This window comes from Arthrobacter glacialis (genome assembly GCF_002909415.1).
Taxonomy (GTDB): Bacteria; Actinomycetota; Actinomycetes; order Actinomycetales; family Micrococcaceae; genus Specibacter; species Specibacter glacialis.
Map to the genome: position 1 here is coordinate 1 of NZ_PPXB01000006.1, position 56,900 is coordinate 56,900.

Consider the following 56,900-nt stretch of genomic DNA (forward strand, 5'->3'; position numbering starts at 1 on the left):
CTGGTCCAGATAATCCCGTTCAGGACTGTCTGGGATGCCATCGACCACACCGTCAACATAACCCGAACCATCCCCCAGCAGCTCCCCGAAAAGCACTTCATCCGCACCAGTTTCACCCGCACTAGGGTCATCCACTCCAGGGCCACCATTCACCCCACCACCGGTTGCCGCGTTCCCACCCGTGAAGGGCAGAATCCCACCCCCGCACACCACCCCGAACAACAGCTGCGCCCCGCCGGCGCCTTCGGGAACAAAACCCTCTGCCAGCCCCAGACCGGTGCTAGGACCGGGACTGGTGCTGGGCCCAGAGTCGGGACTGGGACTGGTGCTGGGGTGTGGTTCGGGAGCGGCGGTGGTCTTCGGGGTGGGGTCCGGGTTCAAGTAGCGGCCCGCCGGCTCATGAGGGTCCCGGTGGGTCCAGACGGGATCCTGATCAAACAAGGTGACCCCGAAAGCTGACTTGCTGCCAAAAGGGACCTCACCGACAGCCCCAGCATCACCATCAGTGCCGCCGGCTTGAGTGCCGCCCATGGTGGTGTTGAAGTTACTACCGCTGGCGGTAGGGCCGTTGGGGGTGTCACCACTGCTGCCGGTGCTGGTGCTGTCACCGGCGTCAGTGCCAGTACCAGTGTCAGTGCCGGATCTGGTGGGGTTCTCACCTAGGGGGTGTTGGTTCAGCAGCAGGGCGGCGGCCACGTCAATGCGTAGCTGGGTCAGCGTCCGGTACTCCCCGGAGCCGACCCCAGCGCCCTGTCCTGTGAGAGCTGCTGCGCGGCGTGCTTGGTGTTTGATGGCACGGGCTGTGCGGGTGCAGTTTACCCATACCCCCTCCGCTGCCACAGCGGGCAGGTGCAGGGTCAGCCATGACATGCCGTCCTTGCCCGGTTCCAAGGTCATGGCCCGCTTCTCGTAGGCCTGCTTGGTGCGGGTCGTCAGAGTCGAGGGGTGGGTGGATTCCCGGGCGCGCCTGGCTTTCGCAGCGAATCCCGACGCCGTGGTCCCCGGCGCGAGAACCAACAACCGTGCCTCGAAGGCTGCCATGTCCCTTGCGGTGATACCCGGGGTTTCCGCCAAGGTCTGCCCCTCATCGATGATGATGCCCGCATGGCGGAAGGAAAGCTCTCCCGCCTCCAACGCCGCCATCGTCCCCGGATGGGCCAGCAGCTCCACGGCCTGGTGAGCCAGCACCGCGGCGGAACGTTCGGGAATACACAGGGTCAAAGCGATGTCCGCGCACGCACTAGAGGCAGCGACCCCGGACTGCCACCGATCCAACGCCACAGCCGTAGCCTCCACCTGCGCTGCCCCCAACACCTTCGCCACCAAGGCCGCCTTGCAAGCAGCCGTGGCATCCTCCAAACGCTTCACAACAGCCAACGCCGCCATCGCGGCATCGTACACACCCCGGGCAACACCCACTCTTGACAGTGGCTCCGGCCCCGACACCACCGAGGGAACAAACGCCGGCAACCCCACCAACACAGCATTGTCAGGGCCAAAGGATTCAATGGAAGGAAGAACAATCCCAGCCAGCAACCGGGCCACATCCTGCGTGGCCTNACCACATCCTGCGTGGCCTCACCGCCCCGATCTCCGGGGACAATCACCGGAATACTCATACCCTCAGAATACGCCCACCGTTACCACAATGCAATAGCCTCACGAACAAATATTCTACTGCATGCCCTCGATGCACAGGCCGTCACATGTTCAGGCGAAGCGCAGCAGCGTTAGAGCACGTCAACGCCGTCGCAACGAACCTGGACGGGCGAACCAACCCGCCGGGCGGCGTTGGCTGCCTTCAGCGCACGCATGGAACCGGTGATCTGATTGGCCATGGAGTAGGGAAACAGCAAGATTGTCCGGTAGTCGGGTGCTTCATCCCCGGGGACGGCACTACGGCCCGTTGCCACGGGCGCCGGGCCAATAGTGCGCACCGCCTCCGGAAGTTTCAAGGCTGCCTGGAACGCCTCAACATCCTTTTCGCTGCCCGTCAGCGAGGCAAGGCGCATGGCAGGCGGTAGCCCCAGTTCGTGCCGCAGGGCAAACTCCCGTTCGGCATGTCCGGCCGGATCCCAACGAACCAGAGCCGCCACTTCGACCGATTCCTCCGCTGTCACCACAACAATCCCGCCGTCCTTCGCTGAACGGACCAGGGCTGCCGCGTTCATCCAGCGTCGCAAGGTCTCCTCTCCCGCCCGGAGGGATTCACGGCGCAGCATGGAGTCGCCGTCGAGCAGCAAGGCGGCCGAGTAGCCATGGGGTGCAATGGGTTCGGCCCCAATGGTCGCCACCACAATGGCGGACTTGTCGGGGACTGTCCCCTTGATATTTTCCCCCGAAGAAGAGATGACTGGCACCGAGGGGAATGCCCGGCCCAGCTCCTCGGCAGTGCGCAGGGCCCCCACGGAGATCGCGCGCAGTTCATGGTTTCCGCACGTGCTGCAGCTAAACGCGGTCTCGGCCTGGCCGCACCACTTGCACGTGACCATGACGGAGGCGGAACCTGGGGACCGCGACTGCATCAACGGGCCCGTGCAGTGTTTGCAGCGGGCAACCTCGCGGCAGCGCTGGCACGCCAGAGCCGGGGCGTAGCCCGTCCGGGCAACCTGCACCAGCACGGGACCAAATTTCAGGGCAGCTTTGGCCGTTTCCCAGGCCCTGTGCGGCAGTCGGGCCAACGCGGCGGCGGGGTCGCGCTCCTGCTCGTAGGAATCAGAGGTGCTGATGACTCGCGCCACAGCCTTGCGCACGGTGGCGCGCCCTGCCACCAGCTCCTGGGCCCACCCGGTGGCCACCAGGCGCTGGGACTCGCTGCTGCGGCTGTGCCCGGCCATCAGCACTGCCGTGCCTTCCACTTCCGAGCGCAACAGCAGCACGTCACGGCTGTGCTGGTACGGGGCCCGGCGCTCAACGTGCAGTTCATCGCCGTCGTCCCAGCAGCACACCAGGCCCAGGTCAGCGACGGGAGCGTAGGCGGCCGAGCGGGTGCCAATGACAATCTTCACATCCCCGGACAGGACGCGCAGGTAGTTGGCGTAGCGCAGGCTGGGGCCGTCGTCGGCAGTCAGTTTTACAAAACTGTCGGGCGGCAAAACGGAGGCGAAGGCGCGCTCCAACAAATCCAGGTCTCGCAGGTCTGGGACCACCACAATGGCCCCGCGGCCCGAGAGCTGGCAGTATGCCACGGCCTGGGCCAATTGATGCTGCCACGAGTGGCTGCCAAAACCGCTCAGTGCCCCTAATACCGCTTTGGGTGACGCTCCCATGGCCAGCTGGGTCAGGAAGTCATCGGCATGGGAATAGTCCCCGAACAGGGAGGCGCCGGGGTGGGCTGCGGGGGCTGGCTCCAGTTCATCTTTGGCGGGACCGGTGTCCCTGGCCAGGTAGATCTTCTCCAGGCTGGCTACACGCGGCGGGATGGCAACCCGCAGCACGTCGGCCACGGTGCCTGCATAGCGAGCGGCGACCTTGTGGGCCAACTCCAGCACGGCCGGTGTCAGCACCGGAACGGCGGAATAGACCCTGTTCAGCGGCACCAGCCGGTCACTCTGCGACTCGGCGACCCTGGCCACGAGAAATCCGTTGAGGTCCTGGCCGGAGAACTTGACCCGAACCCGCACCCCGGGCTGGGCGCTGGCGTCCAGTTCCAGGGGCACCGAGTAGTCGAAGATCCTGTCCAAGTGCGGCAAGGGGGAATCAATGACCACGTGGGCCACGGGCAGCTGCGGTGCCAGGACAACGCCGCTGTGCGGATCCGGCACGCGTTCCTTGGCCACAAAACCGCTGAGCAGGCTCAGTTGCACGCCATGGCTTTGGTCTTCTTCCATGGCGTCCTCCTTCAGTGGCGTGGGGCAGTGGCCCGGGGCATCAGCGTGGGCAACGGCCCGGTTGAACGGCCACACAATAAAGCAGCCTAAAACAAGCTAAGCACAGCCCACTGACAAAGAAGTCAGCGGGCCGTGCTTAGCTGTGGATAACTCTAGGTTTAGGCGTTGAAGAATGCCTTCAGTGCATCAACGCGGTCAAGATTTTCCCAGGTGAAGTCAGGCTCGTCGCGGCCGAAGTGGCCGTGGGCTGCGGTCTTGGCGTAGATGGGTCGCTTGAGGTCGAGGCTGTCGATGATGGCCATGGGGCGCAGGTCAAAGATTGCCGCGATGGCGTCCTCGATGCGGCGCGGGTCAACGGTCTCGGTGCCGAACGTCTCAACGTAGACACCCACCGGCTTGGCCACACCAATGGCGTAACCAACCTGAATTTCCGCCCGCGAGGCCAGGCCCGCAGCAACCACATTTTTGGCAACCCAGCGCATGGCGTAGGCGGCCGAACGGTCAACCTTTGACGGATCCTTGCCGGAGAACGCGCCGCCACCGTGGCGGGCCATGCCTCCGTAGGTGTCAACGATGATCTTGCGACCGGTCAGGCCGGCATCGCCCACGGGGCCGCCAACCACAAATGGGCCGGCGGGGTTCAGGTACGTCTTGATGGCTGAGACATCCAGGCCGGAGGCGTCCATGACAGGTGCAATCACAAATTCCTGCAGGTCCGCACGCAGCTGCGCCAACGCGGCACCCTCGGCATGCTGGCTGGAGATGACTACGGTGTCCACTGAGACGGGGGTTTCGCCGTCGTACCCGATGGTCACCTGGGTCTTGCCGTCGGGGCGCAGGTAGGAAAGAAGTCCTGACTTGCGCACGTCGGTCAAGCGCTCCGAGAGCCTGTGGGCCAGGAAGATGGGCGTGGGCATGTAGGAGGCGGTCTCGTTGCTGGCGTAGCCAAACATCAAGCCCTGGTCTCCGGCACCCTGGGTGTCGTACTTGTCCACGGCGGTGCCTTCACGGACCTCCAAAGCGTTGAAAACGCCGTCGGAAATATCCTGGGACTGCTGGCCGATCGAGACGGAAACACCGCAGCGGGCGCCGTCAAAGCCGTTGGCTGAGGAATCGTAGCCAATGTCCAAAATGGTGTTGCGCACAATGGCCGGGATTTCCACATAGGCGTTGGTTGTCACCTCACCGGCAACGTGGACCAGACCGGTGGTGGCCATGGTTTCCACGGCCACCCGGGAATCGGGGTCTTCGGCCAGCAGCGCATCCAAAATGGCGTCGCTGATCTGGTCGCAGATCTTGTCGGGGTGGCCTGCCGTCACGGATTCGGAGGTAAATAGGCGCAGGGGGTTTGCTGAAGTCACTGTTCTACTTTACTGGGGAAAGTGCCGCGCTCCATTGGCGGCAGACATGGATTGTCACACACATTGCGTTGACGCACGGATTAGCGGCCGCCCAGCCGCTGCGCAATAAGATGTACGACGGCGTTGGCAACCTCACGCTTGCTCCCACCGGTTTGCACGGGCTCGGCACCGTCCAAGGCCAAAATTTCAACCTGGTTGGTGTCCTGCCCAAATACCCGCTCGGAGCCGGAGTCCCCGGGGCCAACTTCGTTGACCACCAGGAGATCACAGCCCTTGCGCTGCAATTTTGCCTGTGCATACGTTCTGGCATCGGCTTGCTCGTCACCAGTTTCGGCGGCGAAGCCAACAATGAACTGCTGCTGGTTCTGTGCCGCCCTGTGAGCCACCAGTTCCAGCAGAATGTCAGGGTTGCGAACCAAGGTGATGACGGGGTCGTCTGTGTTGTCACGCTTTTTGATCTTGCCCGTGGAGATGTTGGCCGGACGGAAATCGGCAACGGCAGCGGCCATGATGACAACATCCGCTGTTGCCGCGGCAGCCAAGGTGGCGGCCCGCAATTCCAGTGCTGTTTCAATGGGCTGCAGTTTGGCCCCGGCTGGAGCCGGCACATCCATGGGCGCGTGGATCAAGGTCACGTCTGCTCCCGCAGCCAGGGCGGCCTCAACGAGTGCAACACCCTGCTTGCCCGAGGACTTATTGCCCAAAAAGCGCACCGGATCCAGGGGTTCCCGGGTGCCACCGGCAGTGATGAGGACACGTTTGCCGGCCAGGATCCCGCTGGTTTCTCCGGCAGGCTGCACAGCAGGCTCCGCGGTCGCAGGCTCTGAACCCAAAGTTTCTGAGCCCCAACTTTCTGAGGCCAAGGCCGGTTCCGGCTGCTTGAACAGGGCCGTGGCTGCCGCAAAAATGTCTGCCGGTTCCGGCAGGCGTCCGGGACCCGAATCGGGGCCGGTCAACCGGCCCACGGCAGGATCCATGACATGGACGCCCCGGGCACGCAAGGTGGCCACATTGGCCACCGTGGCGCCATGCTGCCACATTTCTGTGTGCATTGCCGGGGCAAAAAGAACCGGTCCCCGGGCCATCAACAAGGTGGTGGTCAGGAGATCGTTGGCGTGGCCTCCGGCTGCTTTGGCCAGAAGGTCTGCCGTGGCCGGTGCCACCACAATGAGATCGGCCTCGTGGCCAAGCCGAACGTGGTTGACAGTATCAACGGCGTCAAAAACACTGTTAGTGGCGGGGTGGCCGCTTAGGGCCTCCCACGTGGCCACGCCCACAAACTTCGTGGACGCGTCGGTGGGGATGACAGTGACGTCATGTCCGGCCTCGGTAAAAAGGCGCAGCAACAAAGCCGACTTGTAGGCGGCGATGCCGCCGCCTACCCCCAAAACAATGTTTAGTCGTGACACCGTTAGTGTTCTTTACGCGTTAATTAAACGGTCTCTACGGGAGTGGAAACCAGCAGACCCTCGTCGATTTCGCGGAAAGCGATGGAGAGGGACTTCTCGTTGAGCTTGGTGTCTACCAAGGGGCCAACGTACTCGAACAGGCCCTCGTGGAGCTGTGCGTAGTAAGCGTTGATCTGGCGTGCGCGCTTGGCACCAAAGATGACCAGTCCGTACTTCGAGTCAGCGGCTTCAAGCAGCGAATCGATCGAGGGATTGATGATGCCTTCGGGTTGTGTAGTCAATTACTTCTCCAAAAAGTTTGTAAAGGGGTCTTGCAGATCAATCAAAGACGGATCAAATAATGTGGTGGGGTGTGAGCCCCATCAGGTCAACAAGCGCGGCTGCAGCACGGCTGACATCGTCATTGACGATGATGTAGTCAAACTCCGGCGCGGCAGCAAGTTCCAGTTTAGCTGTTTCTAGGCGGCGCTGCTGTTCCTGGGCCGTTTCTGTGCCGCGTCCCACCAAACGGCGGACCAATTCGTCCCAGCTGGGTGGTGCCAGGAACACAAAATCGGCTTCCGGCATGGCCTCTTTAACCTGTCGCGCCCCTTGCAGGTCAATCTCCAGCAGCACTGCCTTTCCTGCCGCCACGGCGGCCTCAACGGTGCTGCGCAAGGTGCCGTAGCGGTTGACGCCGTGCACCACAGCCCATTCAAGCAAATCGCCGTCGGCAACCAAGCCATCAAATTCTTCGGCAGTCTTGAAAAAGTAGTGGATTCCTTCTTCCTCGCCCGGACGGGCCGGGCGCGTGGTGGCCGAAACTGACAGCCACACCACAGGGTAGTTGTCCCTGATGAAGGTGGAAACAGTTCCCTTGCCAACGGCCGTGGGGCCTGCCAGGACTGTTACACCGCTGCGCGACTTGGTGCGGGTGACGTTCTCGCTGGGTACCTGGACCTCGTTCATGATCCCTGCCCCAGATAGTCCACCAAGGCCCGGCGCTGATGCACGCCCAGGCCACGCACCCTGCGGGTTGGGGCAATCCCCAGCTCGCTCATGATCACAGTTGCACGTACCTTTCCAATGCCCGGAAGGGCTTCCAATAATTCACAAACTTTGAGCCTGTCCACGGCTGGTTCCTGTGCCGCCGCAGCGAGAACAGCACCAACTGTGATTTGGCCATTTTTTAGATCAGCCTTGATCCGCGATCTGATGCCCCGTGCCGCTATTGCCTTCAGCCGTGCATCGGCGCGATCTTGGAGTGAAAGTGCCGGCAAATTCACGTAAAAGACTCCCCTAGCGATGACAAACAATGGTGCGGACAGGAACAAAGTAATTCTTTGAACCTATCCGCACCAGGGGATCAAATCAATCCGTCAAAAAACTACAATCCCTTCAGGGTCTCCGTCGTGGCCTGGCGCAAGGCGGAGATATCCGGACCGGCGGCCAGGATGCCGCGGCTGGAAGTGCCCAGCACGGCCGGATAGGCGGCACCAAACGTGGCCCGCATATCCGCCCCGGTGGCACCCTGGGCACCAAGCCCGGGCGCCAAGATGGGGCCGTTGACGGAAGCCAAGTCTATGCCCAGCTCGGTCAATGCGGCGCCAACTGTGGCACCCACCACCAAACCAACTGAGCCCAACGTCTCATTGGCATACCGCTGGTTTTCCAGGGCTGCCGCCTGCACAATGCGCTTGGCCACCGACTCGTTGCCGCCCACATGCTGCACGGAGGCGCCCTCGGGGTTGGACGTCAGAGCCAGAACAAAAACTCCCCGCCCGTTGCTTGCCGCCAAGTCCAGCGCCGGACGCAGCGACTCGAACCCCAGGTACGGGCTCAGTGTTACAGAATCCGCCGCCAGTGCCGAACCATCCCGCAACCAGGCATCGGCGTAGCCGGCCATGGTGGAACCAATGTCGCCGCGTTTGGCGTCGGCAATGGTCAGCACCCCGGCCTGCACGGAGGACTCAAGGAGCTCCTCCAGCGCAGCCAGACCGGCCGAGCCGTGGCGCTCATAGAGCGCCACCTGCGGCTTGATGGCCGCTGCCAAGGGGGCCACAGCCTCCAGGACGGTCTGGGAGAACGTCCGCAGGCCCTGGGCCGAATCGGGTAGCCCCCAGGCCGCCAGGAGCCCCGGGTGCGGGTCTATGCCCACACACAGCGGACCCTTGGCGACCATGGCTTCTGCCAGGCGTGTTCCGAAGCCGTTGGCTTCGTTGCTACTTGGCATGCTGCTCGGCCTGACCTGCTGCCAGCACCTTGGCGTGCTCCTGCAGGCTAGTCACATCCCACTCGTAGGTGCGCAGAGCCTCCATGGCCTGGACGGCAACGTTGAACTCGGCAACCGTGGTGATGCAGGGCTTGCCGTTGGAGACTGCTGCGGCACGGATCTCGTAGCCGTCACCGCGGGCCTGACCGCCTGTAGGGGTGTTGAAGATCATGTCGATATCGCCGTTGTTGATCAGATCGACAATGGTTCCCTCACCGTCCACTGACGTGCCTTCACCGATCTTGCGCACAATGGTGGAGGCGATGCCGTTGCGGCGCAGCACATCGGCCGTGCCGCCGGTGGAGACAATTTCATAGCCCAGGTCGGAAAGGCGCTTGACGGCCATGATGATGGAACGCTTGTCGCGGTTGGCTACCGAAACAAAGACCTTGCCGGAGACGGGAAGGGCGTTGTTGGCGCCGGCCTGGCTCTTGGCAAACGCCGTGTCAAAGTGCTTGTCAATGCCCATGACCTCGCCGGTGGAGCGCATTTCCGGGCCCAGCAGGGAGTCAACAACGTGACCCTCGGGGGTGCGGAATCGGTTGAACGGCATGACAGCTTCCTTGACGGACACTGGCGCACTGTCCGGCAGGGTTCCGCCGTCGCCGATTTCCGGCAGGATGTGGTGGACGCTGCGCAGGTGGGCGATGGACACACCTACACCGATCAGGGCTGCGGCCTTGGCCATCTGAACACCTGTTGCCTTGGAAACAAACGGCACGGTGCGCGAGGCACGCGGGTTGGCTTCCAGGACGTACAGGATGTCAGCGGCCAGGGCGAACTGGATGTTGATCAGGCCACGCACGCCCACGCCTTCGGCGATGGCGCGGGTTGCTGCCCTCACGCGGTCCTGAACGTCCTTGCCCAAGGTGATGGGAGGCAGCACACAGGCGGAGTCACCGGAGTGAATACCGGCCTCTTCAATGTGCTCCATGATGCCGCCGAGGTACATGTCCTTGCCGTCGAACAACGCATCCACGTCAATTTCGATGGCGTCTTCCAGGAACCGGTCGATCAGGACCGGGTGCGCCTCGGTGATTTCCGTGGCGTTCTTGATGTAGCGGGAAAGGTTGGCCTCGTCGTAGACGATCTCCATGCCGCGGCCGCCCAAAACGTACGACGGGCGGACCAGGACGGGGTAGCCAATCTCATCGGCGATCTTCTTGGCGTCGTTGAAGGACACTGCGGTGCCGTTCTTGGGCGCAATCAGGCCGGCCTCATCAAGCACGCGGGAGAACATGCCGCGGTGCTCGGCCAGGTCAATGGCTTCGGGGGACGTGCCAAGGATGGGGACACCGGCGTCGGCCAGTTCCTGGGCCAGCTTCAACGGGGTCTGGCCGCCCAACTGGACGAACACACCCATGACGCCGCCGGTGCGCTCTTCAGCGGCGATGACTTCCAGCACGTCTTCAAGCGTCAGCGGCTCAAAGTACAGGCGCGTGGAGACGTCGTAGTCGGTGGAGACGGTTTCGGGGTTGCAGTTGACCATGACGGTCTCGTAACCGGCCTTGCGCAGTGCCATGGAGGCGTGCACGCAGGAGTAGTCAAACTCGATGCCCTGGCCAATGCGGTTGGGTCCGGAACCCAGGATGATGATGGACGGCTTCTCGTGCAGCGCAATCTCATCTTCCTCATCGTAGGAGGAGTAGTGGTACGGGGTGTAGGCGTTGAACTCGGCCGCGCAGGTGTCCACCGTCTTGTACACGGGGCGGATACCCAGGGCTTGGCGCACACCGCGCACCACTGCCTCGGAGTTGTTGGTCAGGGCACCGATCTGGGCATCGGAGAAGCCGTGGCGCTTGGCCAGCTTGAGCATCTCCGGTGTCAGTGCGGTGGACTGGCGGATGGTGGCCGAAACTTCGTTCAACAGCACCAGCTGGTCAAGGTACCAGGGATCGATGCCGGTGGCCGCGTACAGCTCCTCGATGGTGCCGCCGCCCAACAGGGCGCGCTGGACCTGGGAGAGGCGCTCAGTGGTGGGGCGCTTGGCGGCCTCGATCAGATCGGGGACATCCAGGGCGTTGACGGAGGAGAAGTCAAGGCTGGCGCCCTTCTGCTCCAGGGAACGCAGGGCCTTCTGCAGGGCTTCGGTGAAGTTGCGGCCCATGGCCATTGCTTCGCCAACGCTCTTCATGGTGGTGGTCAGCGTGGGGTCAGCCGCCGGGAACTTCTCGAACGCGAAGCGGGGCACCTTCACAACCACGTAGTCAAGGCTGGGCTCGAAGGAGGCAGGTGTTTTCTGGGTGATGTCGTTGGGGATTTCATCCAACGTGTAGCCCAGGGAGAGCTTCGTGGCGATCTTGGCGATGGCGAAGCCTGTTGCCTTGGAGGCCAGTGCCGAGGAGCGTGACACTCGCGGGTTCATCTCAATCACGACGACGCGGCCGGTGTCCGGCTCGATGGCGAACTGGATGTTGCAACCACCGGTATCAACGCCAACCTCGCGGATGACGGCGATGGAGATGTCGCGCAGGTTCTGGTATTCGCGGTCCGTCAGCGTCATGGCCGGGGCCACGGTGATGGAGTCGCCCGTGTGGACGCCCACCGGGTCAAAGTTTTCGATGGAGCAGACCACAACGACGTTGTCGTTCTTGTCGCGCATCATCTCGAGCTCGTATTCCTTCCAGCCCAGGATGCTCTCTTCCAGCAAAACCTCGGTGGTGGGGCTGTACTGCAGGCCCTGGCCCACAATGCGCGTCAAGTCCTCTGGGCTGTAGGCCAGTCCGGAGCCGAGCCCGCCCATCGTGAAGGAGGGGCGAACGACCATGGGGTAGCCCAAGTCTTCGGCCGCGACGAATGCCTCATCCATGGTGTGGATGATGTGGCTGCGGGCCGATTCGGCACCGCAACGCTCAACGACGCCCTTGAACTTTTCGCGGTCCTCACCGAGCTCGATGGCGGCAATGTTGGCACCGATCAGCTCAACGTTGTACTTGGCCAGGACGCCGTTCTTGTCCAGGGCGATGGCCGTGTTCAGGGCCGTCTGCCCGCCCAGTGTGGGCAAGATGGCGTCGGGGCGTTCCTTGGCGATGATCTTCTCAACGACCTCGGGGGTGATGGGCTCCACGTAGGTTGCATCCGCAAACTCGGGGTCGGTCATGATGGTGGCCGGGTTGGAGTTGACCAGGATAACTCGCAGGCCCTCCTCCTTCAACACGCGCAGCGCCTGGGTGCCGGAGTAGTCAAACTCTGCGGCCTGGCCGATCACAATGGGACCGGATCCAATGACCAGTACGGACTTAAGATCTTCTCTCTTCGGCATTACTTGGATTCCTCAGTCTGTGCGTTCTTGGTGGCGCTCATCAAGGCGATGAACCGGTCAAAGAGGTAGGCGGCGTCGTGCGGGCCGGCTGCTGCCTCGGGGTGGTACTGGACGGAGAAGGCCGGAATGTCCAGGCAGGAGAGCCCTTCCACGACCTGGTCGTTGAGGCTGATGTGGCTTACTTCAACCCGGCCAAAGCGCTCCTCAGGAGCCTGAGTGGGGCCATCCAGCGGCGCGTCCACGGCGAAGCCGTGGTTCTGGCTGGTGATCTCCACCTTGCCCGTGCTGCGGTCCATGACGGGCTGGTTGATGCCGCGGTGGCCGTAACGCAGCTTGTAGGTGCCGTAGCCCAGGGCGCGGCCCAGGATCTGGTTGCCGAAGCAGATGCCAAAGTACGGTACGCCGGCATCCAGGAAGCTGCGCACAAAGCCCACCTGGCGGTTGGCTGTGGCGGGATCGCCGGGGCCATTGGAGAGGAACACGCCGTCGGGGTTCAACGCCGCAGCTTCCTCGAAGGTGGTGGTTGCAGGCAGCACGTGGACGCGCACGCCGCGCTCGGCGAAGCGCTGGGGCGTCATGGCCTTGATGCCCAGGTCAAGGGCCGCGATGGAGAACAGCGGCTCGCCTTCCCAGCCGTGTGCTGAGGGCTCGACGACGTAGGCTTCCTTCACGCTGACTTCTTCAGCGAGCTGCAGGCCCTCCATGGAGGGCTGGGCCAGAACCTCGGCCAGGAGCTCGGCGGGCGTGCGGTCTGCGTCGGCACCGGAGAAGATGCCTGCCTTCATGGCGCCGCGTTCACGCAGGTGGCGGGTGATGGCGCGGGTGTCAACACCGGAGATGCCAACAACGCCCTGGGAGGAGAGCTCGTCGTCGAGCGATCCCTCCGAGCGCCAGTTGGAGGGGCGGCGGGCGGCGTCGCGCACAACATAGCCGGCAGCCCAGATCCTGCTGGACTCGTTGTCTGCCGCATTCACACCGGTGTTGCCGATGTGCGGGGCCGTCTGGACAATCAGCTGGCGGGCGTAGGAGGGATCCGTGAGGGTCTCCTGGTAGCCGGTCATGCCGGTGGTGAAGACAGCCTCGCCCAGGGCGGTGCCCTGCGCTCCGTAGCTGGCGCCACGGAAAGTGCGGCCGTCTTCCAAGACCAAAAGTGCCTGTGCAGGCATAATTGCATCACTCATTCTCAATTGTTCTTTCCGTTGCTATCTGCGGCTGGTGTTTCTTCGCCATCTAGAGGCGCCTTAGTCAAAGGCGTTCCTTGTACTTCTTCTACATCATTCTCAGCCATGTCGCCATGGTTCCGGGGCAACAACGCCGTCAAGGCGTCCAGCAGTGGACGCTTCGCTCCGGCTTCTGCTGTTCGGAATCCTGTGTCCACTTCGGTGCCGGCCAGCAGCCAGCTCATGACCACCAGCCCGTCCCGCTCCACGAACTTGCCGGCCATGCCGGCCTTGGTTCCCACCTCGGTGAGCTCCCCGGCTGCAATGAACAAGTCCTGGGCACCCTTGCGCTCCACCACAACGGCTGTGCTGTAGACGTGCACCACAGCGGGTGTCCTGATGCCCAGGCCGTGCACGGCCAGGCGGTCAAGCCAGTCCCCCGCTGTGGTGGTGACAACATATTGCCCGGGAACACTGATCAGCGCGGCGCCCAGATCCGCCGGAACAGCAGGCAGTTCGCCAACACTGCCCTGGCGCTTGAGCTTGTTGCGCCAGCCCCACCACATCAGGGCAAAGGCCACGGCAACAATCAGCAGGGTCAGGACGCCCGGCAGGATGCGCTCATCCACTAGTTGACTCCGTGGTTGTACGGGGTGTTCAGCTTGCCGTCGAGCACTGTGGGGTGGCCGTTGAAGAACGTGGCCATAACCTTGCCCGGCAGCACCAGCCCGGCGAACGGCGAGTTGCGTCCCTTGGTGGCCATGGCGTGCGGGTCAACGTTCCAGCGTGCTGCGGGGTCAACCAGCACAATGTTGGCGGGCTCGCCCACTTCCAGGGGCCGGCCCTGATCGGCGAGCTGGCCAATCTGTGCCGGGGTGGTGGAGGTGACGCGGGCAAAATCGGCCCAGGTCATCAAGCCAGTTTCAATCATGGTTTCCGCCACCACTGACAGGGCTGTTTCCAAACCCGTCATGCCCATGGCCGCTGAGGCCCATTCGCATTCCTTGGCTTCGCTGGGGTGCGGTGCGTGGTCGGTGCCAACAATGTCGATGGTGCCGTCGGCCAGGGCCGCACGCAGGGCCAGCACATCGGCGTCGGCGCGCAGCGGCGGGTTGACCTTGTACACCGGGTTGTAGCTGCGCACGAGTTCCTCGGTGAGGAGCAGGTGGTGCGGGGTGACCTCGGCCGTGACGGAGATGCCGCGTTCCTTGGCCCAGCGGATGATCTCCACCGAACCTGCTGTGGAGACGTGGCAAACATGCAGGCGTGAACCCACGTGCTGTGCCAGCAAGACATCACGGGCAATGATGGATTCTTCAGCCACTGCGGGCCAGCCGGCCAAGCCCAGATCGGCGGAGACAACGCCCTCGTTCATCTGCGCGCCCTCCGTCAGGCGGGGTTCTTGCGCATGCTGGGCGATCACGCCGTCGAACGCCTTCACGTACTCCAGCGCCCGGCGCATCATGACGGGGTCGCTGACACAGATGCCGTCGTCGGAGAACACGCGAACACGGGCCTTGGAATCGGCCATGGCACCCAGCTCGGCGAGTTGCTTGCCGGCAAGGCCCACCGTTACGGCACCCACGGGGCGAACATCGACCCAGCCGGATTCGCGGCCCAGTGAATAAACCTGCTCAACAACGCCAGCCGTGTCGGCAACGGGTGAGCTGTTGGCCATGGCGTGGACGGCCGTGAACCCGCCCAGGGCGGCCGCACGGGTGCCGGTCTCCACCGTTTCAGCATCTTCGCGGCCGGGTTCGCGCAGGTGGGTGTGCAGGTCAACCATGCCCGGCAGCGCCACCAGGCCCGCGGCGTCGATGACGGTTGCCTCGCCAACAACCTCTGAGCTCAGGTTCACACCAACGGCTGTGATGATGCCGTCGGCAACCAGAATGTCAGCCGTGGTAGTGCCCAGCAGGGAGGCTGAGCGAATCAGGTAACTGGAGGAAGTCATGAAGGGTCCTTAGCGTTCGGCACTGTGTTATTCACTGCAGCAGGTGTGGACGTGGTGGTGTTCTCGCGCAGATCCCCGGCGAGCAGCAGGTACAGGGTGGCCATGCGCACGGAGACGCCGTTGCGAACCTGGGCCAGCACTGTTGAGCGGGGCGAATCTGCTGCCGCGGAGGAAATCTCCAGGCCGCGGTTCATGGGGCCGGGGTGCATGATGATGGTGTCTTTGAGGTTGAGCGCATCCAGCTTGGCCAGCCGCGCGTCGTCAAAGCCCCAGCGGCGGGCGTACTCGCGGGTGGAGGGGAAGAAGGAGGCGTTCATGCGTTCGGCCTGCACGCGCAGCATCATGACCGCGTCCACACCGGCCTCCAACGTGGCGTCCAAGTCGTAGCTGACCTCGCAGGGCCAATGTTCGACGCCGATGGGCAGCAAGGTGGGCGGCGCAACGAGGGTCACGTGGGCGCCAAGTGTGCGCAGCAGCCACACATTGGAGCGGGCCACGCGGGAATGCAGCACGTCCCCGGCAATCACAACGCGCATCCCGGTCAGGTCTGCGCCCACCGACGAAGTGCCGCTGAGCTTGGCCCAGTGGGCGCGCATGGTGAACGCGTCCAGCAGGGCCTGGGTGGGGTGGGCGTGGGTGCCGTCCCCGGCGTTGATGACGGCAGCGTCGATCCAGCCCGAGTTGGCCAGGCGGGCCGGGGCACCGGACGCCCAGTGGCGGATGACCACGGCGTCGGCCCCCATGGCCTGCAGGGTTTGAGCCGTGTCCTTGAGCGATTCGCCCTTGGACACGGAGGAGCCTTTGGCGCTGAAGTTGATGACATCGGCCGAGAGGCGCTTGGCCGCGGCTTCAAAGGAGATACGGGTGCGGGTGGAGTCTTCAAAAAAGAGGTTGACAACTGTGCGTCCGCGCAGGGCCGGAAGCTTTTTGACTTCCCGCTCCCCCACAGCAGCCATTTCCTGGGCTGTGTCCAAAATTTGGATGGCGTTTTCACGGCTGAGCGCCTCGGTTCCCAACAAATGCCTCATGCGCCGCCCTCAATAACAACTGGTCCTGACTCAATAACAACTTCATCCGGGACATCCACGCCGTCGATCTCGGCCAGGTGCACCCGCACTTTTTCGCTCGAGGAGGTGGGCAGGTTCTTGCCTACGTGATCAGCCCGGATGGGCAATTCCCTGTGACCCCGATCCACCAGGACGGCCAGGCGCACGGCCCGGGGCCGGCCAAGGTCCACTAGGGCGTCAAGGGCTGCACGGATGGTGCGTCCTGAGTACAGCACGTCATCAACCAGAACAATGGTTTTACCGTCAATGCCGGAGACAGGCAGTTCGGTCCGTTGCGGGGCCCGGGTGGGCTGGTGGGCAAGATCGTCACGGAACATGGTGACATCGAGTTGGCCCACAATGGCGGCCGGATCGATCGCGGGATCGCTGGCGGCCAGTTTGGCGGCCAGTCGCTGGGCCAAGGGATACCCGCGTCGCGGGATACCGAGCAACAGCAAATTTGCTGAGCCCTTGTTGGCTTCCAGAATTTCGTAGGCGATACGAGTCAACGCCCGTTCAATATCTGCTGCGGTGAGAACCACGCGGGACACATTGAGCGGCGCTGAGCTGTTGTGAACGTCCTCAAAAGCTGAAGAGGAATTATTCATTTTCTCGCGTCCCCTTTCCCCGCCTCACAGGACGGAATTAAAAGGTTGATTGCTTAGAAGCAAAACTACCACAACAGGTGCCGGCCGCCCGCGCCGGAGGGCCCGCTGCAGGGTCTTTGCGCGCGCCATCTTTCACAGCACAGCGGCTGGCTCTAGTCTGAGAACTATGAGTGAACCTGGCCACTGGCAAAACACCGTCGACGGCGCCCCGAATCAGCAGCCACAGTACGCCCAGCCACCCCTGCCCCAGGCCCAGGGGCCGGGCACGGCACTGAACTATAGGCCTGATTATTGGGCCCATCCCGCCCCCGCCCCGGTCCCCAAGCGGGCCGCCGGGACCGGCACCAAGGTGATGAATATCATCCTGCTGTGCGTGTTTGGGCTGGTTGCCATGGGCACCTTGGTGTTCTTTGCTTTCTCCCTGGGCGTGAGCGTGTTCTTGATCTGCGGCCTGCTGGCCCTGATCCCGCTGACTATTTGTGTGCTCACCCTGCTCTGGATAGACAGGTGGGAGCCGGAACCCATTCCGGCCCTGGTCCTGGGTTTTTGCTGGGGCGCCGGCATGGCAGTCATCACCACCTTGGTGCTGGGCAGCTGGGTGCAGCCCTTGCTCATGTCGGGAGGCAGCGAAGCGGACGCCGACATGGTGGGCGCCGTGATCCAGGCCCCGCTGGTGGAAGAATTCTGCAAGGGTGTTGGCCTGCTCCTGCTGTTCTTCCTGCGCCGGCGCACCTTTGACGGCCCGGTTGACGGCGTTGTCTATGCCGGCATCATCGCGGCAGGCTTCGCCTTCACCGAGAACATTCTCTATTTCGGCAACGAACTCCAGGAATCCCAGGGCGCCGCTGGCGGACTCGTGGCCATCTTTGTCATGCGTGGCCTGATGTCGCCGTTTGCCCACGTCATGTTCACGGCCGCCCTGGGGCTTTGTGTGGGGTACGCCGCCCGCAACGGCGGGACGTTGATGGTACTGGGCGCCTGGGTGGTGGGGCTGATCCCGGCCATGCTCCTGCACGGGCTGTGGAACGGCACATCGTTCCTGGGCGCCAACTTCTTCCTTGTCTACGGCGTGCTCCAGGTGCCGCTGTTCATCGTGTTTATTCTGGGCATCATCTGGCTGCGTCGCTCCGAGGCGAAACTGACGCGCAAACGCCTTGCCGACTACGTTCCGTCCGGCTGGTTCACCGAGCCGGAGGTGCCGATGCTCGCAACAGGCGCCGGCCGGCGTCGTGCCATGGCGTGGTCCAAGACGTTCGCGGCCGGCCCCGTCATGAAGGAGTTCATCCGGCTGGCCACGCGGCTGGCCTTCACCCGGCAACGGCTCCTGGTGGATGCCAAGGGCGCCCCAGGCAGCGGCGCGGCACGACGCTTCGCCACCGGCCAGGTGTTGGAGCTGAGGCTGCTGGAGAAGATCACGGCGGTGCGCAATGAGCTGCTGGGCCGGCACGCCCACACAGTGTGGGCGGCCCAGCAAATTCAACAGGCCCAGCTGGCCCAGCACATCCAACATCAGAACCAGTACCTCCAGGGGCAGAACATACAGGGGCAGAACGCCCAACCCCCGCACTACTAGCCCGCTTAAACAACTGACCCGCAGAAAACGGCGAAAATACACGTTTTTGACGTGTTTTTCGGCGTTTTCTGCGGGTCAGTTGGAAAAACCTTAGGCCAGGAGGGTTGGCTTGATCTGTTGCAAACGGCCCAGCAGGCCGTTGACGAACTGCGGGGACTCATCCGTGGAGAGAATCTTGGCCAGTTCAACAGCTTCGCTGACAGCAACGGCGTCGGGGACGTCGTCGTTGTACAGCAGCTCCCAGCTGCCAATGCGCAAGATGATGCGGTCAACGGCAGGCATGCGCTCAAGCGTCCAGCCCTGCGAATACGTCTGCAGGAACTCGTCGATGCTCTCAGCCATGGCCGTGACACCCTCAACCAAATCCACCGTGTACGGGTTGATGATTTGATCAATCTTCTCGCGGCGGGCGGTCAGCGCGGACATGGCGCTCACATCCCGCTGTTCTGCCTCGAACAAAATCTCCAAGGCACGGCGGCGGGCCTTGCTGCGCGCCGAATTCGGTTTGCCCGTGGGGCTAGTCTGGGGGCTTGCCACTACTCGCTTACACGTCCCTGGTAGCTTCCGTCACGAGTGTCAACCTTGACAAGCGTGTTGTTCTCAACGAACAAGGGAACCTGGATCTCGTAGCCGGTTTCCACCGTGGCGGGCTTGGTGCCGGCGGAGGAACGGTCGCCCTGCAGGCCAGGCTCGGTGTACGTGATGCGCAGCTGAACCGACGGGGGCAGTTCAATGTACAGCGGGGTGCCTTCGTGCAGGGCGATGGTGACGTTGATGTTTTCGAGCATGAAGTTGGTGGCGTCACCAACAGTCTTGGCCGGAACAGTCAGCTGGTCAAAGTTCTGGTTGTCCATGAAGACGAAGTCTTCGCCATCCTGGTACAGGTACTGGTAATCGGAGCGGTCAACGACTGCAGTTTCAATCTTCAGGCCCGCGTTGAACGTCTTGTCAACAACCTTGCCGGAGAGGATATTGCGCATCTTGGTGCGAACAAACGCGCCACCCTTGCCGGGCTTTACGTGCTGGAACTCAATGATGTTCCACAGTTGGCCCTCAAGCTTGAGAACAGTGCCGTTCTTAATATCGTTAGTCGTTGCCACAGTAGCCTCTTACGTATAAGTGTTATCAAAAATCCATTGACCATATTACCGCACTAAGCCGGGCCGCGCCGCATGATCCTCGCCACCATGACGCAATTCCCGGCACGGCACAACTGTCTTATTTGTAGTCCTCGGTTTGTTCAGCCAGATCCAGGGCCCGTTTCAGGGAAACGGTTGAGGAGTAGATGGCCGTGGCATCGGCCCCTGAAGCCACCCGCAACTCCAACGCTGTAGCAAACTTTTGTGCGGCAGCCACGAACTGGCCGTTGCTGAAGTACACCTTGCCCAGCTGCTGGAACACCCACGGCTCAAGGGATGTGGTGCTCACTTCCGGAAGGAGGGCTTTCAACAGTCTTTCAGCCCTGACAAAGTGTTTCGAGGCACGCAGCACTTCGGCGTCAAGCACCTGCAGCCTGATGGATGCCGGGTCCTCCAGACGGGCAATCGCCACTGCCTCGGCAGCCTCGCTCGTCAGCCCGCGGGCCAACAGGACAAAGATGGCGTCGCCGGCATCGTTGGAAAGCGTGAGAGCTTCCGCACACACGTCCTCATCCACAACCTCCGGCAGCAGCGTGTCAGGGTTCAGTGCGGTGCCCGGAAATCCGGCTGAGGGCCAATCCTTCAACCCCATTTATGACGCAATTTCTTGGTAGGCGGCAAACAGCAGTGACGTGTCCGGGACGTCGAGGATCCCGGGCCGGCCCACGCCGTCGAGCACCACAAAGCGCAGCAGGTCCCCGCGGGTCTTCTTGTCCCGGCGCATGGCGTCCAGCAGCGCCTGCCAGCGGTCCTTGCGGTAGCTCAGGGGCAGCCCCAGCTGCGCCAGGATGGTCCTGTGGCGATCTGCCTCTTCATCACTGAGGCGGCCCACGCTGCGGGCCAGTTCGGCGGCAAACATCATGCCAACAGCAACGGCTGCACCATGGCGCCACGAGTAGCGCTCGGTCAATTCAATGGCGTGGCCCAGGGTGTGTCCGTAGTTGAGGATTTCACGCAGGCCCGATTCCTTCAGGTCCTCGGACACCACCTTTGCCTTGACGGCTATGGCACGCTCAATGAGTTCACGCAGAATGGGTGAGCGCGGATCCTTGACGGCCTCCGGGTTCGCCTCGATCAAGTCCAAGATCACGGGGTCGGCAATGAAGCCGCACTTGATGACCTCGGCCATGCCTGAGATGAGCTCGTTGGGCGGCAGGGTGTCCAGGGTGTCCAGGTCCACCAGCACGCCGGCGGGCGGGTGGAATGCGCCCACCAGGTTCTTGCCCTCTGCCGTGTTGATGCCTGTCTTGCCACCCACAGACGCGTCCACCATGCCCAACAGGGAGGTGGGCATGTGGACTACCTTGACGCCGCGCAGCCAGGTTGCTGCCACAAATCCTGCGACGTCGGTAACGGCACCGCCGCCCACTGCCACAATGGCGTCGGAGCGGGTGAAGTCGTTTTGCCCCAGCACCTGCCAGCAGAAGGCCGCAACCTGGATGTGCTTGCCCTCTTCGGCATCAGGAATCTCGGCCGTCAGCGTGGTGAATCCGGCGGCTTCCAGATCGTCACGCACGGTGTCACCGGTGAGGCGAAGTGCACGCGGGTGAATGACCAGAACTTTTTTGACGCGCTCCCCCAGCAGTGCCGGAAGTTGATTCAAGAGCCCCCGGCCCACCACGACGTCGTAATTCTCACCGGGCAAAGCGCCGGTGACCTTGATGACGGTGTTGGGGGTTGCGGTTACATTTTCGGTATTCACTGTGCGGAATTCTCTTTCCTTGATTCTGCTTCCAGCAGATCGATCAGCCGCGCAACAAGTTGCGGCACATTGGAGTTGCTCACATCAAGAGTGATATTTGCCAGGCGAGCGTAAACGGGGCCACGAACCCCTGCCAGACGCTGCCAGGTGGCTACGGGGTCAGTTGCCAGCAGTGGGCGGCCAGTGTTGCGCAGGATGCGCTCCCTGACAGTCTCCACGTCGGCGTTGAGGAAAACGACTGTGGCACGGGCCAACAATTGCTGGGTGCCCGAATCGAGCACCGCCCCGCCACCCAGGGACAAAACCACCGGTTTGGGTTGCTGGGAATCCAAAACATCGGCAATGGCCCGTGCTTCCAGTTGGCGAAAGTGGTGCTCGCCGCGGGCATCGAAAATCCGTGGAATGGGGCCGTGCTTGGCCACGATCTTGTGGTCGGAGTCAATGAACTCCACACCAAGGACGCGGGCCAGCTCTGCCCCAATCACTGATTTTCCGACGGCCATGGGGCCGATCATGACAATGGGCCGGTGTGGCGTAAAGCGCTGTGCCGCGCCCGGTTCCTTGCCAGCTGCCATCAGTGCGCCAGCGTGTCCAGATTCGCCGGAATCGCACCCAGGTAGCTGTCCATGTTGCGCTTGGTCTCCATAATGGAGTCCCCGCCGAACTTCTCCATCAGGGCCTCCGCCAGCACAAGCGCCGTCATGGCCTCGGCCACAACACCTGCCGCGGGCACGGCACAAACGTCCGAACGCTGGTGGTGGGCCTTGGCGGGTTCGCCGGTGGCAACGTCAATGGTCTTCAAGGCGCGCGGAACGGTGGCGATCGGCTTCATGGCCGCGCGAACACGCAACACATCACCAATGCTCATGCCGCCCTCAATGCCGCCTGCGCGGTTGGAGGTGCGGATGATCCGGCCATCGGCGTCACGCACAATCTCATCATGGGCAGCAGATCCCCTGCGGGCGGCCGTGGCGAAGCCGTCGCCCACTTCAACGCCCTTGATGGCCTGGATGCCCATCAGGGCACCGGCCAGACGCGAGTCAAGGCGGCGGTCCCAGTGCACGTAGCTGCCCAATCCGGGGGGCAGGTTGTAGGCCAAAACTTCGACGACGCCGCCCAGGGTTTCGCCTTGCTTCTGGGCCGTGTCAACTTCGGCAACCATGGCGGCTGAGGTGGCTGCGTCAAAGCAGCGCAAGGGATCGGCGTCCAGGGCTGCCACGTCTGAAAAGACTGGCAGGGCCGCGTCCTCGGGTGAGGCAACACCGGCAATCTGCACCGTATGGCTGACCAGTTCAACGCCAACAGCTGCCAGCATCTGGGCGGCAACAACACCCAGGGCCACACGCGTGGCTGTTTCGCGGGCGCTTGCGCGTTCCAAAACGGGGCGGGCTTCCTCAAAGGCGTACTTTTGCATGCCGGTGAAGTCGGCATGGCCGGGGCGCGGACGCGTCAAGGGGGCGTTGCGGGCCTGCCCGTCCAGCTCGGCGGCGTCCACAGGGTCAGCTGACATGATCTGCTCCCACTTGGGCCACTCCGAGTTGGCGATCTGGATGGCTACGGGGCCACCCTGGGTCAGCCCGTGGCGCACGCCACCCAAAATGGTCACCACGTCCTGCTCAAATTTCATCCGGGCGCCACGGCCGTAGCCTAGACGACGCCGGGCCAGGGCGTCGCGGATGTGGGCGCTCGTGAGCTCCACTCCGGCAGGCACGCCTTCAATAATTCCCACGAGAGCCGGGCCATGTGATTCTCCGGCGGTCAACCAACGCAACATACTCTCTATCCTGCCATGTTCTGTTCGTGGGGATCTCGCCTGTGGACGCCGATTGCGTCGCACATCACATCCATGACGTCCCCGACTTGTTCTGTATCCAGCGCACTGTATCCTGCCGCGACTGTAAACAGCTTGACTTGTTCCACACCCTGATACAAAAGCATCTCAATTCCAGCAACCACACCGCCGCCCGCCTGCTCCCACGCCTGGGCCAGCGCACTGGGCCAGGGGTCGTAGGCGGCGTCAAGCAACAAGGCACCGTCCACAGCGGCGCCTTGAGCTGCGAAGGCGTGCGCCAGCGCGTCGGCACCACGTGGCGGCAGGGTGGAAATTACGACGTCGAACCCCGCCAAAGCGTCCGCCGCGCCGTCAAAGAGCTCAACTGAGATGGCAACACCGAGGTTGGCCGCCACCGCCAGCACGTCGGATCCCTTGGCCAGGTTGCGCACAAAAACAGTGATCTCAGGGGCGCCCAGCTGAACCAGCGCGGCAACCGCTGAGACGGCTGTCCCGCCACCGCCGAGGATGGCTGCGCGTGGCCGTTCCGCCACCCCGGCATGGCGCAGGGCATTGACCAGGCCTGCCACGTCCGTGTTGTCCCCGCGCAAATGCGTTACACCGGCGGGCGTTTGGGTGCACACAATGGTGTTGACCGCGCCCAAGGCCCGGGCTGTGGGGGTGAGCTCATCCATCAAACCCACAGCCACGTTTTTCAACGGCATGGTGACGGAGAGCCCGTACCAGTGCTTCTCGGCACGTACTTGAGCCAGGAAGCCCTCAAGGGCGGGCTCCTGAACATCAATGGCTGAGTAGCCAAGCTCGGCGCCCAAGGCGGCGTAGGCAGCGTTGTGCAGGGCCGGTGACTTGGAGTGGCCAATGGGGTGGCCCAGCACCGCGCCGCGAAGCGGATCAGTCAATTATTTACACTCTCCCGGGTTCGCTTCACACCAGGCAACGTATTTGGTCACATTCATCTGGTGCTCGGCAAACGTGGCCGCGTAAAGCGTCTCGCCTGTCTTCAAATCCACTGTCACCCAGAAGTAGTAAGGGTTTGTTTCCGGGTGTGCTGCTGCTTCGATGGCCTTGATGCCGGGTGAGCCGATGGGACCCACCGGCAGACCGGGCAGGGCAAAGGTGTTGTACAAGTTGGTCTTGTCAGCTTTTTGTTCAGCCGTGAGGTTGTAAGTTTTCAGGCCCAGTCCGTAAGCCACCGTGGCATCGGATTCAAGCCGGCCACCGGTTTCGCCGTTGGGGTTGTTGATGCGGTTCTCGATGGCACCGGAAATCTTGGCGTAGTTTGCCTCATTGCCTTCGAATTCAATGATGCTGGCAATGATCAAAACCCGGTACTGCTCAGCCGGATCGGTGATCCCCGTGTCAGTGAGTGACTTTTTGGTGGCCGTAACCATCTGGGTCAGGATTCCCTTGGCGTCCAGCTCAATGGGGAAGCGGTACTCCCCCGGGGCCAGATAGCCTTCCAGGTTCTTGGCCTGTGCGGGCAGCTCAAAGAGTTGGGGCTGCTTGGCCAGGGCATCAAAATCGGCCTGGGCAATGCCAGTGCTCTTGGCCAAAACAGCCAGCGTGTCATTGATGCGCAGGTTTTGCGCCACTGCTGCGTAGTGGACCTTCTCATCACTGGTCGCCAGCAGAATCGTGACAGCGTCGGCGGCCTTCATCTGCAACTTCATGGAGAAGGTGCCCGGCTGCAAGGAGCCGGAGCCGTCGGCTGCCGTCAGGGCATCCAGGAACGCCTGCTCACTGGCAACAACATCCTTGGTCTTAAGCTCACCCGCCACGGTTCGTCCCGTGGCACCAGCCGAGACCACAATCTGCACCGAACCCGTACCCGGGCCGGGGTAGTCAGCAACCGTGAAGCCGCCGAGCATGGGCCGCACTGCTTGAACGGCAAAGTACACAACGGCCGCGAACATGACCAAAATGATCAAGAAAACCAGGCTACGACGGCGCTTGCGGACCCGCTTGGACACGCGGCTGGTCCGCCGCGAGGGCAAGGCTTCCCCATGGTCCTGGTAAGGGGGCTCGGCAACGTATTCCCCGGCGTGCTCCGCGGAATCGTGCTCGTGCTCCCAAAAATGCTCGGCAGCGTCGTCGTGCGGGGCGTTTGTGCCGTCCCGGAATACGTTATTCATCGGGCCCTTGTCGATTCATCCGGCACACTGCTTGGCGTAGAAATGGTGGAAACCTCTTCGTGGTCAGATTCACCGGCAGTCCCCACAACGCTCGGCTGATGTACGCGCACTTGCTCTCCAACATTGGCGTTGCGCGCTTTTTGCATATCGATAGCATGTTGCAATATTTCAACAGCTGCAACTTGATCTACTACTTTACGGTGTTCACGACTGCTGACGCCAGCATTGTGCAGGGCAGTATGGGCACTGACAGTTGTCAGCCGCTCATCCACCAGCATCACTGGCACTGCCAGCTCGGCCGCTGCCAGCGCCTGCGTCAGGAGCTGCGCATAGCTGCGCGCCATCTGTGCCGAAGCCTTTTCCTCGCCCTTCATGGTCCGCGGCAAGCCCACAAAGATCTGGCATACGCCGCGCGCAGCCGCTTCCTTGACTAAAACCTTGATGTCGCTGTTCTTCTTCAGATCACGACTCAACGTTTTCACGGGTGTGGCGAGGATCCCGTCGGGGTCGCAGGAGGCCAAACCAACACGGACCATACCAACGTCCACACCAAGTTTGATTCCCTGCGGGAAATTGTTCTCCGGCACCGGAGCCCTATGACCGGTTCTTCACGGCGTCACTGACAGCAGCCAGTGCGGCACCGATGGCGTTGACATCACTGCCGCCACCCTGGGCCATGTCCGGCTTTCCGCCGCCACCGCCGCCGAGGATGCCCGAGGCCAGCTTGACCAGGTTGCCAGCCTTGATGCCTGCCTCGCGTGCGCCCTCATTGGTGACCACCAAGATGATGGGGCGGCCGTTGCCGGCACCGGCGACGGCAATGGTGGATGGTGCCGAACCGAGGCGGTCGCGCAAATCCAGGGCCAAGGCCCGCAGGTCGTCAGCACTGCTGACGTCACCGGCGTCGTGCGCAATGACACGCACGCCGTTGGCATCAACAAAGGAGTCGGCAAGCTTGGCTGCGGCCGCACCGAGCTGTTCCTTGCGCAGGCGCTCCAGTTCCTTCTCGGCCGTCTTGAGCTTGGCCAGGGTTGCCGCCACGCGTTCCGGCAGGAGGCTGGAGGGAACCTTGAGCATGTCCGAGAGGGAGGTGACCAGGGCGCGCTCGGCGGCCAGGTGGCGGAACGCATCCATGCCCACAAAGGCCTCCACGCGGCGGTTTCCCGAACCCACCGACTGCTCGCCCAACAACGTCAGCGACCCAATGCGGGACGTGCTGTCCACATGGGTGCCACCGCAGAGTTCACGGGACCATGCGCCGTCGATCTCCACAACACGCACTTGCGCACCATAGTTCTCGCCGAACAAAGCCGTTGCACCCAGCGCCTTGGCGGCGTCCAGGTCCATGACCTTGGTGTCCACGCGGTAGTTGTTGCGAATGGCAATGTTCGCCACTTCTTCAATCTCAGAGCGGGTTGCCGCACTCAGGCCCTCACCCCAGGAGAAGTCAAAGCGCAGGTAGCCGGCCTTGTTGTAAGAGCCTCGCTGCAGCGCCTCCGGGCCGAGAATCTGGTGCAGGGCCGCGTGCACAATGTGCGTACCTGTGTGGGCCTGCTCGCCTGCATGGCGGCGTTCACGGTCGACGGCGGCGCGCACCATGGCGTCGGCTGGCAGTTCGCCCTCACGAACGATTGCGTGATGGACGCTCAGTCCCTTGATGGGGCGCTGGACGTCCAGAACTTCCACCACGAAGCCGTCGCCGGTGATCAGGCCGGTGTCGGCGGCCTGGCCGCCTGCCTCTGCGTAGAAAGGTGTCTCATCCAGGACGAGGGAAACTTCCTGGCCGGTGGACGCGAAGGCCACGGGTGCCCCGTTGGAGAGGATGGAGCGCACACGGCCCTGGCTCTCCAATTCGCTGTAGCCGGTGAAGACAGTCTCGCCCTTGGCCAGCAGTTCGTGGAACACCGTGAGATCGGCGTGGCCGCTCTTCTTGGCCTTGGCATCCTTTTGGGCGCGCTGGCGCTGCTCCAGCATGAGGGCCCGGAAGCCGCTCTCATCCACTGCCAGGCCGGCTTCGCCAGCCATTTCCAGTGTCAGGTCGATGGGGAAACCGTAGGTGTCATGGAGGGCGAAGGCCTCGGCAGCTGTGAGGTGGGTGTTGGCGGCCTTTGATTCCTTGACCGCCTCTTCCAGGCGTGCGGTGCCGCTGGCGATGGTGCGCAGGAAGGACCGTTCCTCGGCGTAGGCAATGCGGGCAATGCGCGCAAAGTCAGTCTCAACCTCGGGGTAGGCGCCCTTCATGGCGTCGCGGGAGACCGGCAGCAGATCCGGCAGCACAGCGGTTTCCACGCCCAGCAGGCGCATGGCGCGCACGGCCCGGCGGATCAGGCGGCGCAGCACGTAACCGCGGCCTTCGTTGGAGGGTGATACGCCGTCGGAAATCAGCATCAACGAAGAACGGATATGGTCGGCCACAACGCGCAGACGCACATCATCGGTGTGGTGCGGGTCCTTGGGATCCTCGGTGGAGGTGTAGTCCTTGCCGGCGAGTTCGGCTGCCTTGTCCAGGACGGGACGGACCTGGTCGGTCTCGTACATGTTCTCCACGCCCTGGAGAATCATGGCCAGGCGTTCAAGGCCCAGGCCGGTGTCGATGTTCTTCTTGGGCAGTTCGCCCAGAATCTCAAAATTGTCCTTGCCGGTGCCTTCGCCACGCTGGAACTGCATGAAGACGAGGTTCCAGATTTCAATGTAGCGGGTGTCGTCAGCGGCCGGGCCGCCGTCAATGCCGTACTCGGGGCCGCGATCGTAGAATATTTCCGAACAGGGGCCGGCCGGGCCGGGCTGGCCGGTGGACCAGTAGTTGTCTGCCTTGCCCATTTTCTGGATGCGGTCAGCGGGGACGCCGATCTTGTCGCGCCAGATTTCCAGGGCTTCCTCATCGTCGAGGTAGACGGTGACCCACAGCTTCTCGGCCGGGAGGCCGTAGCCGCCCGCATCAAGGGGGCTTGTCAGCAGCTCCCATGCGTAGCTGATGGCGCCTTCCTTGAAGTAGTCCCCAAAGGAGAAGTTCCCGCACATCTGGAAGAAGGTGCCGTGGCGGACAGTCTTGCCCACCTCGTCAATGTCGCCGGTGCGGATGCATTTCTGCACGCTCGTGGCACGCTGGAACGGCGGAACTTCACGGGCGGTGAGGTAGGGAATGAAGGGAACCATGCCGGCAACTGTGAACAACAGTGACGGGTCGGAGGACACCAGTGAAGCTGAGGGCACGGGGGTGTGTGACTTGCTGGCGAAAAAATCTACCCAGCGGCTTGCAATGTCGTGCGATTTCATTAGCCTGGTGGCTCCTTCAATAGTTCTAGCGTTCTAGCGGGCAAAAATGTACTTCACATGGGCGAAGTGCGTGAAAAGTGGTTAGCGGCGTTCGGAGCTGCTGGCCTGGTCAACGCCCAGTGCCACGCGCAAATCCGATTCGCGCTCATTCATGTTCTCACGCAGGGCGTCGGCAAAGTCGTGAATCGAGTCGCTGACACGGCCTACCGCGCGGTTGAGGCCCGCGGGCCCGAGGGCGCCTTGTGCGGCGGAAATCTTGCGGGCGGCAATGACCCCTATGGTGATGCCCACCCCGAGCCAAAAGATCTTCTTCATGAGTTTCTCCTTCAGTGGCTTCTTTTAGCGGCTGCGTTTGCCGCGTTTGGGTTTTCCACGGCCGGCAAAAGCCTGGCGCACGCCGTAGGAAAACGCTGCCACCTTGATCAGCGGTGAGCCGATGGTGGCGGCCACCAAAGCCGAGAGAGCGGAAATGTTGGCTGTGGCGTCTGAAACATTGTTGGAAATTCCATCCACCTTGCCCAGCGCCGTATTGGTGGTGGCCACAGTGGCTGTGACTTCATCAATGAGGGGCGTGGTGCCGTCACTGATTTGCTTGATGGTGACGCGCATTTCGTCGAAGACTTTGCCCAATTTCAGAATGGGAACAGCCAGTATCGCGACCAGGACGGCAAAGACGCCCGCCGCTATCAATCCTGCAATATCGCCACCACTCATGGAGGGCTGCCTCAATTCCTTGCTCGTGGACGTAAGTTTCACTCCTAAGTACCCTACCGAACAGTAAAGGTGCTTTGGTTACAAAACAGCCCGCGGCGCGTGCCGCGGGCTGTTTTGTGTTTCAAGCTACGTATGATCGTAAGCTCTACTGACGCTAATGAAATTTAGCGTGAGTAGAATTCAACAACCAGCTGCTCTTCACAGGTTACGGGAACCTCGGCGCGCTTGGGCTTGCGAACCAGACGAGCCTGCAGGCTCTCCAGCTTGACATCCAAGTAGGCCGGGACGGCGGGGAGCACGTCGCGGTGAGCACCAGCTGCAGCAAGCTGCAAAGGAGCCATGGACTGGCTGCGCGGGTGCACGTGGATCAGCTGACCCTCGGCAACGCGGAATGACGGACGGTCCACGCGGGCGCCGTCAACCATGATGTGGCGGTGCACAACCAGCTGGCGAGCCTGGGCGGTGGTGCGGGCGAAGCCTGCACGCAGAACCAAGGCGTCCAAACGGGTTTCCAAGATCTCAACCAGGTTTTCACCGGTCATGCCCTTGGTGCGCTTGGCTTCTTCGAAGGCACGCGTGAGCTGTGCTTCGCGGATGCCGTACTGGGCGCGCAGACGCTGCTTTTCGCGCAAGCGTACCGCGTAGTCGCTGTCCTGCTTCTTGCGGGCGCGGCCATGCTCACCGGGGCCGTACGGGCGGCGTTCCAGGTACTTGGCAGCCTTCGGGGTCAAAGCAATGCCGAGGGCTCGCGAAAGGCGGGCCTGACGGCGGGCACGTGTGTTGTTAGCCACTTGTGTCCTTCCAATATTTGCAATAAGTATTTGTTCTGGCCTCCATTGTGGAGAGTTGGGGCTATTGCAACCCATCGCTACAGCACCTGGGCATGCGCAACAAGCTCGTGAAAGGGCGCGAAGATTCGCGCTTTTTCAGCAGTGATGTTGTGCATGGAGCCAAGGCTTGCCAGTGCAGCATCAACTCTACCACTTCACCCAACACGGGCACCAAGTTGCCTCCCGTGTCAGCCTGCCGATTTTTCCGCGCAACGACTCAGTCGGGTGCTGCTTTAGCGCTTGGCACCGGGTTCCGTGCCACGGATCAGCTCCCGCAGCCGTGCCACGCGGGTGTCCAGGTCGCGCTCATGCCCGTTCTGCGTGGGAACGTAGTAGTTGCGTCCCACCAGGTCATCAGGGGGGTATTGCTGGGTGGCTATGGAGTGGGGTGCATCGTGGGCGTAAAGGTAACCCTTGCCGTGCCCCAGCCCCGCGGAGCCTGAGTAGTGGGCGTCGCGCAGCGGCAACGGAACCATGGTTCCCTTGCCAGCCCGCACATCGGCGATGGCCGCGTTGATGCCCAGGTAGGCGGCATTGGATTTGGGCGCCGTTGCCACATGGACCACAGCCTCGGCAAGGATGATCCGAGCCTCGGGCATGCCAATCAACGCCACGGCCTGGGCCGCCGCAACAGCTGTTTGCAGGGCGGTGGGGTCCGCCATGCCAACATCCTCGGCCGCGGAAATCATGATGCGCCGGCTGATGAAGCGCGGGTCTTCCCCCGCCTCGAGCATGCGGGCCAAATAGTGCAGCGCCGCGTCCACATCGGAGCCGCGCACGGACTTGATGAAGGCGCTGATGATGTCGTAGTGCTGATCCCCTGCCCTGTCGTAGCGCACCGCGGCAGCGTCAATGGCCCGCTCGGCTATGTCCAGGTCAACAACCACCGGCCCGTCGGCGGTGGTGGCCTCAGGATCCAGTTCGTTCAGCGCTACGCCGGCCGCAGCCTCCAAAGTGGTCAATGCCCGCCTGGCATCGCCACTGGCCAGCCGCACCAGGTGGTCCATGGCCTCATCCGTCACCGAAACCAGTCTGTCCAGTCCGCGCGGGTCAACAATGGCCCGCTCCAGCAAGCCCGCAATGTCGGCATTGGTCAAAGGCTGCAGGGTCAGCAAAATGGAGCGCGACAGCAGCGGCGCCACCACGGAGAACGACGGGTTTTCGGTGGTGGCGGCAATCAGCACCACCCAGCGGTTTTCCACCCCGGGCAGCAGGGCGTCCTGCTGGGCCTTGTTGAAACGGTGAATCTCATCGAGGAATAAAACTGTGGTGCGGCCGTGCAGGTCCCTGTCGGTGAGTGCCTGGTCCATGACCCTGCGAACATCCTTCATACCGGCCGTAATCGCTGAGAGTTCCACGAACTTGCGGCCCGGACCGCGTGCAATCACATGCGCCAGAGTGGTTTTTCCGGTTCCGGGAGGTCCCCACAGCATCACGGAGGCGGGCCCGGCAGGACCGCCGGCACTTCCGCCGGCTGCCAGCATATGCAGCGGTGAGCCGGGGCCCAAAAGGTGCTGCTGACCCACCACTTCAGCCAGGCTGCGTGGGCGCATGCGCACCGCCAGGGGGCTGCGGGGCCGGGCAGCCTGGGTGCTGGTGCCACCCCCAAAGGTGAGGGATCCGGCGTCGTCCGTGTCGTCATCGCCGTCATTTACACTGCTAAAAAGGTCACTCACCCCTCTAGGCTATCCCCCGGTAGTCTTGCTGCGTGAACACCGCAAACCGCACTGCATTCGTTTCGCCCGCCCGCATGCCCGGCTGGGTGGAGCGGTTTTCAGCCGCCCACGGCGGTTTGGAGCTAGCCCAGGACACGGACGACGGCGTGGAGTTGCGCATGTGCGACGGCGCAGCCGCGCTGCTCAGCGCACCCTGGCCTGACGATGGACGCCCGGGACGCGGGGCGGACCTGCTGGAGCGGGTGGTGTCCGTGGCCGCGCAGGAACGCCGGATCGGCATACTGCTGGCCCGCCGCGGCGGCTTTGCCGTGGGCGTTGCCGTGGCAGGAAAACTGCTGGCACACAAGGTGGGCAGCGCCTCGGCACGGTCCCGCGGCGGGGATGCCGGTGCTGCCGTGGCCGAACGTGCCGCACAGGAGGCTGCACGCATCTTTGGCGACCACCGTTTTGAGTATCTAGCCACCGGCGGCGACAAACTGCTGGTGGAGTCCGCCTTGGCGGCCTCGGCACTGCGCCAATATGCAAGGCTTCCCCGGCTGGCACCCCTGGCCGTGGTGGATCCGAAAATGGATGTGCTGACGCGGGCGGCCGCGGATTTTTGCTCCCTTCGCATCAGAATCACCGACGCTTTGGATTAGCCGCTCAACTGCGCAAGGATCCGGGCCAGGGCCTTCGCCCGGGCCTCCACGGTGACGCTCCTGAGCAGCGGCAGTATCAGCAGGTACCGCTCGGATCGACCGAGGCCCTCAAAGGCCGCGCGGGCAACCGGGTCACTCTCCAACGCGACAGTCAGCTCAGCCGGAACACTGGCCGTGCGCTGCGGCTCGTAGGCTGCCGCCCACCTGCCGTCAGCCTTGGCGGCGTCGACCTCCACGAGCCCAGACGGGCGCATGCGCCCGGCGGCCATCAGCGCCTCGGCCTTCTGGACATTTATGAGGGACCAGGAACTTCTTGCCCTGCGGCGTGAGTAGCGCTGAAGAAAGGAGTCCTGGTCAAGGCCCTTCCGCTGGCCGTCGATCCAGCCGAAACACAGGCCAACGTCTGCGGCTTCGGCGATGGTGATCAGCGCGACGGCCGAGCGCTTTTTGCCGACCCGCAGCCACGCCTGAACCTGCTGGTCCTGGTGCTCGGTCAGCCACGACTCCCATTCGGCTGCCTGGGAAAACTCAAGTATTTCCACCACGATGTTCCCTCCTCGTCACTTCACCCTTGAGGCAACCACACTCTTGATCCATTGGCCATCTATAACCTGACAACTACTACTCATTGACTAATAGCTGTGGCAGACTACCAGGATGGACAGATCTCCCGAACCACACGACCCCCAGCTGCTGCGCGGCGTGTTGCCCATGCTCATTCTTGCGTTGTTGGGTGAGCGGGAGTCCTACGGCTACGACCTGGTCGAACGCCTGCGGGCCCTGGGGCTGGCCGGTCTGGCAACGGGCGCCGTGTACCCCGTGCTGAGCAGATTCGAGCGCGATGGCCTGCTCAACAGCTACACCCAGAAATCCCAGTCGGGACCGGCCAGAAAGTACTACCTGTTGACTGAGCAAGGCCAGTTGGCCCGGGTCGATGCGGCACATAGGTGGCGGGACCTTGCCGACGTGGCCGAGCGCGGCCTCTCCCCCGCCAGCCAAACTTCACAGCAGCCAACAGATCGGAACAAGTCATGAATTCAAGCCACCAGAAACTGGATGCGGAAGGCCCGCGCGATCCCCAGCAAGAACAGCGTGCTACCAACACATCACGAGGACGCGGACTGGCCCACGCCGCGCGGCGCGAATGGTACCTGCTCAAGGTGGACCTGTTCCTTGACGGGCGCGTCCCCGGCCGTCGCCGCAAGGAGATTCTCAACGATCTGCGCAACATCATCGACGCCGAAGCTGACATTCACACGCTACAAGAGGCCATTTCAGGACTCGGCGAGCCCCGCGAATTGGCCGCCAGCTATGCCGAGGGCACGTCCAAGAAACGCGTTTTGTGGACTGCAGGAGTGGCGGCTGGACTGGCAGCACTGATGGTGTATTGGATTCTCGGGCTCACCTACACCTTGGGGATGCTATCAGTGGCCCACCAGGCTGGCGGGGAATTCAGCTCACACTTCTTCTTTGTAGACGTCCTGGTAGTCTCCACAGCTGAGGGCATCGGAATTGGGTGGAGCGGAGACGCCGCGCTGTGGTTCCCCCTGGGACTGGCAGCCCTTGCCTTCATTGGAACAAGCCGTGCGTGGCGGGTCTTTCGCCGTCGTCCGCGCTAAGTGCCGTGGCGGAATTGGTGGTTGAGATCCGCCTCCTTTCAAGGTCTTGGACGCACGGCCAGGTGACTGGACATGCCACCGCCCAGTCCACGCCCCTAGCCAGGGCCGCCCGGCAATTCTTCATCCGGGATCGACACCGAATCCCCCCGGAATGCCCGGGACGCGGCGATGATGCGTTGAATAATTCCCTGCACGGCCAGCAGTTCACTTTCACTGACGGCATTCCCCACCGCGTCGGCCCACTGGTGCTGCGCATGGCGCAACCCGATGATTGATTCCCGGCCGGCCGGGGTGGGTTGCAAAAGCTTGGCTCGCTGATGGTGCGGGTTCGCCAGATACTCGGCCCAGCCTTTGTCTACGAGAATGTCCGCACTTCGTTGCACGCTTTGGCGGGCCAGCCCCAAGCCGACCCGGCGCGCAATCTCCGAGACCGTCAGCGGTTCATCCAGCGTTGCGCCAAGGACTTGCCACCAGGCGGGGGTGAGTCCGGCCGGTTCTGCAATGTCGCGTGCTGCGGCAAGAAACTCGCCGTTGAGCTCGAAGATCGGCAGGACCAAGTTTGTCAGCGCATCGCCGCCGGCGGACCGTTCACTCATTCGGCGGCGCCAGTCAGTTGGTCAAAGTACTTCTTGTCTCCGGTGGTGTACAGCCCGTACCACGCGTCGATCATCGGCTGGGGGAAGAGTTCGAGCCGCTCAAAAACGGCTCTGGCGAATTCGATGGGAGCCGTTGCGGGCGCCGTGATGAGGTTCCCGTCAGTGACGCTCTTCTGTGACAGGTAGTGGGCCGCGCCCTGGTACTCGTGAGCGCCGAGCAGAAATTCGGGGGCGTTGCTGGTGTGGGGCCTGTCATTGAGAAGCCCCCTTCGTGCCAGCCCAAGCGTGGCGCCACAAATTGCCGCCACTGGCGTGCCCGCCAGCAACAGATCTCCGGCCACGCGGAGAATGGCGTCATGGCCGGCGCCCCAGGTGTCGGCTCCGGGGAGAATGAGCGCGGCAACGTTGTCGAGGTCTAGCTCGCTGAGCTGCAGATCGGGGTGAAGTCGCAAGCCGCCCATGGTTGTTACATACTCCCCCGGACCCTCGGAAGCCACCACCAGCTTGAACCGGCCGGGCGCAGCCTGCTCAGCCATCGTCAATCCGGCCAGGAGATGGCCATACTCCCAGTCCGCCATGGTGTCCGTCGCGTAAAGAATCACAGTTTTCATTTGTTGCCCTACCTTCAAAGTTGACAGCGTACTGTCATTCTCCGCCGAATGACCGGACGCTGTCAATGTCTTTTTTGGCGCAGTTCACAGGACGTGGCATTGAGTGGCTTCATGCGGCCGACAAAGTTGGCCACCAAAGCCCACGCGGTGCCTCATGATGCTCTCGAAATGGGGGCGTGCCTCAAGTGATAAATGCTGGCGAAATCTCTGGTGCCTGTTCGGGCGCTTTGGTGTGCTGGAGGGATATTTCAAAGAAGGTCAAGGGCGAGATTCTGGACCGGCTGGCGGCTGAGATTGGCTGGTCTCGGGCGAACGCCCCTCGGCCGCGAATTCAAGCCCCAAGACCCGGACACCTGGACGCGACTCATCGAATTTGCGACAACACTCGTCCCGGAATGACTACTTGCCGTGGCTGGCGTTGAAAGCATGCCGGTACTGACTGGGAGTAAGGGATGTCGATTTTTTGAAGATGGTGCGGAAGTTGGCACCGGTCCCCATACCCACGGACGCGGCAATCCTGTCAATAGGGGCCGCCGTCGTCTCCAATAGCTCCTTGGCACGTTCCACGCGTTGCATCGCCAGCCACTTCATGGGTGTAGTTCCGGCATGCGTCTCAAATCTGCGGGCGAGGGTCCTTTCGCTAAGCGCCGTTGCCGCGCTGATGTGCGCCAGTGTGATGGGCCGGTGCAAGTGGGTGGCGGCCCACTCCATGGCGGCTGCGACGTCGCGCGGCTGATCCGAGGTCCCATACACAGGACGGTGCTCAATGAATTGCGATTGCGTGCCTTCCCGGCGGGGCGCAGAAACTATCGAGCGTGCCGTCAGATTTGCCTGTGCTGACCCCCAGTCGCTGCGAACCAAATGCAGGCAAAGATCAATCCCGGCAGCCACTCCTGCCGAAGTGAGCACCTGGCCGTTGTCGACGAAAAGCACATTTTCATCCACAGCGATGCGCGGGTAGCGGGCGGCCAGATCTGCCGCGGATCCCCAGTGGGTGGTGGCTGCCAGCCCGTCCAGGATGCCGGCCTGGGCCAGCGCAAAGGCACCCGTGCAGATGGAGACCATGCGGGCTCCTCGCCCATGGGCCTGCCGCAAGGCCGCGTGAACCTCCGCTTGGAGCGGCTCCCGGGACGCTGTATAGCCCGGAATGATCACGGTGTCCGCTTCGGCGAGCAGTTCCAAGCCCCTGTCCGGGGCCACTGAGAAGCCTCCCACTGCAGGGACAGGCTGCCCACCAGCTGAACATGTGGCCACTTCGTAGAGGCCGGGAGTGTTCCGCCCAAGGACCTGGAAGGGTATGCCAAAGTCCAGAGGCAGGACTTCCGGCAAGGCCAGGACTGCAACCTTGATCCGGCCCTTGCCGGTATCTGGGTGGGCGCCGCTTCCGGCAGGTGTGGCAGGATACATTTGCATAGTGGCTATCTTGCCACTGTCCGCGCAGCTTTCCCAATGGAATTGTGGAAGCATGACCCACCACGCTTCCAGTTTTCGTAATCTACTGCCTCGCCTCATCGCTGCCCAGGCCTGCTACTACATGATTGTCAGCGTTGACCTGACGCTCACCGGCTTGGTGGGCATGTCACTGGCCCCCACACCCATGTTGATGACGCTTCCACTGAGCCTGATTGTGGTGGTTGGAACGGCATGTTCCTTCATTGCCGGACATGCCGCTGCACGCTTCGGGTACCGGCCGGTCATGATGGCCGGATCCCTGACAGCAGTCGTCGGCGGAGTCCTTTCGGCCGTCGCCGTCGCATCCCAGTCATTTACACTGTTTTGTCTCGGGACTGCACTGACTGGTGGATACCGGGCCGTGGGCGGGTTTCTGCGTTTTGTTGCTGCCGAATTTGCTCCACCAGCCAGACGCGAACGGGCCTTGGCTCTGGTGATGTATGGCGGGATCATTGCTGCCGCCCTGGGGCCGTTCGCCGCCGTTGCAGCATCGAAAGCCGCCGAACACCGTTTGTGGGTTCGTGCGTATTGATAGCCATTCTGGGCGTTGGCGCCCTGTGCTTGGCATCGAGCATGCCGCCGTCCACTGGCGGCGGCATGGAAATCAATGACCCCGCCATCAAGATTCGGGACCGGGCGGGTAATCCCCGGTTCCAGCAGGCGGTGCTCGTTTTGACCGGTTCCGGACTCGTGATGACGCTCGTCATGGCTACAGGCCCCTTGGCGAACCACCATGTGGGGCACTCCCCTGCCCTGGGCGCAACCATGATCCAGTGGCACCTCATCGGCATGTTTGCCCCATCAGCACTGAGCGCGTTATTTCTCAAGAAGTTTGGCGTCTTCAAAACCAATGTTGCCGGTGGTTTCATCATGGCCAGCGGGTGCGCCCTCGGGATAATCACGCACTCCGGATGGGCCATGACGGTGACGTTGGCCCTGGTGGGCGTGGGATGGAATATCTTGTTCGTCGCAGGCTCGGCGCTCCTGCTCCAGTCGTACCCTCAGGGCAGAGGAGCCAAACTTCAGGGTTTCACTGACGGGGCAACTGCCGCCATCTCGGCTGCGGGCTCCTTCGCCGCCGCGGGCCTGCTCCAACTGTTGGGGTGGGGAGGCGTCAATGCTCTGGCACTCACCACGACCGCGGCCATGCTGGCTGTCCTTGCCTGGTTGACCATCCGGACCGGAAGCAGGCGCTCCCCCGTCTATCCATCGTCGCCGGTCGCAGCCGGCACTGGGGATCAGGCAGCGGTAGGCCGTTCGGAGGGTGCAGCAGCAGGTATGTCTAGCTGACAGCCTTCTCCAGCAGCGCCACCAACCGCTTCTGATCGGCGGCCGTCAGCTTTTTCACGGCATAGGAGCTAGGCCAGAAATTACCGTCGTCGAGGTTTGCATCATCCTGGAAGCCAATGGTGGCGTACCGCGTCTTGAACTTTGTGGCGCCTTGAAAAAACACCACCACCTTGCCATTGGTGTTTGTGTACGCCGGCATGCCGTACCAAGTCTTTGCCCCCAAGGAAGTGTGCGTCTTGACCAGGTGATGCAACGTCTCAGCCAACTCCTTGTCCGTACCCGTCATCTCGGCGATTGCAGCCAGGCATGCCGCTTCCAGGTCGGCGCCCTGTTGTGCGGCCTTGGCTTCGGCCGCGGCTGCACGCATTGCTGCTTTTTCCTCTTTGCTGAAAGTGGTGTTCATGATCAGTTCCTTTCTATCGGCTGCTTTATGGCTTCCACTGTAGGCCGAGCGGGACGACGGCGCTTCTTTGATCCTGCTTGACTTGAATCGCGGGGTCCCGGCAGGTTCCAAGACCGGAAGCTAGATCCAGAGGGACTAGATGATGCCGGCAGAACCAGTGAGGACCACTCCGCCGAATACAACGAGTGCGGAAAGACTGGCGACCTTTGATACTCCTTCCAACCTGCGAATGCCGTCTTCCCTTCGGAAGGCGAAAATGACAGCGAAGGCAGCCATTCCCGCCAGGACGGGCCTCGAGAGTATCAGGATGAGGAAGAACCCCGGCTCGTACCAACCTCCGGCCTTCTGGGACAGGAACCAGAGTGAGCCTGCGATCACGAACGGCACCACAGCCAGAATGAGTGCCCGGCACCTGATCCAGTCCCACATGCTCACGGCCTCCTGGGAGGGATTTGGGCACTGAAACCAGCACCGTGGAGGGCCCGCTGGTTCACAGTGTGGCATGGGCTGCCATGGGGCGACCAGAGCATATGCGGTGCGGAACCCTGCAGGAGCATTCGCCGTCGCCAATGTTCCACAGTCGAACAACAATTGAGGATATGGTCTACCCATGATTTTGATTGAGATTGACGACCCCCAACAGGCAGAGGTTCGGCGACTGCTCGAGGAGCACCTGGCCGACATGTTTGCCACCTCGCCAGCCGACAGTGTCCATGCCTTGGACCATTCGGCGCTGTCCGAACAGGGTGTAACGTTTTGGACCGCGCGCGACGGTGAGCAGCTGCTCAGCTGTGGTGCTTTGCAACAAATGGACCCCTTCCATGCCGAAGTCAAGTCCATGCGCACCACCCCTGCTGCGCGTGGACGTGGTGTTGCTGCCTTGCTTCTCGAGAGGATTGTTGCAGAATCCCGGAACCGCGGCTACCGATGTCTGTACCTGGAGACGGGCAGCCATGAGTTCTTCGCCCCGGCTCGGCGACTCTACGCACGGCACGGATTTACCGAGTGCCCACCCTTTGGGCCCTATGTTCCTGATCCGCACAGTGTATTCATGCTGCTGGATCTTGCTGACAACTCCCAGCCGCAAGAAACACGCTTGGCATAGTGTTGACGGGTGTTTGAATCACGAAAACTTAGTGAAGACGTCCATATTCGGTTACTGCGAACGAACGATGCGGCGGCACTTTCTGCCGCCTATCTGCGCAACCGGGAATATCTTGCTCCGTGGGAACCGGTACGTCCCGAGGAATATTACACGGAGGCCTGGCAGGCTGCTGACATGGTGAACCGCCTTGCGGCCACAGAGGCTGGCCAGGGGTTTCCTTTCGGGTTGTTTGCCGGCGATGTCCTCGTGGGCCGGTTCAACCTGACCGGCATAGTGCGCGGCCCCTTCCAGAGCGCGGGGTTGGGCTACTGGGTGGATAAACAGTACGCAGGTCGTGGCCTGGCCTCCGCTGCGGTCAAGGTGCTCGTCGAAACTGCCCGTGACGAACTTGGGCTGCACCGCATAGAAGCAGGCACACTGCTGCACAATATTGGCTCGCAGCGGGTGTTGTTGAAGGCTGGCTTCGAGCAGATTGGCCTGGCGCCCGAGTACCTCAAGATCGCCGGGACTTGGCAGGACCACAACCTCTACCAAACAATCCTGCACGACCAGGATGCCTGATGAAGCGCTACCTGGGGTGCGCTCGTGACAGGATATCTTTGATGACTTCGGCCTTGGCAGCGGCATAGGCATTCATGTCTGGCCAGTCCTGCGTCAGGAGCTCACGTTTTGTCCGAGCATAGAGGTCTCTATCCTGGGCATGCTTCCGCAACCTGTTGCGGAACTCGAGGTAGGCACTAACACTTGGATGCTTGACCTCGAGCAGGTGGATATGAACATCGAGTGCCGGTGTCCTGACCATACGATGTCCAGGCTCACGGATCCGAAGCTCATAACCAACATCCAAAAGAGGGCTGAGGTAATCCTCCTCTGCGGTGATGTCAGCAACCGTTACGAGGATGTCGACAATCGGTTTCGCCGCAAGCCCTGGAACTGATGTTGAAAATGGCTGGCCAGATCGGGTCGTACTCCACTATGGTGAGGCTGCGCTTTTCGACGCCGCCGATAAGCTCCACATCGGTGACATAGGGACGGCGTGCGCTGAATTCTGAGCTGCTGGGCATCCACCCAGCCTATAGCCGGAGATCTCTGAGGTACGTACTCGCGGGGCGTGAAAGGATCAGTTCATGATCCTCGAAACCATTGTCTTGTCCGGTAAAAGTTTTTACTTGCGCAGGGCCGTTGAAGCCGACGTTGTCCCGATTGTTGAACTTATGGCCAACGACACCATCCGCCAGGCTGAGAATTCGACTGCGCCTGAGAATCACGTGTCGTATTTGACTGCTTTTCAGGCGATCGACGCGGACCCGGCGCAGTTGCTGGTCGCCGTCGTGGATGACCTGGAAACTGTTGTGGCCACCATGCAGTTGACAGTTATCCCCGGCCTGGCCCGGTTGGGCGCGACGCGATTGCTGGTGGAGGCGGTCCGGGTAGACGAGCGGCTTCGTGGCAACGGCTTGGGATCCTCGATGATGGAGTGGGCCATCGCAGAGGGGAGGCACCGGGGCGCCGCCTTGGTCCAGTTGACCAGTGACAAATCTCGAGACGCCGCTCATCGATTCTATGAGCGGCTGGGCTTCACAGCGTCTCACGTGGGGTTCAAGCTGATTCTTTAGGTCACATCCGAGGGCATTGGCGAACAGGCGTAGCGGCGGCAGTGGCCGGTCAGCAGGCCATGGGTGCCCGGCGCAGAGGCGCTTGGCGGTAGTGATACCTGCCAACTTCTCTAAATCCACCTTGTTTATAGAGTGCATGCGCGCCTGCGTTCGCGGCCGTCACCAGCAACCACGCTTGGGCAGTGCCTCGCTCGTGAGCCGCGTCAAGGAGCTGGCGAAGAATGGACGCGGCAATGCCCTGCCGGCGAAAGCCCGGATGGACACTCATGCAATAGATCCCGGCCCACCCGTTGAGCAGCGTCACCCGCCCGGTTCCCACCACCATGCCGTCGCCATTCACGGCCGAGGCGTAGAGCGAAGGGATTCCCGTGAGGATCCCCCGGGCCACTTCGCGTTCGGCGGCCGCTCCCCTACCGTCTATCCGCCACCACAACTCAATCCACTCCTTCGACGGCGCACCGCTCAACGTCAGGGTGATGCCGGCCGGCGTGGCAGGGGCCCCATTGACGCTGCCAACAGCTGTCATGATCAGCGTCTCCGACTGCCGAGAATATCGCTGAAGGTCCAGCAGCTGTTCCAAAGCGCGGTTTTCCGGGCGATGGGTCACTTGGAAGATGACGGGCTGGCGGCGTGTGGCGTACCAGCTCACGGTATCTCGAAGTGCCACCGCAAGATCAGCGGGCGCCTGTCGAGGCCACACCGAGTTGGCCCGCTGGGTCACTGAGCTGGCTGATCGCAGCACCCACCCATCGCGATCCATCGCCTCCGGAGCAGGCCAGGCCTCATTCATCAACACTTCAAGTGCGTCCACGGTACAGTCTTGCCCGACAGAGTCATTCACACGCTTCATCGTAGCCGGGCGGCGCTGACGGTGCGCTCGACTCGATCACCGTGGGAGGCAAGGTCACCGGCTCTGGTGAGTGCGCAGCTGATGCGAGTTCCGACGCCGAAACTCGCATTAGCTGCGCACTCACCACAAAAATGCCGGCCTCCCTGGGCGGGAGACCGGCATTTACGTGTGGAGCAGGTGCTACTTGGCCTCGGGCTTGGCTTCCGGCTTGAAGTCAACGCCGGCTTCCTTGCGCTGCTGCGCCGTGATGGGCGCCGGGGCCTGGGTCAACGGGTCATAGCCGCCGCCGGACTTCGGGAACGCAATGACGTCGCGGATGGAATCCACCCCGGCCAGCAGGGACACGGCACGGTCCCAGCCGATGGCAATGCCGCCGTGCGGCGGGGCTCCGAACTTGAAGCCCTCGAGCAGGAAGCCGAACTTGGTCTGCGCGGACTCCTTGTCCAGGCCCATGAGCTCAAACACGCGTTCCTGCACATCGCTGCGGTGGATGCGGATGGAACCGCCACCGATCTCGTTGCCGTTGCACACGATGTCGTAGGCGTAGGACAGCGCGTTTTCCGGGTCGGTGTCAAAGGTGTCCATGAACTCGGGCTTGGGCGAGGTGAACGCATGGTGCACAGCGGTCCACTTGCCGGCACCAACAGCAACGTCACCGGAGGCGACGGCGTCGGATGCTGGCTCAAACATGGGCGCGTCGACGATCCACACGAAGGCCCAGTCGGCCGGGTTGATCAACCCGGTGCGGTGGCCGATCTCAACGCGGGCTGCACCCAGGAGTGCGCGTGAGGGGGAAACATCGCCGGCGGCGAAGAAGATGCAGTCACCGATCTTGGCGCCAACGGCGTCGGCCAGGCCGGCACGCTCGGTGTCCGTGAGGTTCTTGGCAACCGGACCAGTCAGCTCACCCTCGTCCTTGACCAGCACGTAGGCAAGGCCCTTGGCGCCGCGCTGCTTGGCCCATTCCTGCCAAGCATCGAGCTGGCGGCGGGGCTGTGAAGCGCCACCGGGCATGACAACTGCGCCAACGTAAGGAGCCTTGAACACGCCAAACTCGGTGTCCTTGAAGAACTCCGTCATCTCGGTCAATTCCAGCCCGAAGCGCAGGTCCGGCTTGTCCGAGCCGAAGCGGGCCATGGCGTCGCGGTACGTCATGCGATGGATGGGCATCGGGATTTCGACGTCGATCAGCTTCCACAATGCGGAGACAATCTTCTCGCCCAGGGCGATGATGTCATCTTGGTCCACGAAGCTTGCCTCGATGTCCAGCTGGGTGAATTCCGGCTGGCGGTCCGCACGGAAGTCCTCATCTCGGTAGCAGCGGGCGATCTGGTAGTACTTCTCAAAGCCGCCCACCTGCAACAACTGCTTGAACAGCTGCGGGGACTGCGGCAGTGCGTACCAGGAACCCGGTGCCAACCGTGCCGGCACCACGAAGTCGCGGGCGCCTTCAGGGGTGGAACGGGTCAGCGTTGGGGTTTCAATCTCGGTGTAGCCCTGCTCGTGCAGCAGGTTGCGGGCCACGCGGTTGGCCTCCGAGCGCAGGCGCAGGTTGCGCTGCATGCCCGGACGGCGCAGGTCCAGGTAGCGGTGCTTCAGGCGCGCTTCCTCACCAACCTCAACGTGCTCGTCTACCTGGAACGGCAGCGGTGCGGCTTCGTTGAGGACGACGACGGTATCCGCCATGACTTCAATCTCACCTGTTGCCAGGGCCGGGTTCTCGTTGCCCTCGGGGCGGCGGGAAACCATTCCGGTGATCTGCAAAACGTATTCGTTGCGCAGTGAATGGAACACATCCTCTTCACGCACCACAATCTGCGACACGCCCGAGGCGTCGCGCAGATCAAGGAAAGCCACACCACCGTGATCTCGACGGCGGGCAACCCACCCCGAGAGTGTGACGGTCTGGCCAATATGTTCGGCCCGCAAGGAGCCCAGGTCATGTGTGCGCAGCACAGCATTCCTTTCAATGGTGGTGAACAGCCCGGGATCCGAGCCGCAAAGATGATTTGTCTAGAAGTTTACCGTGATCAGGCAGGCACCCGAGCGCGCAGCGAGCGTAGGGGCTGGCGGTGTGGTGGGTGCCACCGCGGACACACCGACGGAGTCGTGTGTGGCGCGGTGCGGGCACCAGCCCCTACCTCGTGAGAGTGCTCGTGCGGCTGGTACTACGCCTGAACGATTTGCGGCACCAGGTCCGTAGTCGGTGGCATCCAGACGGCGGGATCCGCCACTACCTGCTCGCCGCTACGAATGTCCTTGACCTGGTGGGTCCCGGACTCGTCGGTGAACCAGACGTAGGGAATCCCGCGCTTGTCGGCGTACTTGATCTGTTTGCCGAACTTGTCCGCCTTGGCGGCAACCTCGGTGGAGATGCCGCGGGCCCGCAAGGCTGCTGCCACGTCCTGGGCGTCCGACCAGCTGTCCTCATCCACCAGGGTGACCAGAACGGCTGTGGGGACGCTGCGCGAGGCCTTGGCGAATTCCTGGCTGAGGATGCGGGCCACCAGGCGGGTGACACCAATGGAGAGCCCGACGCCGGGGAACTTGCGGTTGCCCTTGGATGCCAGGGCGTCATAGCGGCCACCGGAGCAGATGGAACCCAGCGCCTCGTGGCCCACCAGGACAGTCTCGTAGACGGTTCCTGTGTAGTAGTCCAGGCCGCGGGCAATGGAAAGGTCCGCCACCACCGAACCCGGGGCGCTCTTCACGGCTGCAGCAATAACTTGCTCCAGCTCACTCAAGCCTTCTTCCATGAGCTCGTCGGTGACACCCAGTGCGCGCACAGCGGCCACAAAGGAGGTGTCTTCCGTGCGGATGGATGCCAGGGCAAGGGCCTTGGCGGCTTGCTCGTCAGTGGCGCCGAGCTCGTTCTTCAGCAGGTTGGCAACGGCTTCCGCGCCAATCTTTTCCAGCTTGTCGATGCTGCGCAGCACCCCCGCGGTGTCGCTCAGGCCAATCCCCCGGTAGAAACCCTCAGCCAATTTGCGGTTGTTGATGCGCAACTTGAAGGCGGGAATGGGCAGGGCGGAGAGTGCCTCGGCAATCACCAGCGCAAGTTCCACGTCATAGCGGAAGGGAAGCTCACCGTCGGCCACTACGTCAATGTCCGCCTGGGTGAACTCGCGGGCACGGCCCTCCTGGGGACGCTCGCCGCGCCACACCTTCTGGATCTGGTAGCGGCGGAACGGGAAGGACAGGTATCCGGCGTTCTCCACCACGTAGCGGGCAAAGGGCACTGTCAAGTCAAAGTGCAGGGCCAGCTGGTTGGGGTCGGCCTTGGCAGCTGCGGCCGCATTCCCGTCGTCGTCCTGCAGGCGGGAGAGCGCATACACCTCTTTATCAATCTCACCCTTGCGCAGGAGTTGGCCCACAGTCTCCACCGCCCGAGTCTCTACAGAGCTGAACCCGTGAAGTTCAAAGGTGCGGCGCAGGGTGTCCAACACATGCTGTTCCACCAGCCGTTCCTCGGGAAGCCACTCGGGAAAACCGGACAAGGAGGCGTTGCGTGCCATGGGTAATGCTCTCCTAACATGCGCCACGTGAGGTGTTCGATCACGAGAAGTGGCGTCGCGGGTAAACGTAATGGTGTGAGCGTGGCCCTGTCATGCTCGCAGCTTTGCGGCACATACATGAGTAAACTGACACCGAATGCCATTTTATAAGGTTTGGCACTCCACCCCTAACCTACCCCCGCCACGCTCACACGGCGCGGGTAAACGTACCGCTCACGTTGAAGCTCACACATGAAGGCGAGGCACAGTTGGTCAACACCAATAAGTCCAACCGCGAAGCAAAGGCACGCGTTGCACGCATGCAGGCCAACCAGGCCCTGCACCAGGAGCAACAGCTACGCCGCAAGCGCGACAACTTGATCGCGGCCATCGCCATCGCTGTTGCCTTGGTGGTTGCCATTGTGCTGGCGCTGACTGTGTTCACACCCAAGGACAGCGCATCGGCTGAGACCGAACCAACGCCCACAGCTACGGTGGCACCATCGCCGGCCCCCACAACGGCTGCGCCTGCAGAGACCAACAGTCCCACGGTTCCCAAGGCTGACACCGCCGCGGGCAAGACCTTCACCGGATCACTGAGCCTCAACGGCCAGCCCGTTGGCGTGAGCCTGGACGGCACCGCCGCACCCCAAGCCGCGGCCGTATTCAAGTCCCTGGCAGACTCCGGCTTCATGACGGGCAAGAGCTGCCACCGCCTGGCCGACGCGCCCGACTTCGGTGTGTTGCAGTGCGGATCGCTCAACGGCGACGGCCAGGGCGATCCCAGCTACCTGTGGGGCCCGGTGGAAAACACCCCGGCTGACGGAAAATACCCTGCCGGCACCATTGCCGTAGCCCGCGCAAACACCACGTTCTCCAATGGCACGCAGTTCTTCATCACCTTCAAGGACACGGTCCTTCCGCAGGACACCGGCGGCTACACAATTGTTGGCAAGGTCACCAGCGGCCTGGATGTTGTGGACGCAATTGCTGGCGGCGGCATCGAGGCAGACGCCACCGACGGCGCACCCAAGACCAAGGTGACGATAGACTCGTTCAAGCTTGATTAGATTTCATAAGGCCATTCTTGGCGGAACGCATTAGCGCCCACCACGGAAACCACGCTCCAGCGCGATCACGGCCAGATCGCTTTGCTCCACCCATCAGTTCCCTCCAGCGAAAGACTTTTAGCGGTGACACACAGTCAAGAATCCGACGAAACACTTGCCTCAACAACCGAGCCGGCTATTCCTGCCCAGGAAAGCTCTGCACCAGTTGTTGCCGACGCGGCGCAGGCCCCCGTTCCAGCTCCCTCGCCTTCGCCTTCACCGGCGGCCTTTGCTGCCCGGCCCAAGGCTCCCACAGCGCCTGCTGCCCCCGTTGCTGCCCCTGTGGCGGCTGTCCCGGCGGTGAATCTGGTGGAAGCTGCCAAGTTTGGCCGCGCTGAAGAAGACGGACACGTTTTCCTGCTGCTGGACGGCGAAGAGTTCCCTGTGGGCCAGTACCCCGGCGCCAGCAAGGATGAGGCCCTGGCCTACTTTGCCCGCAAGTTCGAGGACATCCTGGCCCAGGTAACGTTGCTTGAGCAGCGTGTTGAGGCCAAGGCCCCCACCGCTGACATGCACAAGACTGTCACGCACCTGCGCGAACAGCTTGGCGAACGCACTTCCGTGGGTGACGTCAACACGGCGTTGGCCCGTCTGGTGGCACTGGATGAGAGCATCAAGGCCCTGACCGCCGCGGAGCGCGCAACCCACGAGGCTGCCCGCACCGTTGAGTTGGCGGCCCGCGAGGCCATTGTGGCCGAGGCCGAGGCCATTGCAGCCGAAGACCCCGCAGCCATTCAGTGGAAGGTTAGCAGCGCCCGCATGAACGAACTCTTCGAGTTCTGGAAGCAGGCACAGAAGTCCGGCATGCGCCTTGGCCGCGCCACGGAGGAAGGCCTGTGGAAGCGATTCCGCAGCGCCCGCACCGTGTTTGACCGTCACCGCCGCGCCTACTTCTCGCAGCTGGACAACAACAACGCCGCAGCCAAGAACACCAAGGAGTCCTTGATTGAGGCCGCCGAGGAATTGGCCACGTCAACCGACTGGGGTTTCGCCGCTGGCGAGTACCGCCGCTTGATGGATCAGTGGAAGAGCTCACCGCGCGCGAGCCGCAAGGACGACGACGCCCTGTGGGCCCGCTTCCGCGGCGCGCAGGACAAGTTCTTCGCTGCCCGCCAGGACGCCAACAACGCCCTCGATGAGGAATTCGGTGCCAACTTGCTGGTCAAGGAAGCCCTGCTTGCCGAAGCCGAGGCACTGCTGCCCATCAAGGACCTCAACGCCACGAAGAAGGCTTTGCAGTCCATTCGTGACAGGTGGGAGGAAGCCGGCAAGGTTCCGCGCAATGACATGGCGCGCATTGATACCGGCTTGCGCAAGGTTGAGGACGCCGTTCGTGCCGCCGATGAGGACAACTGGCGCCGCAGCGACCCCGAAGCCAAAGCCCGCACCAGCAGCGCCTTGAGCCAGCTTGAAGCCACCATTGCTGGTCTGAAGGAAGATCTTGCCAAGGCCCAGAAGGCCGGGGATGCCCGCAAGGTGGCCAAGGCAACTGAAGCCTTGGAAGCCCGTGAACTGTGGTTGGAGCAAATCCAGAAGGCTGCTGCGGACTTCTCCTAGCAAGTATTTTCAGCAAGTCACAAGGCCCCAGGGCCGGGTTGTCCACAATCCGGCGCTGGGGCCTTCTGCTTTGCCGTGGGCAGGTGCAGTCTTGGTTCATGATCGAATCAAGCAACAGCTTCGGCGCACTTCTGGTTCCCGGTGACATGTTCATCCTGGCCGAACTTCACGCCATGAAGCTCGACGGCGTGTTGGTCCCCGTCGTGGGCAATGCGTTCCGCCCCCGGAAGGTTGCCGAGACGGCCGCATTGCGGGCCGGGGCGCTGCGGCTCAGCATTCCTGCGGCATTGGAACGACGGGCCGTGCTGGGACAGCTCGCGGCGGCATGGATTTACGGTTGCGCTCCCCCGCCGCTTGTCATTTCACTGCTGGTTGACAATGATGGCAACACGGCATTTCTGCCGGCCCACAGCGGCTGCACTTTGCGTCAAGTTCATCTTGACACGGTTGATGTGCAGAGCGTGGGCGGCACCTTGGTGACGAGCCCCCTGCGTACTGCCATGGATGTGGCCCGTTCCGCCCCGGAGGGCACCGCGCGGGCGATCTTGGCAGCCATGGCCGGCCAAGCTGCGTTGGCATGCACCTTGGCGGGCCTGCAGGAGGCCCTGGCCACTGCCACGCATGTGCCCGGCAAGCTGCGGGCCCAGCGGCTCGTGCAAACCATGCTCGACGCCGGTCAGCAGCCCTAAGCGCGCCGTTGTGATCCGGTGGCCCGGTAAACGTCGTAAACTCCGTCAATGCGGCGCACAGCGTTGAGCACGTTGTCGAGGTACTTCGGATCGCCCATCTCGAACGCAAATTTAGACATGGCCACCCGGTTGCGGGTGGTGCTGACACTGGCTGCCAAAATATTCACATGGCATTCAGCCAGCACGCGCGTCACATCGGAGAGCAAACTCTTGCGGTCCAGGGCTTCCACCTGGATCTCCACCAGGAATACGCCCTTCTGCGCTTGGGCCCATTCAACTTCAACCAGCCTGTCCGGTTCGTTTTGAAGATTCAGCAGATTGGGGCAATCCTGGCGGTGAACGGACACCCCTGAGCCCTTGGTGACGAATCCGGAGATGGGATCCGGCGGCACGGGGGTGCAGCACCTGGCGAGTTTCACCAGTACGTCGCCAATGCCGTGGACAACCACTCCGGAATCGGAGATGCGCGGGCGGCTGGTAGAGACGTGGGTATCCAGCGGCGCTGGCGTGTCGTCGATGTCGTGGTGGACGCCGAGAACTTCACGAAGCCGCTCAACCACTGACTGGGTGGACGTGTGCCCATCCCCCACAGCGGCATAGAGTCCGGCAATGTCCGTGTAGTGAAAATGCTCCGCGACGGCCATGAGGGCGTCATGGGTCATCATCTTTTGCAAAGGCAGGTTTGCCTTGCGCATGCCCTTGGTGAGAAGTTCCTTGCCCTTTTCAATGGATTCTTCCCGGCGTTCCTTGCTGAACCACTGGCGAATCTTGTTCCGGGCGCGGGCACTCTTAACAAAGTTTTGCCAGTCCTGGCTGGGGCCGGCACCCTCTGCCTTGTTGGTGAAGATCTCCACGGTGTCACCATGAGCCAGTTCACTGTTGAGCGGCACCAGCTTGCCGTTGACGCGCGCCCCAATGGTCCTGTGACCCACCTCGGTGTGCACACTGTAGGCAAAGTCCACGGGGGTGGAACCCTCCGGCAGGGCCACGACGGCACCCTTGGGCGTGTAGACAAACACTTCCTTGGCGTTCATCTCATAGCGCAGTGATTCCAGGAACTCGTTGGGGTCCTTGGTCTCCTGCTGCCAATCAACCAAAGTGCGCAACCAGTTCAAGTCGTCCTGGCTGGTGACGGGTGTTTTGTTGCCGGTCTTGTACTTCCAGTGGGCCGCAACACCGTATTCCGCCCGTTGGTGCATTTCCATGGTGCGGATCTGAATTTCAACCAATTTGCCGCCCGGGCCCACCACTGTGGTGTGCAGCGACTGGTACATATTGAACTTTGGCAGGGCAATATAGTCTTTGAAACGCCCCACCAGGGGGTTCCAGAGTGAGTGAATTTGACCCAGGGCGGCATAACAGTCACCGACGGTATCCACGAGGACACGGACACCGATGAGATCGTTGATGTCATCGAAGTCCTTGTTGCGCACCACCATCTTTTGGTAGATGGAATAGTAGTGCTTGGGCCTGCCGGTGATTTCAGCCTTGATCTTGGACAACCGCATCGACTCGGCAATTTCACGCCGGATAATGCTCAGTTGCTTTTCACGCTCGGGAGAGCGGTCTTGAACCATCCGGACAATCTCTTCATACACCTTGGGGTACAAGGCGGCGAAGGAAAGTTCTTCCAGCTCCCATTTCATGGCATTCATGCCAAGCCTGTGCGCGAGTGGCGCGAAGATGTCCAGGGTTTCCCGGGCTTTTTTCTCCGAAGACGCTGCCGAGACGAACCGCCAGGTGCGGGCATTATGCAGCCTGTCCGCAAGTTTAATGACCAGCACCCGGATGTCTTTTGCCATGGCGATGACCATTTTGCGGACTGTCTCCGCCTGTGCCGCGTCACCAAACTCAACTTTGTCCAGTTTGGTGACACCGTCCACCAGCATGGTGATTTCGGGCCCAAAGTCCCGTTCCAGTTCGGCCAGGGTGTACGGGGTGTCCTCAACCGTGTCGTGCAACAGGGCAGCTGCCAGTGTGCTGCCGCTCATGCCCAGCTCGGCAAGGATCGTCGTCACGGCAACCGGGTGGGTGATGTAGGGGTCACCACTCTTACGCTTCTGACCTTCGTGGTACTTCTCAGCGACGGAGAAGGCGCGTTGGATCAGCTCAAAGTCTTCCTTGGGGTTCTTGGCCCGCACAATCCGCAGCAAGGGCTCCAGGATGGGCGAGTAGCTCTCATTGGACCAGCCGGTCAGACGGGCCAGGCGGGATCGGGTGCGTTCGCGACGGCCAGGAAAGGTGGGGCGCAGCTCCGGCGGGCGTGGCTTGGAAACACTGGCATCGCCCGGGACTGGGGCCCCGGATTCGGTCAATATCTTATGCGAGGGCGATTCATCGTTCAACGCATTTCCTCCCTCGTTTTGCGGCCACACGCTCCCACTGCGGAGCATTTATCCAGTGTAAGGCGCAGATGGGGGAACTTTGACCAAAAGGATAGCCGGGGGCGGATGCTATGCATCCTCCCCCGGCTACGGGTCAAACTCGAGTGCTGCTAGACGTTAACAGTCTTGGCAGTCTCGTTTGCTTCGCTGGCGCGACGCGAATGGACCTTCTTGGCCTGCCTGGCCAATTCCGGTTCACGCTCACGCAACCAGGCGTACAACGGTGCGGCGACAAAAATGGTGGAGAAAGTACTCACAATAATGCCGATGAACAACGCCAAGGAAAGGTCACGCAAGGTACCGGCGCCGAGCAGGAAGGCGCCGATGAACAAAATGGAAGCAACCGGCAGTACTGCAACCATCATGGTGTTGATGGAGCGCACCAGGGTCTGGTTGACGGCCAGGTTGACTTCCTCACCGAAGGTCCTGCGCACCGATTTGGTGATGTCGGCCGTGTTTTCACGAATCTTGTCAAAGACCACAACCGTGTCATAGAGCGAGTAGCTCAAAATGGTCAAGAACCCAATGATGGCTGACGGAGTGACTTCAAATCTGGATGCCGCATAGACGCCGGCCGTAACCACCATGACCACCAGCATGCCCACCACTGCGGCAATGGACATGCGCCAAGTTCTAAAGTACACGGCCATCAAAACTGTTGCCAGAAGCACAAAGACAATGAAACCGATGATCGCCTGACGAGAAACGTCCTGTCCCCAGGTGGGACCAACAAACGTTGAGGTGATGTGGTCATCCGTTACACCATAGGCACTCTTCAACGCGTCACTGACCTTCAAGGTCTCGTCATCGGTGAGCCTGTCTGTCTGGACCTGCATCGTCTTGCCGGCGATGTTGGTAACCACGGCTGCCGTGCCGGGAACAGCCTGGTCAACCGCCTCTTCACCAATGACGGCGTCGGTGTGGGCTACTTCGGAGATGGTGAACTGCGATCCGCCGCGGAACTCAATACCGAAGTTGAAGCCACCGCCCAGCATGGGAATCAGTAGCGACACCAGAACCGCAAGGCCCGTGATGCCAAACCAGATCTTGCGTTTTCCAACAAACTCGTAGGACCGTTCACCGGTGTAAAGCTCATTACCAAAAGTGGCGAAACTCTTCATTACTTGTTCTCCTTCGAGTCTTCGTTGGACTCGGACTTTGCAGCCCCGGCACCCCTGCTGCCAACCAATTCAGCTTCCTTGGCTGCCAGGCGGCGTTCGGCAATGGTCTGGCGACGTTCGGCTTCACCGGCCGCGCGGGCGTTCTTGCCCTTGACTACTTCCATGGTCTCTTCAGGCGTCCGCAAACGGCCTGCACCGCGGTACAAGGGAATGGCGCCAAGCTGAACCGGATCAAGGCCGGAGAAGCGGTGGCCTTCACCGAAGAACTTGGTGCGGGCCAGCAACTGCAAGGTGGGGTGAGTGAACATGAAGACAACAATAAGGTCAGCCACGGCTGTCAGACCAAGGGTGAACGCGAAGCCCTTGACGTTTCCAACCGAGACAAAGTACAGCACCAAGGCGGCCAAGAGGTTCACGGCCTTGGAAGCCAAGATGGTGCGCTTGGCCCGGGCCCAACCATTTTCAACGGCGGCGACCAGACCGCGGCCATCACGGAGTTCATCCCTGACACGCTCAAAGTAAACAATGAACGAGTCAGCGGTTTGACCGATGGCCACGATGATACCCGCCACACCCGCCAAGGAGAGCCGGTAGTTTTCGGCCCAACCCAGCAAGATGATAGCCAGGTAGGTGATGACACCAGCGATCACCAAGGAAGAGATGGTGACAAGGCCAAGAGCCCGGTACTGGAAGAGGGAGTAGATAACCACCAAACCAAGACCGATCAAACCGGCCAGCATACCCATTTCCAGCTGCTGCAAACCAAGCGTTGCCGAGATCTGGAGTTCGCTCTGGATCTCGAAGCTGATGGGCAGTGAACCGAACTTGAGCTTGTCAGAGAGTGACTTGGCGCTTTCCTCGGTGAACTGGCCCGTGATGGAGGACTGACCGTCTGTAATGACAGCCATGGACGCCGGAGCCGAGATGACACTGTCATCGAGGACAATGGCGAATCTCGACTGCGGGTCCTCCGGGTTGGCCAGGTACTTTGAGTTCAGACGCTGGGTGACTTCCTTGAACGCTTGGGCGCCTTCGGGCTTGGTCAGCGTGAGCTGAACCGACCATTCGTTGGTCGTTGCACCCTGGGCACCGGCCTGCAGGCCGTAGCTGGCAGTCTTGATCCACTTGCCGGGAATCTCCACCGGGCCAAGGATGTACTTGATGCCCGAGTCAGGTTCGCAGCTCACCAGGGGCTTCGCCGGATCAGAGCTTGTGGGACGGTCGGTGAGCGGGGCAATGCAACTGGTTGCCTCGAACTGCTTCATCAACGCCGCGTCAACCCAGTTGGGATCGCTCGCGTTCACGGGGGCGGCTGTGGGGACCGGCAACTTGTCCGCGGGCGTCTGCTCGGCTTCCGGCACTGCGCCGCTGGGAACCTGCGTGGCAACAATCACGGGGCGGAAGTTCATGTTGGCCGAGGCCTTGATGAGCTCGCGCTCTGCGTCCGTGGGCTTGCCAGGCATGTTCACAACAACGTTGTTACCGCCTTCGGTGGAAATCTGTGCTTCCGAAACACCCGAACCGTCAACGCGCTGACGGATGATGGACACGGCCTGGTCCAACTGCTCGCTGGTGATACTGCCAGCGCCTTCAACCTTGGGCGCCAGAATCATCTGGGTACCGCCCTCAAGGTCAAGTCCCAGTTTTGGCGACCATGAGGCGGCTCCGGCGAGGACGCCGCCACCTACTGCCAGGGTGCATGCAATGATGATCGCCGCAAGCCACAGAAGAGTTCTGCGAGCTGTGGACGTCGGACCTGTTCGTGCCATCAAGGGATCCTTCTATTGGTCACGGGTGTAGTGAACATGGCAATGCTGCTGTGCAGGATTTCACCGGCACAGCAGCTGCCAACCCGCATAAGGCTAGTTGTCTTTGTTTTCGTTCTTTAGGCGCTCAAGGGATTCCTCAACGGTTTCCCCGGCGGGCGCTTTCTTTTCCAGATCCAGAGTCAAGGCCGAAGCGTCATCGGGAACAATCGCCTCAACCGTCTCAGGCTCAATGATTTTGGCAACTGTCTGACGGTGAACAGTGGCGGTGACGCCGGGGGAGATTTCCAAAAGGATCTTGTTCTCGTCCTCATCAATGGAGAGGACTTTGCCGAACAGACCAAAGTTGGTCATCATTTCAACACCCGGGGCAAGTTTGGAGCGCTGTTCGGCTGCAGCTGCCTTGGTCTTCTTTTGTTTGCGCATCATCATGAAGATGAGCAAGCCGAACATGGCGAACAAAAGGAGGTTGGTGCCGCTGAACAGGCTTGGTGCGGCGGGCGCATCGGCGGCTAAAATACTGCTGAAGGACACAGCTAGGGTTCCATTCTTTTAAGTACATGTGGATCCAGACACGGAGCAAACGTGCCGGACGTCATACCAGTCTAGAGGGTAAAACTGAACGTTGGATGATAAACCGCCCACAATTGCTCACAAATACACACAACGAAGCGCATTGTGTCTTTGTTTGCCTGGCACGCCGGGCGGTATTGGCGCCCAGCCGCTAGAAGTCAGGGTTGCCGTAGTACAAGCAGTGCCGGATCCGCTTGTCCAAGATCACTGCTTGTTCGGCTGCTATTGCTCGTCATCGTCCTCATCAAAGGGCAGCATGGCCGCCGCCACAGCATTACGAGGCATCTTCAAACCAAGATGTTCCCAGGCCGCGGGCAGGGCTATGCGCCCACGGGGTGTTCTCCCCAACAGGCCCTCGCGGACCAGGAAAGGTTCTGCAACGGTTTCCACCGTCTCAGACTCCTCCCCAACAGCAATGGCGAGGGTGGACAACCCGACGGGCCCGCCGTTGAACTTGTTGACGAGGGCTTCCAGCACCGACCGGTCCAGGCGGTCAAGGCCCCTGACATCCACCTCATACATGTCCAAAGCCGCCGATGCGGTGCGCGCATCAATGGTTTCGATGCCGTGAACCAGCGCCCAGTCCCGCACCCGCCGCAACAGGCGGTTGGCAATACGGGGTGTGCCGCGGGACCGCCCGGCAATCTCGGCGAATCCTGCACTGGTCAATTTCAAGTCCAGCATGCCGGCTGAACGGCGCAACACGAGCTCCAGTTCCCCCACGGAATAGAATTCCAGGTGGCCGGTAAAGCCGAACCTGTCACGCAAGGGACCGGGGAGCAAGCCTGCGCGTGTGGTGGCGCCCACCAAGGTAAACGGCGGCAGTTCCAGTGGAATGGCGGTGGCACCAGCACCCTTGCCCACAATGATGTCCACACGGAAATCCTCCATGGCCATGTACAGCATTTCTTCTGCCGGCCTGGACATGCGGTGGATCTCATCGAGGAACAAAACCTCACCTTCAGACAGTGAGGAGAGAATGGCGGCCAAGTCCCCCGCGTGTTGAATGGCGGGGCCGGAGCTGATGCGCAGCGGCGCGTTCATCTCAGCGGCAACGATCATGGCCAGGGTGGTCTTGCCCAAGCCGGGCGGACCGGACATCAAGACGTGGTCGGCACTGCGCCCGCGAATCTTGGACGCCGCCAGCACCAGGGAGAGCTGCTTGCGAACCCGCTCCTGCCCCACAAAGTCATCAAGGTTCTTGGGGCGCAGGGCAGCGTCCAGTTCGCGATCCTCAGGCTCCGGTGCGGGCACAGCCAAATCGGCTGCCTTCACCCGGCCCGGGCCGGCCGGGCCGCCACCGATGCTGATTTGTCCGGGCAGCCCGCCGGCGCCGTCGGTAGTTGCCATGGCCTAGCGCACCCTGTTGCTTTGCCGGGAGTTGTCCTGGCCCAGCCAGCGCAGCGTGGCCCGCAAAATGGCGGGCACATTGGCACTCTCACCAAGTTCCGGATCGTCAGCAATGGCTGCATCGATGCTCTTGAGGGCGTCGCGTTCATTCCACCCAAGGCTGGTCATGGCGGCAACAACCTGATCCTTCCAGGCCATGGCCGCTGCCGGCTTTGACGCAGTGACAGGGGCACCGGTGGGGATCAGCTTGCCCTTGAGTTCAAGAACTATGCGCCCGGCCACCTTGGGCCCAACGCCGGGAACCTTCGTGAAAGCCTTCCCGTCGCCGTCAGCCACCGCGCGCCGGATGGCTTCCGGTTCCAGCACCGCCAAAACGGCCAGGGCAAGGCGGGGGCCGATGCCGCTGACGCTGAGCAGCACGTCAAAGACTTCGCGCTCGTCCGCATCGGCGAAGCCGTACAGGGTCATGGAGTCTTCGCGCACAATCATGGTGGTGGTCAGCGTGGACTCCTCACCCAGACGGAGATTGCCGAGCGTCTTGGGTGTGGCATGAACCAGCATGCCCACCCCGTTGACGTCGATAACCGCCTGGGCCAGCGAGAGATGGGCCACTGGTCCCCGAACAAAACTGATCATTGCAACTGCTCCTGACAACACACTGGTACTAAACCGTAACTGACTGGCAATAGAATTACAGCCAGTATATAGAACATACGTACTAACAACTAGTGCCAGGTGGCTCCGGGCTTTTCCTTGTTCTTTTGGACCTTTGACTTGGTCTCCGCGTCGCGCCACAACTGTTGGGCCGCCGTCGTACCGGCGGAAGCCGGCGAAAAAGCACTTCCGCTGCGCCAAGCGTGGGCTATGGCCAGGGCTAGGGCGTCGGCGGCGTCGGCGGGTTTTGGCGGCTCGGACAAACGCAACAACCGGGTCACCATGGCGGTGACCGAGGCCTTGTCCGC

General features: G+C 62.1%; 58 protein-coding genes (1 of these 58 running past the window's edge). 12 read left to right on the plus strand and 46 right to left on the minus strand.

What is annotated here, in order from left to right; genetic code table 11:
- From CVS28_RS08505 to pyrR, 14 genes are all read right to left on the minus strand, one after another.
- Positions 1-1,545, minus strand: a 1,545-nt coding sequence (locus tag CVS28_RS08505) for a DUF222 domain-containing protein (protein WP_133159081.1), incomplete at its 3' end; no start/stop codon positions are given.
- A gap of 185 nt (positions 1,546-1,730) precedes the next feature.
- The gene (locus CVS28_RS08510; RefSeq protein ID WP_103481241.1) at positions 1,731-3,830 is read right to left on the minus strand and encodes a primosomal protein N'; all 2,100 of its coding nucleotides are present in this window, start codon (positions 3,828-3,830) and stop codon (positions 1,731-1,733) included.
- 158 nt (positions 3,831-3,988) lie between these two features.
- A complete protein-coding gene (gene metK / locus CVS28_RS08515) occupies positions 3,989-5,191 on the minus strand; it encodes a methionine adenosyltransferase (protein ID WP_103465609.1) in 1,203 nt (400 codons plus the stop codon).
- An 80-nt stretch (positions 5,192-5,271) separates the two neighbouring features.
- The gene (locus CVS28_RS08520; protein ID WP_103465608.1) at positions 5,272-6,600 is read right to left on the minus strand and encodes a bifunctional phosphopantothenoylcysteine decarboxylase/phosphopantothenate synthase; all 1,329 of its coding nucleotides are present in this window, start codon (positions 6,598-6,600) and stop codon (positions 5,272-5,274) included.
- A gap of 23 nt (positions 6,601-6,623) precedes the next feature.
- Positions 6,624-6,881 carry a DNA-directed RNA polymerase subunit omega gene (gene rpoZ / locus CVS28_RS08525; protein WP_038462701.1) on the minus strand — a complete coding sequence of 86 codons (258 nt, stop codon included), beginning with the start codon at positions 6,879-6,881 and terminating at the stop codon, positions 6,624-6,626.
- Between the two features lie 52 nt (positions 6,882-6,933).
- Positions 6,934-7,548, minus strand: coding sequence for a guanylate kinase (gene gmk / locus CVS28_RS08530; RefSeq protein ID WP_103465607.1), 615 nt, complete (start codon positions 7,546-7,548; stop codon positions 6,934-6,936).
- On the minus strand, positions 7,545-7,865 hold the full coding sequence (mihF, locus tag CVS28_RS08535; protein ID WP_103465642.1) for an integration host factor, actinobacterial type: 321 nt from the start codon (positions 7,863-7,865) through the stop codon (positions 7,545-7,547). The genes gmk and mihF overlap by 4 nt, the downstream gene beginning before the upstream one ends.
- 101 nt (positions 7,866-7,966) lie before the next feature.
- Entirely contained in the window at positions 7,967-8,812 is an 846-nt protein-coding gene (pyrF, locus tag CVS28_RS08540; RefSeq protein ID WP_103481242.1) for an orotidine-5'-phosphate decarboxylase, read from the minus strand.
- The gene (gene carB, locus CVS28_RS08545) at positions 8,802-12,113 is read right to left on the minus strand and encodes a carbamoyl-phosphate synthase large subunit (protein WP_103481243.1); all 3,312 of its coding nucleotides are present in this window, start codon (positions 12,111-12,113) and stop codon (positions 8,802-8,804) included. Before carB ends, pyrF begins: the two co-directional genes overlap by 11 nt.
- Positions 12,113-13,294 carry a glutamine-hydrolyzing carbamoyl-phosphate synthase small subunit gene (carA, locus tag CVS28_RS08550; protein ID WP_103481244.1) on the minus strand — a complete coding sequence of 394 codons (1,182 nt, stop codon included), beginning with the start codon at positions 13,292-13,294 and terminating at the stop codon, positions 12,113-12,115. The genes carB and carA overlap by 1 nt, the downstream gene beginning before the upstream one ends.
- Positions 13,295-13,296: 2 nt before the next feature.
- Entirely contained in the window at positions 13,297-13,902 is a 606-nt protein-coding gene (locus CVS28_RS08555; protein ID WP_207797181.1) for a PH-like domain-containing protein, read from the minus strand.
- The gene (locus CVS28_RS08560; protein ID WP_103481245.1) at positions 13,902-15,227 is read right to left on the minus strand and encodes a dihydroorotase; all 1,326 of its coding nucleotides are present in this window, start codon (positions 15,225-15,227) and stop codon (positions 13,902-13,904) included. Before CVS28_RS08560 ends, CVS28_RS08555 begins: the two co-directional genes overlap by 1 nt.
- Positions 15,224-16,255 carry an aspartate carbamoyltransferase catalytic subunit gene (locus CVS28_RS08565; RefSeq protein ID WP_103465602.1) on the minus strand — a complete coding sequence of 344 codons (1,032 nt, stop codon included), beginning with the start codon at positions 16,253-16,255 and terminating at the stop codon, positions 15,224-15,226. The genes CVS28_RS08560 and CVS28_RS08565 overlap by 4 nt, the downstream gene beginning before the upstream one ends.
- Positions 16,252-16,881 carry a bifunctional pyr operon transcriptional regulator/uracil phosphoribosyltransferase PyrR gene (gene pyrR, locus CVS28_RS08570; protein WP_103465601.1) on the minus strand — a complete coding sequence of 210 codons (630 nt, stop codon included), beginning with the start codon at positions 16,879-16,881 and terminating at the stop codon, positions 16,252-16,254. Before pyrR ends, CVS28_RS08565 begins: the two co-directional genes overlap by 4 nt.
- A gap of 166 nt (positions 16,882-17,047) precedes the next feature.
- Here pyrR and CVS28_RS08575 point away from each other — a divergent pair, with 166 nt between their 5' ends.
- Entirely contained in the window at positions 17,048-18,454 is a 1,407-nt protein-coding gene (locus CVS28_RS08575; protein WP_103465600.1) for a PrsW family intramembrane metalloprotease, read from the plus strand.
- Positions 18,455-18,544: 90 nt separating this feature from the next.
- On the opposite strand, the gene nusB is transcribed toward CVS28_RS08575, so the two are convergent.
- The 14 genes from nusB to CVS28_RS08645 all read right to left on the minus strand — a co-directional run bounded on the left by nusB (position 18,545) and on the right by CVS28_RS08645 (position 31,715).
- A complete protein-coding gene (nusB, locus tag CVS28_RS08580) occupies positions 18,545-18,991 on the minus strand; it encodes a transcription antitermination factor NusB (protein WP_103465599.1) in 447 nt (148 codons plus the stop codon).
- On the minus strand, positions 18,991-19,554 hold the full coding sequence (gene efp / locus CVS28_RS08585; protein WP_103465598.1) for an elongation factor P: 564 nt from the start codon (positions 19,552-19,554) through the stop codon (positions 18,991-18,993). Before efp ends, nusB begins: the two co-directional genes overlap by 1 nt.
- A 118-nt stretch (positions 19,555-19,672) precedes the next feature.
- Positions 19,673-20,185, minus strand: a complete 513-nt coding sequence (locus tag CVS28_RS08590; RefSeq protein WP_103465597.1) for a hypothetical protein — start codon at positions 20,183-20,185, stop codon at positions 19,673-19,675.
- Positions 20,186-21,295, minus strand: a complete 1,110-nt coding sequence (gene aroB / locus CVS28_RS08595; RefSeq protein WP_103465596.1) for a 3-dehydroquinate synthase — start codon at positions 21,293-21,295, stop codon at positions 20,186-20,188.
- Positions 21,292-21,870, minus strand: coding sequence for a shikimate kinase (locus CVS28_RS08600; RefSeq protein ID WP_103465595.1), 579 nt, complete (start codon positions 21,868-21,870; stop codon positions 21,292-21,294). The genes aroB and CVS28_RS08600 overlap by 4 nt, the downstream gene beginning before the upstream one ends.
- Complete coding sequence (aroC, locus tag CVS28_RS08605; protein WP_103481246.1) at positions 21,870-23,069, minus strand: chorismate synthase; 1,200 nt, start codon at positions 23,067-23,069, stop codon at positions 21,870-21,872. Before aroC ends, CVS28_RS08600 begins: the two co-directional genes overlap by 1 nt.
- Before the next feature lie 5 nt (positions 23,070-23,074).
- Complete coding sequence (locus CVS28_RS08610; RefSeq protein ID WP_103481247.1) at positions 23,075-23,986, minus strand: shikimate dehydrogenase; 912 nt, start codon at positions 23,984-23,986, stop codon at positions 23,075-23,077.
- Complete coding sequence (gene mltG / locus CVS28_RS08615; protein WP_103481248.1) at positions 23,987-25,219, minus strand: endolytic transglycosylase MltG; 1,233 nt, start codon at positions 25,217-25,219, stop codon at positions 23,987-23,989.
- Entirely contained in the window at positions 25,216-25,767 is a 552-nt protein-coding gene (ruvX, locus tag CVS28_RS08620; RefSeq protein ID WP_279325064.1) for a Holliday junction resolvase RuvX, read from the minus strand. Before ruvX ends, mltG begins: the two co-directional genes overlap by 4 nt.
- A 46-nt stretch (positions 25,768-25,813) precedes the next feature.
- Positions 25,814-28,495 carry an alanine--tRNA ligase gene (gene alaS / locus CVS28_RS08625; protein ID WP_103481249.1) on the minus strand — a complete coding sequence of 894 codons (2,682 nt, stop codon included), beginning with the start codon at positions 28,493-28,495 and terminating at the stop codon, positions 25,814-25,816.
- 81 nt (positions 28,496-28,576) lie between these two features.
- Positions 28,577-28,810 (minus strand): hypothetical protein, encoded by a 234-nt coding sequence (locus tag CVS28_RS08630; RefSeq protein ID WP_103465590.1) that lies wholly within the window; start codon positions 28,808-28,810, stop codon positions 28,577-28,579.
- 24 nt (positions 28,811-28,834) lie between these two features.
- Entirely contained in the window at positions 28,835-29,209 is a 375-nt protein-coding gene (locus CVS28_RS08635; protein ID WP_103465589.1) for a DUF948 domain-containing protein, read from the minus strand.
- Between the two features lie 164 nt (positions 29,210-29,373).
- Entirely contained in the window at positions 29,374-30,000 is a 627-nt protein-coding gene (gene rpsD / locus CVS28_RS08640) for a 30S ribosomal protein S4 (protein WP_103465588.1), read from the minus strand.
- 272 nt (positions 30,001-30,272) lie between these two features.
- Positions 30,273-31,715, minus strand: a complete 1,443-nt coding sequence (locus CVS28_RS08645) for a replication-associated recombination protein A (RefSeq protein WP_243399788.1) — start codon at positions 31,713-31,715, stop codon at positions 30,273-30,275.
- A gap of 32 nt (positions 31,716-31,747) precedes the next feature.
- On the opposite strand from CVS28_RS08645, the gene CVS28_RS08650 reads away from it, so the two are divergent.
- Positions 31,748-32,353 (plus strand): acVLRF1 family peptidyl-tRNA hydrolase, encoded by a 606-nt coding sequence (locus CVS28_RS08650; protein ID WP_103465587.1) that lies wholly within the window; start codon positions 31,748-31,750, stop codon positions 32,351-32,353.
- Here the strand turns inward: CVS28_RS08650 and CVS28_RS08655 are convergent.
- A complete protein-coding gene (locus tag CVS28_RS08655) occupies positions 32,350-32,898 on the minus strand; it encodes a YdeI/OmpD-associated family protein (RefSeq protein ID WP_243399789.1) in 549 nt (182 codons plus the stop codon). The genes CVS28_RS08650 and CVS28_RS08655 overlap by 4 nt on opposite strands.
- 112 nt (positions 32,899-33,010) lie before the next feature.
- On the opposite strand from CVS28_RS08655, the gene CVS28_RS08660 reads away from it, so the two are divergent.
- The gene (locus CVS28_RS08660; RefSeq protein ID WP_103465585.1) at positions 33,011-33,388 is read left to right on the plus strand and encodes a PadR family transcriptional regulator; all 378 of its coding nucleotides are present in this window, start codon (positions 33,011-33,013) and stop codon (positions 33,386-33,388) included.
- A complete protein-coding gene (locus CVS28_RS08665; RefSeq protein WP_103481251.1) occupies positions 33,385-33,972 on the plus strand; it encodes an HAAS signaling domain-containing protein in 588 nt (195 codons plus the stop codon). Before CVS28_RS08660 ends, CVS28_RS08665 begins: the two co-directional genes overlap by 4 nt.
- A 95-nt stretch (positions 33,973-34,067) precedes the next feature.
- On the opposite strand, the gene CVS28_RS08670 is transcribed toward CVS28_RS08665, so the two are convergent.
- From CVS28_RS08670 to CVS28_RS08680, 3 genes are all read right to left on the minus strand, one after another.
- Positions 34,068-34,568, minus strand: a complete 501-nt coding sequence (locus tag CVS28_RS08670) for a MarR family winged helix-turn-helix transcriptional regulator (protein WP_103481252.1) — start codon at positions 34,566-34,568, stop codon at positions 34,068-34,070.
- Positions 34,565-35,179: a DJ-1/PfpI family protein gene (locus tag CVS28_RS08675; RefSeq protein WP_103481253.1), complete on the minus strand. Its 615-nt coding sequence runs from the start codon at positions 35,177-35,179 to the stop codon at positions 34,565-34,567. The genes CVS28_RS08670 and CVS28_RS08675 overlap by 4 nt, the downstream gene beginning before the upstream one ends.
- Positions 35,180-35,578: 399 nt before the next feature.
- Positions 35,579-36,592 carry a GlxA family transcriptional regulator gene (locus CVS28_RS08680; protein WP_207797182.1) on the minus strand — a complete coding sequence of 338 codons (1,014 nt, stop codon included), beginning with the start codon at positions 36,590-36,592 and terminating at the stop codon, positions 35,579-35,581.
- A 52-nt stretch (positions 36,593-36,644) separates the two neighbouring features.
- Here CVS28_RS08680 and CVS28_RS08685 point away from each other — a divergent pair, with 52 nt between their 5' ends.
- Together CVS28_RS08685 and CVS28_RS08690 are read left to right on the plus strand one after the other, a co-directional pair.
- Positions 36,645-37,163 (plus strand): MFS transporter, encoded by a 519-nt coding sequence (locus CVS28_RS08685; protein ID WP_103481254.1) that lies wholly within the window; start codon positions 36,645-36,647, stop codon positions 37,161-37,163.
- Positions 37,164-37,204: 41 nt separating this feature from the next.
- The gene (locus CVS28_RS08690) at positions 37,205-37,921 is read left to right on the plus strand and encodes an MFS transporter (protein ID WP_103481255.1); all 717 of its coding nucleotides are present in this window, start codon (positions 37,205-37,207) and stop codon (positions 37,919-37,921) included.
- Here CVS28_RS08690 and CVS28_RS08695 read toward each other — a convergent pair.
- A complete protein-coding gene (locus CVS28_RS08695) occupies positions 37,914-38,324 on the minus strand; it encodes a CbbQ/NirQ/NorQ domain-containing protein (RefSeq protein WP_103465580.1) in 411 nt (136 codons plus the stop codon). The two genes, CVS28_RS08690 and CVS28_RS08695, sit on opposite strands and share 8 nt — an antisense overlap.
- Before the next feature lie 135 nt (positions 38,325-38,459).
- Positions 38,460-38,759: a hypothetical protein gene (locus tag CVS28_RS08700; protein ID WP_133159083.1), complete on the minus strand. Its 300-nt coding sequence runs from the start codon at positions 38,757-38,759 to the stop codon at positions 38,460-38,462.
- Between the two features lie 175 nt (positions 38,760-38,934).
- Between CVS28_RS08700 and CVS28_RS08705 the strand changes: the two genes are divergently transcribed.
- Both CVS28_RS08705 and CVS28_RS08710 read left to right on the plus strand, forming a co-directional pair.
- A complete protein-coding gene (locus CVS28_RS08705; RefSeq protein WP_103465578.1) occupies positions 38,935-39,429 on the plus strand; it encodes a GNAT family N-acetyltransferase in 495 nt (164 codons plus the stop codon).
- A 9-nt stretch (positions 39,430-39,438) separates the two neighbouring features.
- Entirely contained in the window at positions 39,439-39,990 is a 552-nt protein-coding gene (locus tag CVS28_RS08710; RefSeq protein ID WP_243399790.1) for a GNAT family N-acetyltransferase, read from the plus strand.
- 7 nt (positions 39,991-39,997) lie between these two features.
- Here CVS28_RS08710 and CVS28_RS08715 read toward each other — a convergent pair whose 3' ends face one another.
- Both CVS28_RS08715 and CVS28_RS20135 read right to left on the minus strand, forming a co-directional pair.
- Complete coding sequence (locus tag CVS28_RS08715) at positions 39,998-40,339, minus strand: GrpB family protein (RefSeq protein WP_341476405.1); 342 nt, start codon at positions 40,337-40,339, stop codon at positions 39,998-40,000.
- A complete protein-coding gene (locus CVS28_RS20135) occupies positions 40,311-40,493 on the minus strand; it encodes a hypothetical protein (RefSeq protein ID WP_243399791.1) in 183 nt (60 codons plus the stop codon). Before CVS28_RS20135 ends, CVS28_RS08715 begins: the two co-directional genes overlap by 29 nt.
- Positions 40,494-40,556: 63 nt before the next feature.
- Between CVS28_RS20135 and CVS28_RS08720 the strand changes: the two genes are divergently transcribed.
- Entirely contained in the window at positions 40,557-41,045 is a 489-nt protein-coding gene (locus CVS28_RS08720; protein WP_103465577.1) for a GNAT family N-acetyltransferase, read from the plus strand.
- A 49-nt stretch (positions 41,046-41,094) separates the two neighbouring features.
- On the opposite strand, the gene CVS28_RS08725 is transcribed toward CVS28_RS08720, so the two are convergent.
- From CVS28_RS08725 to hisS, 3 genes are all read right to left on the minus strand, one after another.
- The gene (locus tag CVS28_RS08725) at positions 41,095-41,856 is read right to left on the minus strand and encodes a GNAT family N-acetyltransferase (RefSeq protein WP_243399792.1); all 762 of its coding nucleotides are present in this window, start codon (positions 41,854-41,856) and stop codon (positions 41,095-41,097) included.
- Between the two features lie 219 nt (positions 41,857-42,075).
- A complete protein-coding gene (gene aspS / locus CVS28_RS08730) occupies positions 42,076-43,851 on the minus strand; it encodes an aspartate--tRNA ligase (RefSeq protein WP_103481258.1) in 1,776 nt (591 codons plus the stop codon).
- Between the two features lie 212 nt (positions 43,852-44,063).
- Entirely contained in the window at positions 44,064-45,410 is a 1,347-nt protein-coding gene (gene hisS, locus CVS28_RS08735; protein WP_103481259.1) for a histidine--tRNA ligase, read from the minus strand.
- A gap of 248 nt (positions 45,411-45,658) precedes the next feature.
- On the opposite strand from hisS, the gene CVS28_RS08740 reads away from it, so the two are divergent.
- The 3 genes from CVS28_RS08740 to CVS28_RS08750 all read left to right on the plus strand — a co-directional run bounded on the left by CVS28_RS08740 (position 45,659) and on the right by CVS28_RS08750 (position 48,744).
- Positions 45,659-46,459, plus strand: coding sequence for a peptidylprolyl isomerase (locus tag CVS28_RS08740; RefSeq protein WP_103481260.1), 801 nt, complete (start codon positions 45,659-45,661; stop codon positions 46,457-46,459).
- Between the two features lie 123 nt (positions 46,460-46,582).
- Complete coding sequence (locus CVS28_RS08745) at positions 46,583-48,055, plus strand: DUF349 domain-containing protein (protein WP_103481261.1); 1,473 nt, start codon at positions 46,583-46,585, stop codon at positions 48,053-48,055.
- 98 nt (positions 48,056-48,153) lie between these two features.
- Positions 48,154-48,744: a hypothetical protein gene (locus CVS28_RS08750; RefSeq protein WP_103481262.1), complete on the plus strand. Its 591-nt coding sequence runs from the start codon at positions 48,154-48,156 to the stop codon at positions 48,742-48,744.
- On the opposite strand, the gene CVS28_RS08755 is transcribed toward CVS28_RS08750, so the two are convergent.
- From CVS28_RS08755 to ruvC, 7 genes are all read right to left on the minus strand, one after another.
- Complete coding sequence (locus CVS28_RS08755) at positions 48,741-51,137, minus strand: RelA/SpoT family protein (protein ID WP_103465571.1); 2,397 nt, start codon at positions 51,135-51,137, stop codon at positions 48,741-48,743. The two genes, CVS28_RS08750 and CVS28_RS08755, sit on opposite strands and share 4 nt — an antisense overlap.
- A gap of 101 nt (positions 51,138-51,238) precedes the next feature.
- Positions 51,239-52,249: a protein translocase subunit SecF gene (gene secF, locus CVS28_RS08760; RefSeq protein ID WP_103465570.1), complete on the minus strand. Its 1,011-nt coding sequence runs from the start codon at positions 52,247-52,249 to the stop codon at positions 51,239-51,241.
- The gene (secD, locus tag CVS28_RS08765; protein ID WP_103465569.1) at positions 52,249-54,018 is read right to left on the minus strand and encodes a protein translocase subunit SecD; all 1,770 of its coding nucleotides are present in this window, start codon (positions 54,016-54,018) and stop codon (positions 52,249-52,251) included. Before secD ends, secF begins: the two co-directional genes overlap by 1 nt.
- 93 nt (positions 54,019-54,111) lie before the next feature.
- Positions 54,112-54,549, minus strand: coding sequence for a preprotein translocase subunit YajC (gene yajC, locus CVS28_RS08770; RefSeq protein WP_243399793.1), 438 nt, complete (start codon positions 54,547-54,549; stop codon positions 54,112-54,114).
- 261 nt (positions 54,550-54,810) lie between these two features.
- Positions 54,811-55,938, minus strand: coding sequence for a Holliday junction branch migration DNA helicase RuvB (gene ruvB / locus CVS28_RS08775; protein WP_243399794.1), 1,128 nt, complete (start codon positions 55,936-55,938; stop codon positions 54,811-54,813).
- 3 nt (positions 55,939-55,941) lie between these two features.
- Positions 55,942-56,574 (minus strand): Holliday junction branch migration protein RuvA, encoded by a 633-nt coding sequence (ruvA, locus tag CVS28_RS08780; RefSeq protein WP_103465568.1) that lies wholly within the window; start codon positions 56,572-56,574, stop codon positions 55,942-55,944.
- A gap of 89 nt (positions 56,575-56,663) precedes the next feature.
- On the minus strand, positions 56,664-56,900 hold the final stretch of the coding sequence (gene ruvC, locus CVS28_RS08785) for a crossover junction endodeoxyribonuclease RuvC (protein ID WP_103465567.1). The gene runs 351 nt beyond the window's last position; only the last 237 of its 588 coding nucleotides appear in the window; its start codon lies off the right edge, out of view; the stop codon is at positions 56,664-56,666.

Bases quoted from the DNA above. Each gene is read 5' to 3' on its own strand.
- CVS28_RS08510 (WP_103481241.1), bottom strand. From the start codon at position 3,830: ATGGAAGAAGACCAAAGCCATGGCGTGCAACTGAGCCTGCTCAGCGGT.
- gmk (WP_103465607.1), bottom strand. From the start codon at position 7,548: ATGAACGAGGTCCAGGTACCCAGCGAGAACGTCACCCGCACCAAGTCG.
- pyrF (WP_103481242.1), bottom strand. From the start codon at position 8,812: ATGCCAAGTAGCAACGAAGCCAACGGCTTCGGAACACGCCTGGCAGAA.
- carB (WP_103481243.1), bottom strand. From the start codon at position 12,113: ATGCCGAAGAGAGAAGATCTTAAGTCCGTACTGGTCATTGGATCCGGT.
- carA (WP_103481244.1), bottom strand. From the start codon at position 13,294: ATGAGTGATGCAATTATGCCTGCACAGGCACTTTTGGTCTTGGAAGAC.
- CVS28_RS08560 (WP_103481245.1), bottom strand. From the start codon at position 15,227: ATGACTTCCTCCAGTTACCTGATTCGCTCAGCCTCCCTGCTGGGCACT.
- CVS28_RS08565 (WP_103465602.1), bottom strand. From the start codon at position 16,255: ATGAGGCATTTGTTGGGAACCGAGGCGCTCAGCCGTGAAAACGCCATC.
- pyrR (WP_103465601.1), bottom strand. From the start codon at position 16,881: ATGAATAATTCCTCTTCAGCTTTTGAGGACGTTCACAACAGCTCAGCG.
- CVS28_RS08575 (WP_103465600.1), top strand. From the start codon at position 17,048: ATGAGTGAACCTGGCCACTGGCAAAACACCGTCGACGGCGCCCCGAAT.
- CVS28_RS08590 (WP_103465597.1), bottom strand. From the start codon at position 20,185: ATGGGGTTGAAGGATTGGCCCTCAGCCGGATTTCCGGGCACCGCACTG.
- CVS28_RS08600 (WP_103465595.1), bottom strand. From the start codon at position 21,870: ATGGCAGCTGGCAAGGAACCGGGCGCGGCACAGCGCTTTACGCCACAC.
- aroC (WP_103481246.1), bottom strand. From the start codon at position 23,069: ATGTTGCGTTGGTTGACCGCCGGAGAATCACATGGCCCGGCTCTCGTG.
- mltG (WP_103481248.1), bottom strand. From the start codon at position 25,219: ATGAATAACGTATTCCGGGACGGCACAAACGCCCCGCACGACGACGCT.
- alaS (WP_103481249.1), bottom strand. From the start codon at position 28,495: ATGAAATCGCACGACATTGCAAGCCGCTGGGTAGATTTTTTCGCCAGC.
- CVS28_RS08630 (WP_103465590.1), bottom strand. From the start codon at position 28,810: ATGAAGAAGATCTTTTGGCTCGGGGTGGGCATCACCATAGGGGTCATT.
- CVS28_RS08635 (WP_103465589.1), bottom strand. From the start codon at position 29,209: ATGAGTGGTGGCGATATTGCAGGATTGATAGCGGCGGGCGTCTTTGCC.
- CVS28_RS08660 (WP_103465585.1), top strand. From the start codon at position 33,011: ATGGACAGATCTCCCGAACCACACGACCCCCAGCTGCTGCGCGGCGTG.
- CVS28_RS08665 (WP_103481251.1), top strand. From the start codon at position 33,385: ATGAATTCAAGCCACCAGAAACTGGATGCGGAAGGCCCGCGCGATCCC.
- CVS28_RS08670 (WP_103481252.1), bottom strand. From the start codon at position 34,568: ATGAGTGAACGGTCCGCCGGCGGCGATGCGCTGACAAACTTGGTCCTG.
- CVS28_RS08675 (WP_103481253.1), bottom strand. From the start codon at position 35,179: ATGAAAACTGTGATTCTTTACGCGACGGACACCATGGCGGACTGGGAG.
- CVS28_RS08680 (WP_207797182.1), bottom strand. From the start codon at position 36,592: ATGCAAATGTATCCTGCCACACCTGCCGGAAGCGGCGCCCACCCAGAT.
- CVS28_RS08685 (WP_103481254.1), top strand. From the start codon at position 36,645: ATGACCCACCACGCTTCCAGTTTTCGTAATCTACTGCCTCGCCTCATC.
- CVS28_RS08690 (WP_103481255.1), top strand. From the start codon at position 37,205: ATGCCGCCGTCCACTGGCGGCGGCATGGAAATCAATGACCCCGCCATC.
- CVS28_RS08695 (WP_103465580.1), bottom strand. From the start codon at position 38,324: ATGAACACCACTTTCAGCAAAGAGGAAAAAGCAGCAATGCGTGCAGCC.
- CVS28_RS08705 (WP_103465578.1), top strand. From the start codon at position 38,935: ATGATTTTGATTGAGATTGACGACCCCCAACAGGCAGAGGTTCGGCGA.
- CVS28_RS20135 (WP_243399791.1), bottom strand. From the start codon at position 40,493: ATGCCCAGCAGCTCAGAATTCAGCGCACGCCGTCCCTATGTCACCGAT.
- CVS28_RS08720 (WP_103465577.1), top strand. From the start codon at position 40,557: ATGATCCTCGAAACCATTGTCTTGTCCGGTAAAAGTTTTTACTTGCGC.
- hisS (WP_103481259.1), bottom strand. From the start codon at position 45,410: ATGGCACGCAACGCCTCCTTGTCCGGTTTTCCCGAGTGGCTTCCCGAG.
- CVS28_RS08750 (WP_103481262.1), top strand. From the start codon at position 48,154: ATGATCGAATCAAGCAACAGCTTCGGCGCACTTCTGGTTCCCGGTGAC.
- CVS28_RS08755 (WP_103465571.1), bottom strand. From the start codon at position 51,137: ATGCTCCGCAGTGGGAGCGTGTGGCCGCAAAACGAGGGAGGAAATGCG.
- secF (WP_103465570.1), bottom strand. From the start codon at position 52,249: ATGAAGAGTTTCGCCACTTTTGGTAATGAGCTTTACACCGGTGAACGG.
- secD (WP_103465569.1), bottom strand. From the start codon at position 54,018: ATGGCACGAACAGGTCCGACGTCCACAGCTCGCAGAACTCTTCTGTGG.
- ruvB (WP_243399794.1), bottom strand. From the start codon at position 55,938: ATGGCAACTACCGACGGCGCCGGCGGGCTGCCCGGACAAATCAGCATC.
- ruvA (WP_103465568.1), bottom strand. From the start codon at position 56,574: ATGATCAGTTTTGTTCGGGGACCAGTGGCCCATCTCTCGCTGGCCCAG.